We start from the raw sequence: 56,408 nt of genomic DNA on the forward strand, positions 1-56,408 counted from the left end.
TGTCTACAGAACCAGCTGCCCGGACCGCAGATCAGAACAGCTTGTCATGGGGGCCGTAAGGAACGACCAGATCACCGCTGCGAGTCAGGTTCATCGTGGCGCGGGCACGCTCGTCAAGCATGTCAGCGTCCAGCGCCTTTTCCTTGAGAGCGACTACGCGACGACGCCAGACGTTCTGTTCGTCTTCGGCGTCCTGCTTTGCCTGAATGGCGTCTTTCTGAAGCTGGGTCTGTTCCTGATAGGCGTGAATGCCATGAGCGCCATGAAGGGCATTCCAGCCAAAATAGACAGTCAGGGACAGGAAAAACGCCGGAGGAGCTACGGCGCGGACACCACGCTTGATAAGTCGGACCAGTGTCACGTCGTGCAAACTCCGTTCTGAGAGACTTTCCAATCCTATATCAGTCATCTGTGACCAGACAATGAACGATATGGATATCTTTTCGTGGTGGAAAGAAATGACTGCCTCATCCAACAAAGGAATGAGGCAGTCGCTCCGTTTTCAGGAGTTCCTGAGGATGCTGCGACCAGCATATCGGGCTGCACTGCCAAGCTGCTGCTCGATGCGGATCAGCTGATTGTACTTGGCTGTCCGATCGGAACGGGAGAGGGAACCCGTCTTGATCTGACCGCAGTTGGTGGCGACGGCGAGATCGGCAATAACGGAATCTTCCGTCTCGCCCGAACGGTGGCTCATGACGCAGGCATAACCGGCCTTGTGAGCGGTTTCGACGGCTTCAAGCGTCTCCGTCAGCGTGCCGATCTGATTGACCTTCACGAGCAGGGCGTTGCCCGTACCGGCCTTGATGCCGCGACGCAGGCGCTCGGGGTTGGTTACGAAGAGGTCGTCACCGACGAGCTGGAGCTTCTTGCCCAGACGGGTCGTGAGCTCTGTCCAGCCTTCCCAGTCATCTTCCGCCAGACCGTCCTCGATCGAGACGATCGGGTAGCGATTGGCCAGATCTTCAAGGTAGGAAATCATGCCCGAGGCATCGAACTCCTTGCCTTCGCCCTTGAGGTTGTAGCGGCCATCCGCATAGAATTCGGTGGCGGCACAGTCGAGTGCGAAGGTCACATCCTCACCGAGTTTGTAGCCGGCGGCCTCAACGGATTTTGCAATAAATCCAAGAGCTTCATCAGCAGACTTTAGATTCGGTGCGAAGCCGCCTTCATCGCCGACATTGGTGTTGTAACCGGCTTCAGACAGACCTTTCTTCAGGCGTGCGAAGATTTCCGAGCCCATACGGATGGCGTCTGCAACTGTCGGCGCGCCAACCGGCTGGATCATGAATTCCTGGATATCGATCGGGTTGTCGGCATGCTCGCCGCCATTGACGATATTCATCATCGGCACTGGCAGGAGATGGGAATAGGCGCCACCGACATAGCGGTACAGCGGCAGTTCCAGTTCCTCGGCCGTTGCCTTGGCGACGGCGAGGGAAACGCCGAGGATGGCATTCGCGCCCAGACGGGATTTGTTCGGCGTTCCGTCCAGATCGATCATCGCGTTGTCGATGGCGATCTGATCTTCCGATTCGGCACCCTGGAGAACTTCAAGGATATCGTTTTCGACGTGGCTGCACGCCTTCAGGACGCCTTTGCCGCCGTAGCGGGACTTGTCACCATCGCGCAGCTCCACGGCTTCATGGGCGCCTGTAGAGGCACCAGACGGGACAGCAGCGCGGCCGCGGGCACCGGAGGACAGCTCGACCTCCACCTCAACGGTAGGATTGCCGCGGCTGTCCAGGATTTCGCGGGAGGTGATATCAACAATGGCGCTCAATGGAAGCTCTCCTGGAATACGTGAACCGGGGTGGCTCGTGACCGTTCGGAATGAAACAGCTATTTCAAGTCTCAAAATCACGCCGTGAGGTCAACGACGACATGCGCCTTCCTTTTCCCGTTTTCGTGCTTGGCATTGCCGGACTGATCCCCTTCATGACGCTCGGGGGCTGGATCTTCCTGGCCGGACTGTTCACCCCATTGCCGCATCTGAAAATCATTCTGCTGTCGTACGGGGCCTGCATCCTGTCATTTCTGGGCGCCGTACACTGGGGGCTGGCCATGGAACGGCCGGACATCATCACGGTCGGAGGGACGTCGCAGCGGGACCGTCAGCGTCTCATTCTGGGCGTCTGTCCTGCACTCTGGGCATGGCTGGCCCTTTGTGTGGGCGTGCTGGGGCATGTCCGCGCAGGTTTCGGACTGGAAATCATCGGCTTTGTGGGAACATTCCTGGTGGAACGGGAGGCCTGGAGGAAAGGAGCGCTTCCCCCAGGCTATCTGCCGCTTCGGGCAGGTCTTACGGCTGTCGTGGTGCTGAGCCTGTTTCTGGCGGCTCTGGCGCCTTCCGGCACTTAGGCCAGAAAGGACTTCGCGAGGGCGTCGAACGCTTTCAGGCGCGTCAGGAGACCACGCATTTCGCTGAGCGGCACCATGGTCGGACCGTCGCTTGGGGCGTGGTCCGGGTCCTGATGTGTTTCGATGAAGACAGCCGCCACACCGATGGAGAGGGCCGCGCGGGCAAGCGGCTCGACGAACTCGCGCTGCCCGCCCGTTGACGCACCGAGACCACCCGGCTGCTGCACCGAGTGGGTTGCGTCGAACACGACAGGATAACCCGTCTGCGCCATGATCGGCAGCCCGCGCATGTCACTCACAAGAGTATTGTAGCCAAAGCTAGTACCACGGTCGCAGAGCATGATGCGCTCATTGCCGGTGGAGGCGATCTTGGCCGCAACATTGCCCATGTCCCACGGTGCGAGGAACTGGCCCTTCTTGATGTTGATGGCGCGGCCTGTCTCACCGGCCGCCAGCAGCAGATCCGTCTGACGACACAGGAAGGCCGGGATCTGAAGCACATCCACGGCCTGAGCCGCAGGCGCGCACTGCTCAGCAGTGTGCACATCTGTCAGGACAGGGACACCGAAGCGCTCACGGATACCGGCAAGGATCTCCAGACCGGCGTCCATGCCCACGCCACGCGCGGCGTTGACCGAACTGCGATTGGCCTTGTCGAAGCTGCTTTTATAGATCAGCCCGATTCCTAGCTCACGACAGAGAGCGGAGATGGCATCGGCCATCTCCGTCGCATGCTCGCGGGATTCGATCTGGCAGGGGCCAGCGATCAGCGTGAAGGGCTGATCCTGAGCGACCGTAAGGTCTCCGATCCGGAAGCTCACTTGCGGTGAGCCTCCTTGACGGCCGCGGCGATGAAGCCTGCGAACAGCGGATGCGGGTCGAAAGGCTTGGAAAGCAGTTCCGGATGGTACTGCACCGCCACGAACCAGGCGTGGTCAGGATATTCCACCACTTCCGGCAGCACACCGTCAGGTGAGAGGCCAGAGAAGCGCAAGCCCGTCTTTTCTAGACGGTCCTTATAGTGCGCGTTGACCTCCCAGCGGTGACGATGGCGCTCGCGGATTTCCGTACGGCCGTAGATTTCAGCCACGCGGGAGCCCGGAACCAGCTTGGCCGGATAGGCACCCAGACGCATCGTGCCACCCAGATCGCCGCCTTCGCGACGACGGAGCAGTTCGCTGCCCCGGGCCCATTCGGTCATCAGGCCGACCAGCGGTTCGTCTGTCGGGCCGAACTCGGTGGAGGAAGCTTTGGGAAGACCGGCCAGCGAGCGCGCACATTCGATCACGGCCATCTGCATACCGAAGCAGATACCCAGGAACGGGATATTGTTCTCGCGGGCATAACGGACGGCCTGGATCTTGCCTTCCGCGCCGCGCTCGCCGAATCCGCCCGGAACGAGGATGGCATCCGCATCCTTCAGACGTTCGGCGATGTTGCCATGCTTTTCGAACTCTTCCGATTCGATCCAGTCGAGCTTCACCTTCACATGGTTGGCGATGCCACCATGCAGCAGAGCTTCGGCCAGTGACTTGTAGCTGTCGAGCAGGGCCGTGTACTTGCCGACGATAGCCACGCGGACTTCGCCTTCGGGTTCGCGAATCGCATGGACGATTTTCTCCCAACGCGAGAGATCCGGCTTGCTGTCATAAGGCAGGCCGAAATAGCGCAGGACTTCCTGATCCATTCCCTCGTTGTGATAGGAAATGGGGCAGGCATAGATCGTGTCCACGTCGAGCGCTGCAATAACGGCTTCCGAACGGACATTACAGAAATTGGCGATCTTCTGACGCTCGTTGTCCGGGATGGGACGATCCGAACGACACAGCAGCATCTGCGGCTGGATGCCGACGTTCTGGAGTTCCTTGACGGAATGCTGCGTCGGCTTGGTCTTGAGCTCGCCGGCTGCCGGGATGTAGGGCAGGAGGGTCAGGTGCACGCACATGGTCTGGGCATGCCCGAGATCATTGCGAAGCTGACGGATGGCTTCGAGGAACGGAAGGCTCTCGATATCACCGACCGTCCCGCCGATTTCCACGAGCACGAAATCATAGTCTTCGGTACCCGTGACCACGACGTCCTTGATGGCGTCAGTGATGTGCGGGATGACCTGCACGGTCCCGCCCAGATAATCGCCGCGGCGTTCGCGGGCGATCACATCCGAATAGATCCGGCCCGTCGTGGTGTTGTCAGCACGTGACGCGTGTACGCCCGTGAAGCGTTCATAGTGACCGAGATCGAGGTCGGTTTCCGCCCCGTCATCGGTAATGAACACCTCACCATGCTGGTACGGGCTCATGGTGCCCGGATCCACGTTGAGATAGGGGTCCAGTTTGCGCATGCGGACCTTGTATCCGCGCGCCTGGAGGAGAGCAGCAAGGGCCGCTGAAGCGATGCCCTTGCCGAGAGAAGATACCACACCGCCGGTGATGAATACGAAACGCGTCATGGGCGGTCTTCATACACTGCCGACCTAGGGCAGGGGAAGCGAAGAGACGCGTCTGTAAGAAAGATCCCCGTTAAAAAGTTTGAGCGGGGATCTTCGGGGCCGATCAGTGAGCGGGCGTGGACGCCGGAGCGGCAGGCGCGGCCGGGGTTGTGGTCGTCTGGGTAGCGGCAGGCGGCTCGGCCAGAATGTCATGCGAACCGACGCCGGAGGAAGCGCCACGGTTCATGACGGCCAGCACCAGGCACAGCAGCATGAAGATGCCGGCGAGGACGGAGGTGGCGCGCGTCAGCAGCGTTGCGGTTCCGCGGCCACTCATGAAGGAGCCCATGCCCTGGCCACTGCCGATGCCGAGGCCGCCGCCTTCGCTGCGCTGGATGAGGATCACCCCGATCAGCGCCAGTGTGACCAGCAGGTTGAGAGCAAGCAGAAAAGTGGTCATGAACGATAGGGTCCGGACAATGGTTGGGACGACAGGCGGAGCGATGCTGCTTCGGCAATGCGCAGGAAGCTTTTCGCCTCCAGGCTGGCACTGCCCACCAGCACCCCTCCAAGCGACCCGATGGAAAGAATGGTCGGCGCCTGAGCCGGTGTTACGGAGCCGCCATACAGGATCGGGACGTGAATGTCATCCATCTTGAGACGGGACTGCAACAGTCCGTGCAGCAGGGAGAGGGTCCTCTCAAGCTCGTCGATCGGCGGAACGGTGCCGCTGCCGATGGCCCAGACGGGCTCATAGGCCAGAACGCCATTGAAGCCATCCGTCAGGGAACCTTCGACCTGCGTGGCCAGTACGGTGGTCGTCCGGCCTTCCAGACGCTCCTCCATCGTCTCGCCGATACAGACGACGGGAATAAGGCCCGCCGCCTCGGCAGCCTCGACCTTGCGCCGGATCAGGGCATCGGTCTCACCATGGGCCTGCCGGCGCTCGGAATGGCCAAGAATGACGTAGCGGACCCCGAGATCGGCCAGCATTTCGGCCGAGATGTCTCCGGTGTGGGCGCCGGAGGACGTCGTATGACAGTCCTGCGCCCCAAGATACACAGGTGTTTCAGGTCCGGCTGCGCTGATGATCCCATGCACGCTGGCGAGCTGCGTGAAGGGCGGGCACAGGACGAGCCGGACATCATCGGGAAGGGACTGCGCACCTTCAGAGATGGCACGGGCCAGACGGGTGGACTGCTCGCGCAGTCCGTGCATCTTCCAGTTTCCTACGACAAGCCTGGGTAATGGGGGCACTTTTCCTCCTTGCATCGTCCTGAAGGGGACCTGCGAAATGGCAGCGTTATCGCAGCCTCCGAACCAACAGAACACCAAACGACAGATCTCGTTCCGGTCTGCTTCTGGTCAAGCCGTTCTCACGACATTATGGTGCCGCAAGTTCTAGCGGGCCTTCCGTGTCCGCACCATCCCGTCATCCGGATCTGCCCTGACCCTATGATTACCACGCTCCGCCACCTCTTTGTTGACTCCTGGGCCGGCCGTGCCGCCGCGCTGCTGATCTTTCTGGCCTTTATTGGCTGGGGCGTGGGGGATGTGTACTCCAACATGGGCACGGCAAGCTCCAACGAAGTCGTGCGCGTTGGTGACCGCAGCATCACGCCGGACGATTTCAGCCGCGCGCTTTCGGCGCAGCTCCCTGCCGTTGCAAAGCGGATCGGGCTCGCCGATCCATCCAAACTGCCAAAGGGTGAAGTCGAGCAGATCGCACGGCAGACCCTTCAAAATCTTGTGATCCAGAACGAGACCCAGCTTGCGGCGAGCCGCGCCGGCATGGTGGTGCCTGACGAACTGGTCCGGCAGGAAGTCTTTTCCATTCCGGCTTTTCATAATGCTGCCGGACAGTTTGATCGGGGCGTCTTCAATGACCGCCTGACACGGATCGGGCTTTCCGAAGGCAAGCTGCTTCAGGCCATCCGCGAGGACATTGCCTCACGCGGGCTTCTGCAGGGTATGGGCCAGTCCGTTGTCGCGCCGTCTTCGCTGACGGAGCGGATGCTCTCTTTCGATGCCAGTCAGCGCGTGTTCGATCTCGTTCAGATCCCGTTTGCGAGCGGTGTCGTGGCAGCAGCGCCTACGGACGATCAGCTTCACCGCTTCTATGACAACCACCCGCAGATGTTCCGTACGACGGAATACCGTCATGCAAAAATGGTCGTCATGACGCCGGAGAGCGTTGCAAAGACGATCGAGGTTCCGGACGACGTCCTTCACCGTTTCTATGATTTTCAGGCACGGACCTACGATGTGCCTGAAACACGCACGCTTCAGGTTCTGACATTCACGGATCAGGCGAAGGCCGAGGCCGCCGCGACGGCCTGGAAGGGCGGAGCATCCTGGGACGACATCCAGAAGAAGTTCCCTGATACGGCGGCTGTTGCGCTGCCATCCGTCCGCCAGAGCGACATCCCGAACCCGGAACTCGCCAGGGCAGCCTTCGCGGCTCCGGCGGACCGTATTTCCGGTCCGGAAAAGACAGGGATGGGCTGGGTCGTGTTCAACATCACGGCGATTGCAGCCCCCCATAAGACGACGTTCGAGCAGGCGAAAAACGATCTGAAAGCGCAGATCCAGAAACAGGAAGCGGGAGAGGCCCTTCAGGCGCGCCTGAAGCAGTTTCAGGATGCGGTCGCGGGGTCTTCGACGCTGGAGCAGATCCCCAGTGATCTGGGTGCCGTTCCGGCTGCCGGCACGCTGGACTCCAATGGCATGACGCAGGATGGCCTGCCCGCGCCGATCCCGGGCGATGCGGCGCTGCGTCAGGCGATCATCCACCAGATCTTCACCCAGTCCAAGGGCGCGCAGCCCACGGTCGTCAATGGACCGAACGGTACGGCGTTCTCGCTGCTCGTCGATGAGGTTCACCCGGGCACGCTCAAGCCGTTCGACAGCGTACGCGATCAGGTCGTACAGGCCTGGACAGCGGATCAGAAACGCCATGCCGCCGATCTGCGCGCCACCGCACTGTTCAATGCCGCCAAGGCCGCAACACTGCGCAAGGCCCTTGAGGGACAGGCGGAAGCCTCTGCCCTGCGTCAGGACGTCGCCGTGTCGCGGGTTCATCCGGATCAGAGCTTGCCCCAGAACGTCCTTCGGGGGGTGTTCGGTCTCAAGCCGGGCACGACCGGCATGTTCGAGACGCCGGATGCGTTCTGGCTGGTCAACGTAACGGCGGACAAACCCGCTTCGGCAGACGATATGAAGAGCCTGGGCAGCCAGCTTTCGGACGAATATCTCCAGTCCATGCGCTCCGACATTCCGGTTGCGATGAATGCTGCCATGGAGAAGGCGGTTCCGCCCTCGCATATCAACATGGCGCTCTACAACCAGGTCGTGAGTGCGGCCACGCCGGCGAGTGCTCCGGCAGCAGCCAGCGGAGCTCAGTGATGGGTATCGTCTACAGCATCGAGGCTGCCGATCTCCTGACACCTGTCTCGGCTTTTCTCCGGCTTTCGAAGCTGTCGGCCGATCCGTACCGGCTGCTGCTTGAGAGCGTGGAAGGGGGAGCGGCACGCGGGCGTTATTCCGTAATCGCCCTCCTGCCGGATCTGGTCTGGAAGTGCCGGGACGGGAAGGTGACACTGGATGGAAAGCCCCTCGGTGGCGTGCCTCTCGAGACACTGAAGACCATCGTGGACGAGAGCCAGATGGAGCTTCCCACCGGGATACCTCCCATGATCGGCGGCGTGTTCGGCGTTCTGGGTTATGACATGGTGCGCCAGATGGAGCGCCTGCCGAACGCCCCGGTGAACGATCTGGGGCTGCCGGAAGGGATCATGATCCGGCCTCGCCTGTTTGCAGTGTTCGATTCCGTGCGGGACGAGCTGACACTGGCCGTGCCGGTACGCGGCAAGACGACGGATGCGGAGGCGCACGCGCTTCTGGATCAGGCACGGGCGGCTCTGGCGGCTCCTTTGGGAGAGACCCGCGAGACGCTGCCTGCCGGGACGGAACTGGCGTCGCCGGTCTCGAACATGACGCAGCAGCAGTTCGAAGATCATGTTCGCAAGGCGCAGGATTATATTGCCGCAGGCGATGCGTTCCAGATCGTGCCGAGCCAGCGGTTTACGACGCCATTCCCGCTGTCACCGCTCTCGCTCTATCGCAGCCTGCGCCGCGTCAATCCGGCGCCGTTCCTGTTCGTGATGGAGCTTGAGGATTACGCGCTGGTCGGGTCTTCTCCGGAAATTCTCGTGCGTCTGCGGAATGGCGAGGTCACGGTACGTCCGCTGGCGGGCACACGTCCGCGTGGGGCCGACCGCAAAGAGGATCTGGCGCTGGAAAAGGAACTTCTGGCCGACCGCAAGGAACTGGCCGAGCATCTGATGCTGATCGATCTGGGACGCAACGATGTAGGCCGCGTCTCACAGCTCGGAACTGTCGAGGTGCCGGAGAAGTTCGTCGTCGAGCGTTACAGCCATGTGATGCATATTTCCTCGACCGTAACCGGACGCATCAAGGACGGCAAAACGGCGATGGATGCGCTTGTCGCAGCTTTCCCGGCCGGGACCCTGACGGGCGCCCCCAAGATCCGCGCCATGGAAATCATTGACGAACTGGAACCGACGCGCCGCGGACCATATTCGGGCTGTGTCGGATATTTCGGTGCGGATGGGGAAATGGACACCTGCATCGGGTTACGCATGGCCGTTCTCAAGGATGGGAACATGTATGTGCAGGCCGGATGTGGCGTCGTGGCGGACAGTGATCCGAATGCCGAGTTCCGTGAGACGCAGGCGAAGGCCCGCGCCTTGTTCCGGGCGGCGGAAATCGCGGTTGAAACGGCCGCGAAAGCCTGACGGAGCCCTGCGAACGTGATGTATTTGACGAAAAGGAACGCGAAGGTCATTCTGTTGCCATGATCCTTCTCATCGACAATTACGACAGCTTCACCTTCAACATCGTCCACCATCTGGGCGCACTTGGGGTTGAGTGTGATGTGCGGCGCAATGACGCGCTGGGTGTCGACGAGGCTCTGGCGCTTAATCCGTCGGCGATCGTGATCTCGCCTGGCCCTGGTGCGCCTGCCGAAGCCGGGATCTGCTGTGACCTGATCCAGGCGGCTGCGGGGAAGGTGCCGGTTTTTGGCGTATGCCTCGGCCATCAGGCGATCGGGCAGGTCTTTGGCGCCGAAGTCGTACGCGCGCCCGTGCCGATGCACGGCAAGATCAGTGCGGTCCATCATGACGGGACGGGCGTGTTTGCGGGACTGCCCGATCCGGTGGACGTGGTGCGCTATCACAGCCTGACTCTTGCGCCCGACAGCATTCCCGAGACGCTCGTGGTCAATGCGCGCACGGAAGACGGCGTCATCATGGGCGTGCATCATCGCGATTATCCCGTGCATGGCGTGCAGTTCCATCCGGAGAGCATTGCTTCCGTGGCGGGACGGGATCTTCTGGCCAACTTTCTGAAGATTGCGGGGATCCCGCTCCTCACGTCGCAGGCCGCCTGACGGTGCGTGCGGATTTCACGGCGCTCCTGCACAAGGTAGCCTCGGGGCACATACTCGACAGTCATGAAGCGGAAAGCGCTTTCCATGCCATCATGGCAGGAGAGGTTGATCCCGTAAGGCTTTCCGCTTTCCTGACCGCGCTGAAGCTGCGTGGGGAGACCTTCGCCGAACTGACCGGGGCCGTTCAGGCCGTTCGCCATCACATGACGGTTCTGCCGGATGTACCAGTCGGTGCGATTGATGTGTGCGGAACGGGTGGAGATGGCCTGAAGACGCTGAACGTCTCGACCGCTGTGGCTTTCGTGCTGGCGGGGCTCGGCGTGCCTGTAGCCAAACATGGTAACCGCGCCCTGTCCTCCGCGACGGGGGCGACCGATGTTCTGGAAGTTCTGGGTATTCCGCCCACCGATAATCTGGAGCTTCAGGGACGGCGGTTGCGGGAAGACGGGCTGGTCTTTCTGGCAGCCCCCCAGCATCACCCAGCCATGCGCCATGCTGCTCCGGTCCGCAAAGCTCTGGGTTTCCGGACGCTGTTCAATCTGCTTGGACCTCTGTGCAACCCCGCGCAGGTGCGCCATCAGTTGATTGGCGTGTTTGACGAACGCTGGTGTGAGCCCGTAGCGCGGGCGCTTGGGGCACTGGGCAGCCTTTCAGTGTGGGTCGTGCACGGCTCAACCGAAGAAGGCGGCAGCGACGAACTGACGCTGGCGGGTCCGTCGCAGGTTTCGGCCTGGGAAAAAGACACTCTTTTTTCATTCGGGATCGAACCGGACATGGCCGGCCTGACTGCCGCACCGATTTCAGCCCTCCGGGGCGGGGATGCGCGGGCCAATGCGGCCGCACTGGTTTCCCTGCTCGATGGCGCCCGGGGCGCCTACCGCGACACGGTTCTTCTCAACGCCGCTGCGGCCCTGCATGTGGCAGGGCGCGGCGATATCGTGAAGGCTGGCGTGATTGACGCGCCGGCTTTCCGTCGCAATGTAGGACTGGCGGCGGATTCCATTGACCGGGGTCTTGCCCGTGCCGCGCTCGAACGTGCGCGCATGTCAGCTCCTTCCATTGCTTCCACAGACGCAGGACGATCATGACATTCATGTACCATCGACCGGCGATGACATATTCGCCTGAGGGAACGGAACAGTTCCCGGATCCGGAAGTGCCGGAAACGACCACCCCTCCCATCAAGGATCCCGAAGCGGAAACCGCTGCTGACCGGAGTGATGTTCTGGCGCGGATCTGCGCCAGAACCCGGGTGGACATCGAGCAGCGCTCGCAGATCATGTCCCTCAAGGAGATTACGGCGCGGGCACGGGAAGTCACGACACCGACACGGGGTTTCGGACAGGCCCTGCAACATCTTACGGCAGACCGGCAGGTCGGACTGATTGCCGAGATCAAGAAAGCATCTCCGTCTGCCGGTATCCTCCGCCCGGATTACAATCCGGTTGAAATCGCGCAGGAATATCAGGCCGCAGGCGCGACCTGCCTGTCGGTCCTGACGGAAGGCTCCTGTTTTCATGGCAGCACGGATGATATCCGGGCCGTACGGGAAGCGTGCAGCCTGCCGATCCTGCGCAAGGACTTCATTCTCGACCCCTGGCAGGTTCATGAGAGCCGGCTGATCGGGGCGGACTGCATCCTGCTGATCATGGCGGTCCTGACGGAAACGCAGGCTTCCGAACTGATCGCGATTGCCCGCGGCCTGGATATGGATGTCCTGCTCGAAGTCCATGACGAGGCCGAACTGAACCGGGCGCTGGCTCTGGATACGTTCCTGATCGGGATCAACAACCGCAACCTGCGCACGCTGAAGACCGACATCCAGACAACGATCGATCTGGCGCCGCTGGTGCCGCCCGATCGTCTGGTCGTGTCTGAAAGCGGCATCCGGACCCAGGATGACATGATGAAGGTCGGCGCGGTGGGAGCCAGTGCGGTGCTGGTAGGCGAGAGTCTGCTGCGCGAGCCGGATCCGGGTGTGGCTGCACGCCGTCTGCTGGGTTTCGTTTGAGGCTGGCCCGCTCCCTGGAGCGGGCTGAGCCGTTTTTTCACGGCACATCCTGCAGGCTGGCGTTTCCATAATGGCGGGGGCGTGGTCTGGCTTTTGGCGGTTTCTGCCGCTAAGAGCATGCAGGATTTTTTGTGCATTTCCATCAGGAGACCGTCATGGACGAGACACCGTCCGCTTCAGGCCGGAGCAACGGTCCGGCCCTTTCGCCGGAGACCATGAAGCGCGCTTACAGGGACATGCTTCTTGTCCGGCGTTTTGAGGAAAAGGCTGGCCAGCTTTACGGCATGGGTCTGATCGGCGGCTTCTGCCATCTGTATATCGGGCAGGAAGCTGTTGTGGTCGGCATCGGCCTCAACATGAAGCAGGGCGACAAGTCCATCACGTCCTATCGTGACCATGGACAGATGCTCGTGGCGGGCATGACTCCACGCGGTGTCATGGCGGAACTGACGGGACGGTCTGGCGGTTATTCACGCGGCAAGGGCGGTTCCATGCACATGTTCTCCCGTGAAAAGGAGTTCTATGGCGGTCATGGCATCGTCGGCGCGCAGGTGGCACTTGGTACCGGCTTGGCTTTTGCCAACAAGTATCGCGGCACGGACGAGGTCTCGATCGTGTATTTCGGCGAAGGTGCTTCGGCGCAGGGGCAGGTCTATGAGAGCTTCAATCTCGCTGCCCTGCACAAACTGCCCTGCATCTATGTGATCGAGAACAACCGTTACGGCATGGGCACGTCCATCGAACGGGCCTCGGCATCCAAGGATCTCTCGCGCAATGGCGAGCCCTGGGGGATTGCCAGCCGCAAGGTGGACGGCATGGATATTTTTGCCGTGCATGAAGCCGCGCAGGAAGCCATGGAATACTGCCGTTCTGGCAAGGGGCCGTTCCTGCTGGAAATGGAGACGTACCGGTATCGCGGACATTCGATGTCCGATCCGGCAAAGTACCGCCAGCGCGCGGAAGTCGAGGAAATGCGCCGTACGCGTGATCCGATCGAGACGCTGAAGGCGGAAATGCTGAGAAGCGGGATCGAAGAGAGCGTCTTCAAGGACATCGAGACGGATGTGAAGGCTGTTGTGGCGGATGCGACCGAATTTGCGCAGACGAGCCCGGAGCCGGATGTTTCCGAACTCTGGACTGATATTCTGGTGGAGGCCTGATCCATGGCATCTCTGATTCTGATGCCGGCTCTCTCGCCGACCATGACCGAAGGTACGCTGGCCCGGTGGGTCAAGAAGGCTGGTGAGGCCGTTGCGGCCGGTGACGTGATTGCCGAGATCGAGACCGACAAGGCGACCATGGAAGTGGAAGCCGTGGATGAAGGCGTGATCGGTAAAACGCTGGTGGAAGAGGGCACGCAGAACATTGCGGTCAACACGCCGATTGCCGTACTTCTGGCGGAAGGTGAGGATGCGTCTGCAGCCGATGATGTCGTGCGGTCTTCCGATCCGGCAGTCGGTGCGCCTGTCGCCATTGAGACACCGTCCGACCCGGCCATCACCGAAGCTCCCGAAGTGGCACAGGCCGAGGACGATCGCGACTGGGGCGAAACCAGTGAAATCACCGTGCGTCAGGCGCTGCGTGATGCCATGGCGGCCGAGCTTCGTCGTGATGAAGATGTGTTCCTGATCGGCGAGGAAGTGGCGCAGTATCAGGGCGCCTACAAGATCAGCCAGGGTCTGCTGGAAGAGTTTGGCGAAAAGCGCGTCATCGACACGCCGATCACCGAGCATGGCTTTACGGGCATGGCCGTTGGTGCCGCGCTGACAGGTCTGAAGCCGATTGTCGAGTTCATGACCATGAACTTCTCGCTGCAAGCTGTTGATCACATTATTAATTCTGCTGCCAAGACGCTGTATATGTCCGGCGGTCAGATGGGCTGCCCCATCGTGTTCCGTGGTCCGAACGGTGCCGCAGCCCGTGTGGGCGCGCAGCATTCACAGTGCTTCGCGAGCTGGTATGCGCATATTCCGGGCTTAAAGGTCGTTGCTCCATGGTCGGCGGCGGATGCGAAGGGGCTGCTGCGGGCGGCCATCCGTGATCCGAACCCGGTCATCGTGCTGGAAAACGAGATCCTGTACGGGCAGAAGTTCCCGTGCCCGATCGATGAGGACTTCATCCTGCCGATCGGTCGCGCGAAGATCGAGCGCGAAGGGACAGATGTGACGCTGGTGGCGTTCTCCATCATGGTCGGCGTGGCTCTGGAGGCCGCGGCAATTCTGGCGGATGAAGGCATTTCGGCAGAAGTCATCAACCTGCGCTCGATCCGTCCGCTGGACACCGAAACGATCGTGCGGAGCGTGAAGAAGACGAACCGGATCGTCTCCGTCGAGGAAGGCTGGCCGGTGGCGGGCATCGGGGCGGAAATCTGCACCGTAGCCGTCGAGCAGGCCTTTGACTGGCTCGATGCTCCGCCAGCGCGTGTCTGCGGGCTGGACCTGCCGATGCCGTATGCGGCCAATCTCGAAAAACTGGCGCTTCCGAAACCTGAATGGGTTGTGGATGCCGTTCGCAAGCAGCTGCGGGACTGACAACAATGGCTACCGATATCCTGATGCCGGCGCTGTCGCCGACCATGACCGAGGGCAAACTGGCCCGCTGGCTCAAAGCCGAGGGCGATACCGTCTCCGCTGGGGACGTGATCGCTGAAATCGAGACTGACAAGGCAACCATGGAAGTGGAAGCCGTGGACGAGGGCATTCTTGGCCGCATCCTGATTCAGGAAGGCGCCGAGGGCATTCCGGTCAACACGCCGATCGCCGTACTGGTGGAAGAGGGTGAGGCCGTCCCCGAGGCCTCCGTTACGCAGAGCGCGGCTACTGCGAAAACCGAAGCAGCGCCTGCGGAGGCGAAACCTGCTTCCGCAACGTTGAAGGCTCCGACCGAAGACAAGGGCGAGCGGATTTTCGTTTCTCCGCTGGCCAAGCGTATGGCACGTGAGCGGGGCATTGCCCTGGACGCGCTGACGGGGAGCGGCCCGAATGGCCGCATCCTCAAGCGCGATGTTGAAAAGGGTGCGACCGCGCCCAAGGCGGCTCCGAAAACAGCTCCTGCGGCCGCTCCTGTCACGGCTTCGGAAGAAACGGTCCGCCGTGTTCCGAACTCGACGATGCGCAAGGTCATTGCGCGCCGCCTGACGGAATCCAAGACCCAGGTTCCCCATTTCTATGTCTCGGTAGACATCGAACTGGATGCATTGCTGGAACTACGGTCGAAGCTGAATGCCACGGCGCAGGAAAACAGCTTCAAGATTTCGGTCAATGACATGATGATCAAGGCCGTCGCTCTGGCACTGAAGAAGGTACCGGGCGTCAACGTCCAGTTCACGGATGCCGAGACGCTGCATTTCGATAACGTGGACATCTCTATGGCCGTGTCGGTTCCAGACGGGTTGATCACACCGATCATCCACAATGCCGATCGCAAGTCCCTGCGGGAGATCAGCGTGCAGGCCAAGGATCTGGCCAAGCGCGCACGGGCCGGCAAACTCAAGCCTGAAGAGTTCCAGGGCGGCACATTCTCCATTTCCAACATGGGCATGTTCGGCGTGCGCGAGTTCGCGGCGATCATCAATCCGCCGCAGGCTGGCATCCTGGCGATTGCATCGGGTGAAAAGCGTGCTGTGGTGCGCGGCTCGGAAATCGCGGTTGCAACCGTGATGACGGCGACACTGTCAGTCGATCACCGTGCGGTTGATGGTGCCCTTGGAGCCGAATGGCTGAATGCACTGCGCGATATCGTGCAGAACCCTTATACTCTGGTGGTCTGAACCATGTCCGATACGTTCGATCTGATTGTTGTTGGCGGCGGCCCCGGCGGCTATGTGGCAGCACTTCGCGCCAGCCAGCTCGGCATGAGCGTGGCAATCGTGGAAAGCACGCATTTCGGCGGCGTATGCCTCAACTGGGGCTGCATTCCCACCAAGGCGCTGCTGCGCTCTTCGGAAATCCACCATCTGCTGCACGAACTGGGAACGTTCGGTCTTTCCGCCGACAACATCTCGTTCGATCTGTCCAAGATCGTGGGGCGTTCGCGCAGCATCGCGCGGCGAATGGGCGGTGGGATTGCGCATCTCCTGAAGAAGGCCAAGGTCACGACTTTTGACGGTCGTGCAAAGCTGGCCGGTCGTTCGGGCGAGGCGCATCAGGTCTCCATTACCAAGGACGGCGCGACCGTCGCCACCATCAAGGCACCGCACGTCATTCTGGCTACTGGTGCTCGCGGCCGTCAGCTTCCGGGTCTGGAGACGGATGGCAACCTGATCTGGGGCGCACGGGAGGCCATGACGCCGAAGGAGCTGCCGAAACGCCTTCTGGTCATCGGCTCGGGCGCCATTGGCATCGAGTTCGCGTCGTTCTACCGGAACATGGGCAGCGAGGTCACGATCGCCGAAGTGGCAGACCGTATCCTGATTGCTGAAGACCCGGAAATCAGCGCAGCCGCCCGCAAGGCCTTTGAAAAGCAGGGGATGAAGATCATCACCAGCGCGAAGGTCGGTCCGCTGAACAAGGGGGAGAACGAGGTCTCCACGACGATCGAGAGCCCGGCAGGCAAGGTCGAGCTGACGGTGGACCGTGTGATCTGTGCGGTTGGCATCGTTGGCAATGTCGAGGATCTGGGGCTTGAGGGTACGAAGGTCCAGGTTGACCGGACCCATATCGTCACTGACGGTTTCTGCCGGACGGGGGAGCCGGGGATCTATGCGATCGGTGACGTGGCCGGGGCTCCGTGGCTGGCGCACAAGGCGAGCCATGAGGGCATCCTCTGCGTGGAGAAGATTGCCGGGCGTTCGCCGCAGCCATTGCATGCCCTGAACATCCCGGGCTGCACCTATTCGCGTCCGCAGATCGCTTCTGTCGGACTCAGCGAAGAGAAAGCTATCGCAGCCGGTCACAAGGTGAAGGTCGGACGCTTCCCGTTCATTGCCAACGGCAAGGCCGTGGCGATGGGTGAGACGGATGGCATGGTCAAGACCGTGTTCGATGCCACGAGCGGCGAGCTTCTGGGCGCACACATGATCGGTGCGGAAGTCACGGAAATGATCCAGGGCTATGTGATCACGCGCACGGGCGAACTGACGGAGGCGGAACTGATCGAGACAGTCTTCCCGCATCCGACCATTTCCGAGACAATGCATGAGGCAACACTGGCGGCTTTCGACGGTCCGCTCCATATCTGAGCATTATGTCCCAGCGCATCACCATCGATCATCGTTCGGCGTCGCCGGTCCGCCATCCCGAGAAGGCGCACCGGCCTGACAATCCGATCCAGCGCAAGCCGTCCTGGATCCGGGTCAAGGCGCCGAACCATCCCGTGTATCACGAGACCCGTGCGCTCATGCGCGATGCGGGGCTGGTGACGGTCTGCGAGGAAGCGGCATGCCCTAATATTGGGGAATGCTGGTCGCAGCGTCATGCAACGATGATGATCATGGGCGAGATCTGCACCCGCGCTTGTGCGTTCTGCAACGTGACGACGGGTCTGCCGAAGCATCTCGATGCGGATGAGCCGCGACGGGTTGGAGAAGCCGTTGCGAAGCTGGGGCTGAAGCATGTTGTCATCACCTCCGTGGACCGGGACGATCTCGAGGACGGGGGTGCGGAGCATTTTGCCCGTGTCATCCGGTCGATCCGCGAGACCTCGCCACAGACGACCATCGAGATTCTGACTCCTGATTTCCTTCGCAAGGAGGGCGCGCTGGAGGTTGTGGTGGCGGCGCGTCCGGATGTTTTCAATCACAATATCGAGACTGTGCCCCGCCTTTACCCTACCATCCGGCCGGGTGCGCGTTACTATCAGTCGGTCCGTCTTCTGGACGGGGTAAAGAAACTGGATCCTTCCATTTTTACCAAGTCCGGCCTGATGCTTGGCCTTGGCGAGGACCGGATGGAGGTGTCTCAGGTCATGGATGATTTCAGGATCGCGGACGTCGATTTCCTGACGCTGGGGCAGTATCTTCAGCCTTCCGTGAAGCATGCCGCTGTCGAAAAGTTTGTTACCCCCGAAGAGTTTGACGGCTATGCTGCGGCTGCCCGTTCAAAAGGATTTCTTCAGGTCAGTGCCAGCCCGCTGACCAGATCCTCCTACCATGCGGACAGCGACTTCGCGAAGCTTCAGGCTGCGCGGAACAGCCGTCTGAAAGAAAGTCTCTGATGCCGACACATGCCGAGCAACGGTTGATCGCCTACACGCCGGACCAGCTTTTCGATCTCGTGGCGGATGTGGAAAAATATCCGCAGTTCCTGCCCTGGTGTGTGAAAGCGAGCATCCGCACCCAGACGGAACAGGAACTCGTGGCGGATCTGACGATCGGATTTGGTCCGTTTCGCGAGACCTTTACGAGCCGGGTGACCCTTGAGCGGCCGTCGCGGATCCGGGTGCGCTACGAGAAGGGGCCTTTCCGTTACCTGAACAACGTCTGGACGTTCACACCTGATCCGCGGGGCTGTCTGGTCGATTTCTTCGTGGATTTTGAGTTCCGGTCGCGGCTTTTGCAGAATGCGATGGGGGTGGTGTTCAATGAGGGTGTCCGCCTCATGGTCTCAGCGTTCATCAAACGGGCGCGGGACATCTACGGCGCGCAGGGAGCACAGGTTCCCCCTCCGGCGCCCGGCCTTTCCCAAAGGACGTAAAATTTCGTAGTCTTTCAAGAACCATCCGGTGCGTGAGCCGTTTCAGGTCTCAAGCACCGTCATGGTGACACGAAAAGGATTACGTAATGAAAAAGATTTCCTTTGGCGCCTTTGCCCTGACCGCCCTGGTTGCTGCTGCTTCTCCCGCAATGGCGAAGCACCACCACGGCAAGCATCACGACAAGACGGCCCAGACGCAGAAGGCTGACAGCGAGTCCGCAACGGATGCCCTGAATGCCCGTTCGCTGCAGCAGGCTCAGACGCCGGTTGCTCCGACCGCTCCGACGGCCGCAATTCCGCCGGTAGCGCCGACCGCTATTCCGACCGCTCCGAGCCTTCAGGCCGCTCCGACGACGCCTGTCGCTCCTCCTGCGGCCTCCACGATGCCGGCCCCGACCCAGGGTAACTAAGAGGGTAACTGAGAAAGCGGGCAGGCCCTCGGGTCTGTTCGGGATTTCAGGAAAGGCGGCTTCCGTTCATTCGGGGCCGCTTTTTTTGTGTCAGGCTTTCAGGACCATCTGGAGAGCCTGTTGGACGGATTGGACGCGGATACTGGTGCGGTCGCCTGTAAAATGACGTTGTACGGTCACAGTTGATCCTGATCGTGAGGCCAGCCCGAAACAGACGGTTCCAACCGGTTTGACGTCGGTGCCCCCTCCGGGACCCGCAATGCCGGTTACCGAGACCGAAAGATCGGCGTCTGCCGTGTTCAGAAGCCCTCCTGCCGCCATGGCCTCCGCCGTCTGTGGGCTGACGGCGCCATATTGGGTCAGGGTGGTGGCGGGAACACCGACGGCGCTCATTTTCAGTGCATTGGAATAGGTGACGAAACCGCCTTCCAATGCCTCCGATGAGCCCGGAATGGCGCTCAGGGTCGCGCTGATGAGGCCACCTGTGCAGCTTTCCACGGTAACCAGCCTTCGGCCGGAGTGGCGGAGATGCTCCAGAACCTGTTCGGCGAGGAGGCAGATTTCGTTATCCGGCATGAAGGTTCCTGACACGGTAGATCATCATTCCTGCCTCGATATTCTCGATGTAGAGGCGGGTTTCGCGATAGGGCAGGCGCTCGATCCAGTCGAGCAGGCCGTCTTCGGACAGTGGCTCGGAGGGTGGGTCGGCCTTCAGCCAGAGATCGACACGGTGTGGACCGGCGTTATAGGCCGCCAGTGCGTAGGGGATCACGTTTCCGAAACGCTCCAGAAGCTGAGAGACATAGGCGTTGCCGATCTTCAGGTTCGTCCGGGGATCGGTCAGGGCGGCGGCTGAAACATTGATCGGTCCCAGATGCGCCTTGCGGACCACGTCCTTTGCGGCTGCCGGGAGAATCTGGAGCAGGCCGACTGCATGGGCTCCACTGAGGGCGTCGGGATCAAAACCGCTTTCCTGCCGGATGATGGCGGGCAGCAGGCCGTCGGGAACAGTCGAGGCGGAAGGGTAGGGATCGGGAAAGCCCTGCGGGTAGAGGGCGATTCCCCTGCGGGCGAGAGCGTAGGAGGCAAACACTTCCGGCGCGGCCACTCCGAGGCGGGAGGCGGCATCGGCAACGGCTTTCTGGCCTTCGGGGGAGGGATTGACCACTTCCAGCATCATGAGGAAGTCCCGCGCATGGTCGGGATCGCCAGCCTGTATGAGGTCTGTCGCGGCTTCGAGCAGGTCCGGGCGGCTGAGCGTGCCCGCAGGCGGGACGGGAAGGGACTGGAGCGCCTGAAGCAGGGCATCGTCAAAAGCGGTCGATGACTGTCCCGAGACCAGGATCCCGTTATCCCGGGTGAGGGCCGCGAGAGCGAGCTGGCCGGGAAAGGTGGTAGGGAAGGCGGATGCCTTACGGAAGGCGGCCTCTGCATCCTGCTGTCTGTCCGCCGCCTGAAGGGCTCGGCCGGTCCAGTAATAGCCACGCGCCTGCATCTGGAGGGACGTCGCATTCTGAAGCAGCGCAAAGAAGTTTGCCGCGCGGGCCGGGGCGTGAAGCTCCCTCAGGGCGATGATCCCGCTGAGGAGGGCGGCTTCCTGACGGTCCGTGGTATCGGGTTCGAGCGTGGTGTCGTCTGCGAGTTCCGCGGCCTCTTTTGCGCGGCCGGCCAGCAGCAGGGCACGGGCGAGGCTGATACGTTCGGAGGACCAGTCATGCGAGGGGCCGGCCTGCTGGAGGGAGGCGCCTTGTGCGTTCCACAGAGAGACGGCCTCGTCCAGCCGGTCTCCGCGGCGAAGGGCGCGCAGGCGGTAGCGGATCAGGATGGGGTCGGATTGCAGATCCACGGGGAGCGACGCGAACCGGGAATCGGCGTCTGGTGAAGCCAGACGTTCAGCCAGCCGGGCACGGGCCAGGGGCTGCTGGTCCGGAGAGAGGCGCTCGATCTGTCGGGAGGCGGCAGAGAACTGCCCCCTCAGTTCCAGCGCCTCGTAACGGGCCCATTGATCGGCCGGGGTGAACGTCTGGCCGAAACGCTGGAGCAGCATCTGTTCTTCGGCGCTGGTCAGGGCATTGCCTGAAAGCCAGAGGCGGCGGGCGGTGGAGACGGGGGCTGGAAGATGGTCAGTGCAGGCCACGAAAGCCGCAGGGAGGGTCAGGGGGTATAGCGAGCAGAGTGCATTAAGGGCCTGCGGGTCGGATGTCTGGGACAGGGCGTTCTGGTAGCGCCAGAGGATCCGGGCTCTCTGCGGCCACTGGGGCGTCTGTCTGAGGAAGTCTGCGTAACGTTGCGCGGGAAAGCCCGTGCCTCCCGCGCCCGCGAGGGTGAGCCATTCCGCCAGCCGCTCCCGCACGGGTGGAGAAGGCGTGACCGACGGTGGTGCGGCCCGGAGCGGGGCGCTTGTCAGAAACACCGCCAGGCCAGTGAGGAGGGCCTTTTTATGCCGGAAGAACATGGGTCCAGACCTCTCCGCCGCCGCGGATGATAAGTTCGATTGCAACACCCAGAACTACCAGCAGGCCGATCCAGGCGATCCAGCGGTAACGGGCCAGAAGGTTCGCGACGACCGAGGCGGCAAGTCCCATCAGCAGGACCGAGAGGACAAGGCCCGAAACCAGAATCCACGGATGGCCGACAGCGGCTCCGGCGACGGCCAGCACGTTGTCGAGACTCATGGACAGATCGGCCACGACGATCTTGAGAACGGCAGGGCCAAGACGGGGTGGAGCAGCTTCGATATCCTCGTGATGTTCACCGCCACGAAGTTCCCGGTACATCTTCCAGCAGACCCACAGGAGAAGGAAACCTCCGGCGAGCGTCAGGCCCACCACGGCGAGGAGAGTGGTTGCCAGCAGGGCCAGGCCGACGCGCAGGAGGGCCGCGAAACCCGTTCCGAACAGGATGGCCAGACGGCGCTGCCGCCCTTCGAGGTTCCGAACGGCCATTCCGATCACGACGGCATTGTCACCGGCGAGGGTGATGTCGATCAGGGTGATCTGGCCGAGGGCGATCAGGGCATGAAGCAGAGAGTCAGGGGCCAAGGTGTCATTCTTCCGAAAAGGGGTCCGTGCAATATCTTCGTATTTGGTCTAAGCAGCCTCCGTAAAGAGCCACCCGCATCCGGAGTTCCCATGGTACCCCGTTACAGCCGTCCGCAGATGACTGCCATCTGGTCTCCCGCCAACCGTTTTCGCATCTGGTTCGAGATCGAAGCCCTTGCCTGCGAAGCCATGGCGAAACGGGGTGACATCCCTGCCGAATCAGCACAGGTCATTCGCGAGAAGGGCGACGCCGCCATGGCCGCCTTCTCGGACGCCGATCTGGCCCGTATCGACGAGATCGAGGCTGAAACGCGCCATGACGTCATCGCGTTCCTGACTTGGCTTGCGGAAAAGGTTGGTCCGGACAGCCGTTTCGTCCATCTGGGCATGACGTCTTCGGATGTGCTGGATACCTGCCTGTCGGTTCAGATGACTCAGGCCGCCGATCTGCTGCTGGAAGATCTGGACCGCGTTCTGGCTGCCCTGAAAGCCCGCGCCTATGAGCACCGCAACACGGTCACGATCGGCCGCAGCCACGCGATCCATGCCGAGCCGACCAGCTTTGGCCTGAAGATTGCGGGGCACTACGCCGAATTCGCCCGGAACCGGGAGCGTCTGGTGCAGGCCCGCAAGGAAATCGCGGTCTGTGCCATTTCCGGCGCTGTCGGCACCTATGCCCATATCGACCCGGAAATCGAGGAATACGTCGCCGACAAGCTGGGGCTGGCTGTCGAGAGCGTGTCCACGCAAGTCATTCCGCGTGATCGTCATGCGGCATTCTTCTGCACGCTCGGCGTGATCGCCAGCGGCATCGAGCGTCTGGCTGTCGAGGTCCGTCATCTCCAACGTTCGGAAGTCCGGGAAGCGGAAGAGTTCTTCCACAAGGGACAGAAGGGCAGTTCGGCAATGCCGCACAAGCGCAACCCTGTCCTGTCGGAGAACCTGACGGGTCTGGCGCGCCTGATCCGCTCGCATGTCATTCCGGCTTTGGAAAACGTCGCCCTGTGGCATGAGCGGGACATCAGCCACTCTGCCGTCGAGCGGAACATTTGCCCCGATGCGACGATCGGTCTGGATTTCGCGCTGATGCGTCTGGCGGGGATGATGGAAAAGCTGGTCGTCTACCCCGAACAGATGATCGCGAATATGGAAAGCCTCGGCGGCGTCGTCCATTCCGGCGAAGTGCTGCTGACGCTTGCCCGCGCAGGCATTTCGCGAGAGGACGCCTATCGCATCGTGCAGCGCAACGCCATGGAAACATGGACGAAGCTGAACAAGCCGGGCTTCAAAACCTTCCGCGAAAACCTTGAGGCCGATCCGGAAGTGGCCGGTCGTGTCAGCAAGGGGATTCTCGATCAGGCGTTCGATCCGGCACAGCATCTGCGCGCCGTGGATCGCATCTTCGCCCGTATCTTTGACTGAGAGACTGCGGGACGCGGATTTCCTGCGTTCCGCACACTCGCAGTTCCGGTTCCGCAATGCTATGGAACCACAATTCGTCGCTGCTCCAGCCGTCCGCATCTTCTGTCAGGACGGCGCAACGCTAAGGATTGCTCATGGCTCGCCGCCGCCAGCTCTATGAGGGCAAAGCCAAGGTTCTTTTTGAAGGCCCAGAACCCGGCACACTCGTTCAGTACTTCAAGGATGACGCCACTGCCGGAAACGGCGCGAAAAGCGGCATCATCACCGGCAAGGGTGTTCTGAACAACCGCATCAGCGAATACCTGATGCTCAAGCTTCACGATATCAATATCCCGACCCACTTCATCCGCCGGCTGAACATGCGCGAGCAGCTCATCCGCGAAGTGGAGATCATTCCGCTTGAAGTCGTGGTGCGTAACGTGGCGGCGGGCTCTCTGGCCAAGCGGCTTGGCATCCCCGAGGGGACGCGCCTTCCGCGTACGATCATCGAGTACTATTACAAGAACGACGCGCTCAACGATCCGATGGTGTCGGAAGAGCATATCGCGGCGTTCAACTGGGCCGCACCGCAGGACATGGACGACATGAACCAGCTTGCGCTCAGGACAAATGACTTCCTGATGGGCATGTTCACCGCCGTCGGCATCACGCTCGTCGATTTCAAGCTGGAGTTCGGGCGGATCTGGGAAGGCGAGGAGATGCGTATTCTCCTCGCCGACGAGATTTCACCGGACAACTGTCGTCTGTGGGATTCCAAGACGAACGAGAAGATGGACAAGGATCGCTTCCGCCGTGACATGGGTCGCGTCGAGGAAGCCTATCAGGAAGTGGCAAAGCGTCTCGGGATCCTGCCCGAGTCCGGGAATGGTGACCTCAAGGGTCCGGAGGCAGTTCAGTGAAAATCCGTGTTTTTGTTTCCCTGAAAGACGGCGTTCTCGATCCGCAGGGCAAGGCCGTGGGCCATGCTCTCGAAACCCTCGGCTTCAAGGGCCTGGGCGAAGTCCGCATCAACCGCGTCGTCGAGCTTGACGTTCCGGCCGACAATGCTGCGGACGCTCTGGCACAGGGCGAGGCCATGGCGCGCGCGCTTCTGGCCAATGAAGTCATCGAAGATTTCAGCGTTGAGGTGGCAGCATGACCCGTCTTTCCACGATGCTCCTGCTGGCTGGGCTCGTTGCTGCTCCGGCTCTCGTCGCAGCCCCGGCCCACGCGCAGCGCGTCTCGAAGGTTTCGGGCAAGGCTCTGGGCCAGATGTGCTCCAGCAAGTCGTCCATCGGCATGTGCGATGCCTACCTGTCCGGCCTGATGGATGGTGAGGCCTGGGCCAAGAAATACGACAGCTTTGCGCATGATGAGTCCGCTCCGGTGGCATTCTGTGTACCGGCCCAGCAGACCGCGCCGCAGGTGCGTGGTCTGGTCGTGGCCTGGCTGCATGCGCATAACGATGCGCTGACGGAACCGGCAGGCAAGGCCGTCTATCGCGCCCTGCATGACACCTATCCGTGCCACGCGGCTTCTGCCCCGGCGGAGGGCCAGAAATGAAGGCAGGTATCGTCGTATTTCCCGGCACGAACCGGGAGCGCGACATGGTCCATGCCCTGAAGCTGGTCACGGGGCAGGCGCCGCGTCTGATCTGGCACGGGGAGACCTCGCTGGGTGATCTGGACCTTGTGGTGCTCCCGGGTGGGTTCAGCTTCGGGGATTATCTGCGCAGTGGCGCCATGGCCGCGCATTCTCCGATCATGCGCGACGTCAAGGCGTTCGCAGGCAAGGGCGGTCACGTTCTGGGCGTCTGCAACGGCTTCCAGATCCTGACGGAATCCCATCTGCTGCCGGGCGCACTGCTTCGCAATGCGGGTCTGCGCTTTCTGTCGCAGGATTGCCATCTGAAGGTTGAGAACGCGTCGTTGCCCTATACACAGGGCTGGACGCGCGGCGACGTGTTCCGCGCGCCGCTCGCGCATGGTGACGGCAACTACACGGCTTCGCCCGAGACGCTGAAGCGTCTGGAAGGCGAGGGCCGCGTGGCGTTCCGCTATTGCGGTGCGGATGGTGCGGTTTCGGATGATGACCGGACGACCAACCCCAACGGGAGCACGCGCTCCATCGCCGGTATTCTGAGCGAAAATGGCCGTGTCTGTGGCCTGATGCCGCATCCCGAGAACCTGACTGACCCCGAAATCGGCGCAACCGACGGCGTGCCGCTTTTCAAAGGCCTTGTGGAGGCTCTTGTCGGATGAGTGTGACGATTGATGCCCAGCTTGCCCAGTCTTTCGGACTGACCGGCGAGGAATACAACAAGCTTGTCACGATCATGGGACGGACGCCGAGCTTTACGGAGCTCGGGATTTTCTCCGTCATGTGGTCCGAACACTGCTCCTACAAATCGTCCCGCATTCATCTCAAGACGCTTCCGACCAAGGCCCCGTGGGTCATCCATGGGCCGGGCGAGAACGCGGGCGTCGTGGATATCGGCGAGGGTCTGGCAGCCGTCTTCAAGATGGAAAGCCACAACCACCCGTCCTTCATCGAGCCTTATCAGGGCGCGGCGACGGGCGTTGGCGGCATCCTGCGTGACGTGTTCACGATGGGCGCGCGACCGGTTGCCAATCTCAATGCCCTGCGTTTCGGCGATCCGAATCATGCGGGAACGCGCCGCATCGTCGATGGCGTCGTCCGTGGCGTTGGCGGGTATGGCAACTGCGTTGGTGTTCCGACCGTCGGTGGTGAGGTCAACTTCCACAAGGCCTATGACGGCAATCCGCTCGTCAACGCCATGACCGTGGGTGTGGCGAAGCAGGACAAGATCTTCCTGTCCGCTGCGGCTGGCGTGGGTAATCCTGTTGTGTATGTCGGCTCCAAGACGGGGCGTGACGGCATTCACGGGGCGACCATGTCTTCGGCGGAATTCGACGAGGAAGCCGCGTCCAAGCGTCCGACCGTTCAGGTTGGCGATCCGTTCATCGAGAAGCTTCTGATCGAGGCCTGTCTTGAGCTGATGGCGACGGATGCGATCGTCGCGATTCAGGACATGGGTGCCGCGGGGCTGACGTCTTCTGCCGTTGAAATGGCAGGCAAGGGCGGCGTGGGGATCGAGCTCAATCTCGACGCCGTTCCCCAGCGCGAACCGAACATGTCGGCTTACGAGATGATGCTGTCCGAGAGCCAGGAGCGCATGCTCATGGTCCTCAAGCCCGAGCGGACCGAAGTCGCCCGTGCGATCTTCGCGAAGTGGGAACTGGATTTCGCCGTCATCGGTGAACTGACCGATACGGGCCGTATTACGATCCGCCATAACGGCGAGGTCGAGGCTGACATTCCGCTGGCCCCGCTGGCAGATGAAGCTCCGGTCTACAACCGCCCGACCGTACCTCTGACGACACCGGCACGGATTGAGACGCCGGCCGATCCGGAAGGGATCGAGAAGGCGCTTCTGACGCTGATCGGCTGTCCGGATCTGGCGTCCCGCGCCTGGGTCTGGAACCAGTATGACGGCTCGGTTGGTGGCAACACGGCCCGTCGTCCGGGTGCGGCCGATGCGGCTGTCGTCCGAGTTGAAGGCACACGTCTGGGTCTTGCCCTGACGACGGACTGCACGCCGCGCTACTGTCAGGCTGATCCGAAGACGGGCGGTGCGCAGGCTGTTGCCGAAGCATGGCGCAACATCACGGCAACGGGTGCAACGCCGCTGGCAGTGACGGACAACCTGAACTTCGGCAATCCGGAACGGCCGGAAATCATGGCGCAGTTTGCCGATGCCATCAAAGGCATGGGCGATGCCTGCCGTGCGCTCGACTTCCCGGTCGTGAGCGGCAACGTCTCGCTGTATAACGAGACGCGCTCCCCGTCCGGTGAGGCTCAGGCGATCCTGCCGACGCCTGCGATCGGTGCGCTTGGCGTGCTGGCGGATGCGTCGAAATCCATTGGGCTTGCGATGCCGGATGCCCATGATCTGGTGCTGGTGGGCGACATCCGGGGCGAACTCGGGCAGTCGCTGTGGCTGCGCGAGATCTGCCAGCGTGAAGACGGTGCGCCGCCGGTGGTCGATCTTGCGCTTGAACGTCGCAATGGTGACTTCGTGCGCAGCCAGATTGGCTCAGGCGCGATTGCAGCATGCCACGATATTGCCGATGGCGGGCTGCTGGTGACGGTAGCGGAAATGGTCATGGCGAGCGGCGTTGGCTGCACGCTTGAAGCCGCTTCGACGGACGTCGCAGCCCATGCGTTCTGGTTCGGCGAGGATCAGGGCTGCTACGTTATTGCAACTTCCGATGGCGCGGCCCTTGTCGCGGCGGCCGGGAAGGCCAACGTTCCGGCAATCCGCCTGGGACGTTCCGGTGGCTCGGATCTGGAGCTTCCGGGCGTTGTCCGCGTCAGTGCGGATCGTCTTCGAGAAATCAATGCCGCATTCTTCCCGCGGTTCATGGGTGAGGGAGCCTGATTTTCATGCCGATGGCAGCATCTGAAATCGAACGCACGATCCTTGCCGCCATCCCCGATGCCCGCATCGAGATCGAGGATCTCGCAGGGGACGGGGATCATTACGCCTGTACGGTCACAAGTGAGGCCTTCCGTGGTCTTTCGCGTGTGCGGCAGCACAAACTGGTCTATGATGCCTTCGGAACCCGCATGGGCACTGAACTGCATGCGATGGCCCTCAAGACACTCACCCCTTAAGAGCAGGGGCTGAAGTCTCACTTTTCCAGACGAGCACTGACAGCAGGAGCGGATTTTTCATCCGCCCTGCCGAAAAAAGGAAAATCCAATGTCCGAAACCGTGTTCCAGCATATCCAGAACCTGATCGACGCCAATCCGGTCATGCTGTTCATGAAGGGTGACAAGCTCTTCCCGCAGTGCGGCTTCTCCGCCCGCGTGGTCCAGATCCTCACGCATCTCGGCGTTCCGTTCGAGACCTGCAACATCCTTGAGAGCGCCGAACTGCGTCAGGGCATCAAGGATTTCTCACAGTGGCCGACCGTCCCGCAACTTTACGTCAAGGGCGAGTTCGTCGGTGGCTGTGACATCGTGACCGATATGTATCAGAGCGGCGAACTCGAGACGCTGCTGACCGAGAAGGGCATCACGACTGCCAACGCCTGATTCGGGCACGTCAGGAACAAAAAGCGCCAAATTCAGCGTTTTTTAAGCATTGCTCCTGCCACAATTCAGCCATGAAACGGCGAAAAGTGGCAGGACCTTGATTTTTTCGGAAACTTTCCCATCAGGGGTTGTCGAACCCCGAGTTCAGCGCATAGGCTGGTTCCATCAGAACGGGATGGGACGAACGTCAATGGCGCGTAACTGGGTCGGCAGAATTGCTCTTGGGATCATGGGTGTCGGTATCTGCATGGGAGCTGGCAAGGCTCATGCCCGTCCGGCCATTACCGATTACGAAGCCAGCAAGTTGACCTTCGATGCACTGACCGCAACGCCGGTCTATCATCGCGCTGTTTTCCATCACGCTCTTGCACGTCGTACGACGACGCATCATATGGCCGTTGCCTGGAACAGCTCGCACGCTGTTGTCCGCAACGTTGCCTATCGCCCGCATGCCGTTGCTCATGCACATGTTGCAGTCGCGTCCGCTCACCGTCACGCCCGCGTCCGCCGCACCTGATTTCTCAGAACAGGCGTAGCGCATCCTGGATGCGACGCGCCTGACCTGACTGGTCCACGACGATCAGATCAAACCGGGTGCTGGGCCTGTTCCACTCCGGTCTTGTCAGCAGGATATAGTTGAAGGCTTCCATCAGCCTTTGAGACTGTCTGGCTGTCAGGCATGACGCACTTTCCCGCAGGCTGCGTCTCTGCTTGACCTCAACAGCGATCAGCCATTCCGAATCTGCCGCCAGTATATCCAGTTCGCCGTAAGGCGTTCGCAGTCTCTGTGCGAGAATTGTCAGCCCGCGCTCCTCAAGGAGGCGGGCTGCAATGTTTTCGGCGTTCAGCCCCGTATAATAAGACTGAACGCCGCGTGTCTGCCTGCTTTTCAGCGTTCGTTCCGCAGAAGACGGGCTGCATCCAGCGCGAAATAGGTCAGGATGCCGTTACAGCCAGCGCGCTTGAAGGCGATCAGGCTTTCCATGATCGTGCGGTCCCGATCAAGCCAGCCATTCTGGATGGCCCCCATCAGCATCGCGTACTCGCCAGACACCTGATAGGCGAAAGTCGGGACCTCGAAGCGTTCACGGACGCGACGGATGATATCGAGATACGGCATGCCAGGCTTGACCATGATCATGTCCGCACCTTCACGCAGATCCTGCTCGACTTCGCGCATGGCTTCGTCGGAATTGGCAGGATCCATCTGGTAGGTCTTCTTGTCTCCGCTAAGAAGATCGCCGGAGCCCAGGGCATCGCGGAACGGGCCGTAGAATGCGGACGCATACTTGGCCGTGTAGGCCATGATGCGGGTCGTATCATAGCCGTTGCCGTCGAGTGTTTCGCGGATGGCCTTGACGCGGCCATCCATCATGTCGGAAGGCGCGATGATGTCATTGCCCGCACGGGCCTGATTGAGAGCCTGCTGACGCAGGATCTCGACGGAGGCATCGTTGAGGATGCGGCCGTTCTCGATCACGCCGTCATGTCCGTGGGAGGTATAGGGATCAAGGGCCACGTCACCTATGATGCCCAGATCGGGGAAGGCCTCCTTGATGGTGCGGGACGCCCGGCACATCAGGTTGTCCGGATTAAGGGCCTCGGTCCCGGTGGCGTCGCGGACGCTCATGGGCGTGACCGGGAAGATGGCCACGGCCGGGACGCCAAGCTCCACAGCCTGCCGGACGTGTTCCACGACATTGTCCACGCTGACGCGCTCGGCGCCCGGCATGGAGTCGACCTTCTGGCGCTGGTTCTCGCCTTCGCACACGAAGATTGGCCAGATCAGGTTATCGACATGCAGGCGGTGTTCCTGCACCAGACGGCGGGTGAAAGCATCGTGGCGATTACGCCGCGGACGGGAGAGGGGGTATGCTGCATTGCTCATGCCCCCGATCATGCTCCTAACTTTCCCGTCTGCAAAGATGACTGTTGCGGATGCCGTAAGCAAAATAGACGGCAAGTCCAATGACGAGCCAGACAACAAGTCGGATCCAGGTCAGACTGTCGAGCGACACCATGACAGCCCCGCAGGACAGGACACCCAGCACAGGCACGAGGAGACCACCCGGCACACGGAACTGGCGTGAGGCATCGGGATGTCTGTGACGCAGGACCGGCACGCCGATGCAGACGATGATGAAGGCGAGCAGGGTACCGATCGAGGTCATGTTGCCGAGCTGTCCTATAGGAAGCAGGGCGGCGAGCAGACTGGTCAGGGCCGCAAACATCAGATGAGACGTCCAGGGCGTGCGGGTCCGCGCGTTGAGCTTCGAGAAGACTGGCGGCAGCAGGCCATCATGGGACATGATCAGGAAGACGCGGGCCTGTCCCATCAGCAGTCCGAACAGGACCGAAACATATCCTGCCGTGATGCCGAGTTTCACGAGACTGGCCAGCCAGGGCATGCCGGCGACGTCAATGGCTGTGGCGACGGGGCTCGGGTCGTTGGCCATGGCCCGGTAATCGACCACGCCCGTCAGGACCATTGAGAACACGGCATAGACGACCGAACAGACGAGCAGACTTCCCAGAATACCGATGGGAATATCACGGGCCGGGTTGCGGCTGTCCTGAGCGGTGGTGGAGACGATGTCGAAGCCTAGATAGGCGAAGAACGCCATGCCCGCGGCCCGCATGACGCCGGACATGCCGAACTGCCCGAATGTTCCGGTGTTCTGCGGGATGAACGGATGATAGTGCGCAAGGCTGATATGAGGCGCGCAGGCGGCGATCACGGCGACGATGACGGCGAGTTTGATGCAGACGACGATCGTGTTGATGGTCGTGGATTCACTCACACCCCGCATGAGCAGGGCCGTGACGCCCCACAGGGCGCAGACGGCCGGGAGGTTGAACCAGGCCGTTGCCAGGGTGCCATCCGGCATCGTGACGGGAGTCAGGGGTGTTGCCAGCAGGCGCGGATCGATATGGAGGCCCCAGCCCCCCAGAAGAGACGCGAGGTAGCCGGACCAGCTTGAGGCGACGGCCGCCGCACCGACGGTATATTCGAGCACGAGATCCCAGCCGATGATCCAGGCGATCAGCTCACCCATCGAGGCATAGGCGTAGGAATAGGCCGATCCGCCCGAAGGGATCATGCTGGCAAGTTCGCCATAACACAGGCCCGCAAAACCGCAGGCCACCGCCGCGATGACGAAAGAGAGGGTCACGGCGGGACCGGCGTTCTGGCCGGCAGCGACGCCCGTGAGGGAAAAAAGGCCAGCACCGATCGTCACGCCGACACCGAGGGCAATGAGCTGCCACGGGCCGAGGACACGCCTGAGGCCAGTCTGGCTGTCAGCGGCGGAAGATACGGGTTTGGTCCGCCAGAGCGGGGTGGTCATGAAGGATCCTCGTTTGATAGGCGGATTGTTTTTGCCGAGGCAGGCAATCTGGGCTAGTCACATGCCGAACTCACCCTGGAGAATGGACCACGATGTCGGAACACGCCAGCCAGTCCACGCTGAATCGTTTCTTTCATGCCCCCCTCAAGGAGGTTGATGCCGAAGTTGCCACAATCCTGAACGAGGAGCTGACGCGCCAGCAGGATGGCATCGAGCTCATCGCTTCGGAAAACATGGCCTCCTTCGCCGTCATGGAAGCACAGGGTTCGGTGCTGACGAACAAGTATGCGGAAGGTCTTCCGGGCAAGCGCTATTATGGCGGCTGCGTGGATGTGGACCGCGTCGAGAACCTTGCCATCGAGCGTCTGAAGAAGATGTTCGGCGCTGAGTTCGCAAATGTGCAGCCGCATTCCGGCGCCAACGCCAATCAGGCCGCTTTCATGGCTCTGGCGAAGCCGGGCGATACGGTTTTGGGCCTGAGCCTCGCTGCGGGTGGACATCTGACGCATGGCGCGGCCCCCAACTATTCGGGCAAGTGGTTCAATTCCGTGCAGTACGGCGTGCGCGCCGAGGACGGTCTGATCGACTACGACCAGATGGAAGCGCTGGCCCGCGAGCACAAGCCGAAGATCATCGTAGCCGGCAGTTCCGCTTATCCGCGCATCATCGACTTCGCCCGCTTCCGGAAGATCGCGGATGAGGTCGGGGCGTATCTGATGGTGGACATGGCGCATTTTGCCGGTCTGGTGGCCGCTGGCCTGTATCCGAACCCGGTTCCCATCGCGGATGTCACAACGTCCACGACGCACAAGACGCTGCGTGGCCCGCGTGGTGGCGTCATCATGACGAACAACCCGGATCTGGCGAAGAAGGTGAACTCCGCTGTGTTCCCCGGCCTGCAGGGCGGTCCGCTCATGCATGTCATCGCGGGCAAGGCCGTCGCTTTCGGCGAGGCGCTTTCGGATGAGTTCAAGTCCTATCAGAAGCGTGTTCTGGCCAATGCCCGTGCGCTGGCGGACGAGCTTCAGAACCGTGGCTTCGACATCGTGACGGGTGGTACGGACAGCCATCTGATCCTCGTGGATCTGCGTCCGAAGAAGGTGACGGGCAAGCTGGCCGAAGCCATTCTGGAGCGCGCAGGCATCACGGCGAACAAGAACGCCATTCCGTTCGATCCGGAAAAGCCGTTTGTGACCTCCGGCATCCGTCTGGGCAGCCCGGCTGCCACGGCACGGGGTTTCGGGGAAGCCGAGTTCCGCGAAGTCGGTCGGATGATCGACGAAGTGCTGACGGCGGCTCTGGAAGAGGACAATGCCGAGGCCGTGACGGCCCGCGTGCATGAGGAAGTGAAGGCCCTGTGCCGTCGCTTCCCGATTTATGACCGCGCTTCGGCCTAAGACCTGAGTGGTGCTGCGGTCCGTCTGGCCAGACGGACCGCAAGCTGCCCCTGACGGGGACGAAGATTGGGCATGATCAGCAGACACTCGTCATAGGGTGTGTAGATCAGGTCGTGCCCGTCATGAGCGAGGGGGGTTCCTGCCTTGGGAATCGTGACCCCGCCCTCCCATGGCCTGATGAACCTGAAATCCGCATGTCGGGCGATGATATTGTCCGTCACGACTGCCATTTCCGGAGCCATTTCGGGATCGCAGGGCTCCTGTGACGCCTGACCGCGAAGATGGATCGTCCCGGCCTGCGCCAGCAGGCGCTCAATGGCGTTTTCCATGACCGTGACGGTGGCGGGTTCCCAGTGAGAACCTGCTTCAAGAAGGCAACTGCGCCCCGTGCCTCCGGGGGACATGAAATGCGCATGTTCGATCAGCCGTGACCCACCATAATGTCCGAGATCCGTCAGCACTGTCTGGGGCAGATCCCTGCCAGCCGCCAGGGCATAGGCAAATTCGGCCGAACGCTGGCGCGGAGGGGCAATGAAGAGGGGTTCGGAAGGCCAGAGGGTGGAATGCAGGTCCAGAAGCAGATCGGCCCGCGCTATGTATGGCTGGATCTGGCGGGCGCGCTCAAGTTCGCTGGAATGATCGCGACCGTTCAGGCGTGTGCTGTGCCACAGGCGGTTCAGATCCTCGTCGACATGGCGGGCCATGACCGGATTTCGGATGTCGAAGCTGTCGAAAGCTTCCAGGTTGGCCACAATTAGTGTCAGGCGTCCGGAGGATAGGACCGGCCCGCGTTTGCGGAGGTTTTCCAGTGCCCAGCCACCGGCATATTCGTTCCCATGCACCATCGCCGTAATGACGATTTCCGGTCCTGACCTCCCCGAGTCGAAAATCCAGACCCCGGGCACCTCCGAGGGTGGGGCGCGCCATTCCTCCAGATCGGGAAGAGGAAGCGACACGTTGAAAACCAGGGGAGGACGCCCGATCCCGGGCAGCGTCTCCGACAGGCGCGGCTGACGGATCCGGAGCGGATGATGCCGCTGTCCCGCCTTACAACTCATGGTATCCGCCGGTCTTGCAGGAACGGGCCGCGATATCTGCTCCTCGTCCGGCACCCCGGCGAAGCCATACCTGCACCGGGAAGGATAGGACATGGATCGGTCATGAGTTGTAGTGTAAGCACGTTCAGGACAGGTCGCCAGAGAGGGGATACCGCCTTTTTCTTCGTCAGTGCCTGATGACAGTCACATTTCGCCGAGGGTGGTTTGGCGCGTCCATTTTCCGTTATGCGCTCGATTTTTCGGAGATTACGGCCCGTGCCGGCAGGCTTGCCTGAGGCGCAGACAGCCCATGAACGTAAGATGAAGCAGTCTCTCTCCTTTTTTCACAAATTGTGGCAACGGCTTCCCGCTGAATCCCGAAGGCGTTTTTTTGCGTGGGCCACCGCTCTTGCAACACCTTCCGTAAGGCCCTGTAGCGTCCGTCCTGGACACGGCATCATCGTGGCGGGCGAGTTCAGCCGCAGTTCCGGGCTGGGCGAAGGGGCCAGACTGATGGTGCGGGCCCTGCGCGACATGAACATTCCCTGCGGGACCTGGGATATCGACCAGCGGGTTCTTGCGGGCGACGTCACCGGGCCGGGGGCGCCGCTGGTCATGCATGTGAATGCGCCGATGCTTCCATATGTCCAGCTCTTCATGCCACGCACCCTGCGCACCGGACGACGGATCATCGGATACTGGGCCTGGGAACTGCCGGTCGTGCCGCAGACATGGCGCCATGCCCGGCGGCATGTGCATGAAATCTGGGTCCCGTCTCACTTTACCGCCGGGGCGCTGCGTCCGCTGGGACGGCCTGTGCGGGTCGTGGAGCATCCGGTCGGTCTGGCGGAACAGAAGCCGTCGGGCCGGGATCGGGCGTCCTTCGGGCTGCCGGAGGACTGTGTGATTGTGCTGGTCTCGTTCAGTCTTGCGTCCAGCATGGTCCGCAAGAGCCCGATCGAGACCATTCAGGCGTTCCGGGAGGCTTTCGGTGAGCGGTCGGACCGGCTTCTGGTCCTGAAGATCGGTCATACCGAGCATTATCCTGACGATCTGGCGACGGTCCGGGCCGCAACCGGTGGGGCTTCGAATATCCGTATCGAGACGGAACAGCTCAGCGGAGAGGACAGACTCGCCCTGACGGTCTGTGCGGATATCGTGCTGTCCCTGCATCGCAGCGAAGGGTTCGGGCTGGTTGTGGCGGAAGCCATGGCGCTGGGGCAGTGCGTGATTGCGACGGACTGGTCCGCAACCGCCGAATTCCTGGATGAGACCTGCGGCCTGCCGGTCGCATACACGCTGGTTCCAGCCCAGGACCCCCGGGGAATCTGGGAGATGCCGGACACGAAATGGGCGCTTCCCGATCTGGCCGGCGCCGTGAAGGCCCTTCAGACTGCGGCGGATGATCCGGCGTTGCGATCCCGTCTGGGCGCCAATGCGAAACACCGGATTGCCACACGCCTGAACGGCGCGACCCTGCGGGAGGCTGCGCTGGCCGTCGGGGCGAGGCTGTGAGGAAGGCCGTCGAACGCGTTCTGGTCTGGCAGTGGGGGCGGCGCGGGGCTGGCCCACGGATTGCGGTGGATCTGGCTGATGGTCTGAAAAGACTGCCCCGGACGGATGTTCTGCTGTGCCTGTCGGACCGTGCGGAGATCCTTCGCAGCCGGAATGCTCCGGACGCCGTGGTGAAGGTTGCGACTTACAGTTCCGTGTGTGAACTGGTGGGCAGGATTCTGACTGCGCTATCGCTCTTAAAACAGCTCAGGCGGATTGTCCGGGATTTCCGCCCGGATGTGGCGATCTGCGCCATGCCGGGCCCCCTGGACCTGTTGATGGCGGGTGTGCTGCGCCGGGCTGGGGTGCGGATCGTGGTCATTGTTCATGATGCGCATCCCCATCCCGGCGATGGGTATCCTTTTCAGGCGGCATTGCAGCGCTGGCTGATCCGTCAGGCCGACCAGATCGTCACCTTCAGCCGTCACGTCGCCGATGAACTGACGTCAGAGCCGGACAGGGCGCATTGCCCCGTGATTGCCCTTACGCATCCCCCTTTCATCGGAGGGGCTGGCGCGATGCCGTTCACTCATGAGGGCGCGCCACGCATCCTCATGTTCGGGCGCTTGCTTCCTTATAAAGGTCTGGATCTGCTGGCGGAGGCTCTGCCGCAGGTCGGACGTGATCTGCGGTGTCGGGTTGTGGGGCAGGGACCGGACAGCCCGGAACTGCGGAGGCTTTCAGCACTGCCGCATGTGAGCGTCGAGAACCGCTGGGTGCCGGAAGACGAACTGCCCCGTCTCGTGGAATGGGCCGACATCGTGGTGCTGCCCTATCATGAGGCTTCCCAGAGCGGTGTGGGCGCCATGGCGATTGCCAGCGGGCGCTATGTCGTGGCGACGCGGGTCGGGGGGCTGGTCGAGCAGTTTTCGGACGATGCCCAGGCTGTTCTGTGCGTGCCTGAGCCGTCGTCCATCGCGAAGGCACTGGCGACGCTCCTTGAGGCGCCTCCGCCGAGCCGGCCCTGCGTTGATAACGGGCAGGAATGGGAAAATCTGGCGAGGGATATTCTCGCCAGCAGGAATGTGTCCTAGCGGTCGAGCGAATCTTCCGTTGCAATCCGGACCCGGTAGCCAATGTGCTTTTCGACATCGCGCAGGAACGTACGCTCGTCGATATTGATGAGGGAGAACGCCACGCCCTTGCGTCCGGCGCGGGCGGTCCGACCAATACGGTGTACGTAGGCTTCCGGCGTTTCGGGCATGTCCATGTTGATGACGAGGTCCACATCCGGGATGTCGAGACCGCGCGAGGCGATATCGGTCGTGACCAGAATGGGGACGCGCCCCTGACGGAACAGGTCGAGCGCCTTGTTACGGGCTCCCTGCGTGCGGTCTCCATGCAGGGTTTCGACCCGGAGATTGTGCCGGCGCAGGATCTTGGCGAGGGCGTCTACCGTATTTTTCGTCCGCGCAAAGACGATGCTCCGGCCTTCGAAATGCTTCAGAAGACGGGCGACAGTTTCCGGCTTGTCGTCCTTCTCAACAAAGATGGCTCTCTGGCGAATGTTCTTGGGCGTGAAGGACTCGGCTGCGATCTCCACGCGAACGGGATCGCGAGTCACACGCTTGGCAAGATCCATGACCGGTTCAGGCAGCGTAGCCGAGCAGAAAACGGTCTGGGGCGGCTGGTCCGGAAAGTACGGAATGAGCGCCGTCATGCTGGCGGAGAAATCTTCATCCAGCAGGCGGTCAGCCTCATCGAGCACCAGATAGGTCAGATGTTCCAGCACGAGATCGGCCTGCATCACCAGATCCAGAAGGCGTCCATGCGTCGCCACCACGATATCCACGCCGTCGCTGACGGACTGGACCTGCTGCTCGCGCGACGTGCCGCCGCAGACGACCCGTGTTTTGAGCGACAGTCTACGTCCGAGCTGGCGGCAGACGGCGGCTGTCTGGGCCGCGAGTTCGCGGGTGGGTTCCAGAATGAGCGCACGGGGGCCGGGGGCCGGGCCAGCCTCTTCAAGCTTCTGGAGCATGGGCAGCACGAAAGCGGCGGTCTTTCCGCTTCCCGTCTGGGAACCGACCAGAACGTCCCTTCCCGCCAGCAGGGGGGGGATGGCCTGAGCCTGGATCAGGCTTGGACGTTTGTGTCCGGCCTGGGCAAGAGTTGCCAGCAGGGGCGCAATCAGCCCAAGCTCTTCAAATCCGGGAGCAGGGGCGGCGGGCGTTGCATTCGGCGAGGCAGGGCGCGTCTGGGGCGTTGTCATGTGCGCTTCTTGCCAAATTTCTCGCAGTTCGGGAAACACCTTCTTTTTTGCGGAGTTCCTCATGAAAGCCATCATCATCGCGGAGGACTTCGCCGGCATGCGCGCACAGGGGGCAGGACTGGCCGAAAAGGCTGGTCTGGAGTGGGATTTCCGGCCTGTGCGCATCCAGCCATTCTGGTCACGTTTCCCGGCGCGACACTGGCCGTCTCCGCTGCGGCGTGTCGATCCCATCAGGATTCCCACCGATACCGATCTCATCATCTGTATCGGTGGGACAGGCGGCGTTATTGGCAGGGCGGTGGCGCAACGTGAAGGACTGCCGGTCGTACAGATCCAGAACCCGCGCATGGCACCCCGGAAGTTCGATCTGGTCATTGCCAACACACATGACGGGATCAGCGGGCCGAATGTTTTGATCTCACGCAATGCGCTCCATCCCGTAACGCCCCACAAGCTCGTTCAGGCCCGTACCGAATGGGAAGGGCGACTGAAGCAGGATGAACGTCCGTTGCTGTCCGTTCTGGTCGGAGGGGCAAATGGTCGTTTCTCACTTGGGCCGGTGGAAGCGGAACGGATGGCAGAAGGGATCATCGCTTTTACGATGCGCAACACGATGCAGGCCGTACTGACCCCCTCACGCCGGACTGATCCGGCGGCTGTCGCTGTTTTCCGGGAGCGGCTGGAGCCCCACGGGATTGCCGTTCTGACGGGAAGTGGTGACGATAATCCCTATATGGGCATGCTGGCCTGTGCGGGCATGATTGCCGTCACGACGGACAGCGTCTCGATGATTTCCGAAGCCGTGGCGACTTCTGCACCCGTGATGGTCTTTCCGCTGCCCGGGCGATCCAGTCGGATCTCCCGGTTCGTGACAACACTGGAGGATGCCGGACGGGTGAAGTGGTTCGATCCGGCGCAGACCCCATGGAACGTGGCCCCGCTTGACGATACCCCCCTCGTGGCGAGAGAAATGCGCCGACGTCTGAAGCTCTGAAAGGGCCCCTGTATGCTCGATATCCGCACCTTTGGTCCGCAGGGTGGCAATGTTCTCTACAAGGCACTGGCCCATCCGCTGGCTGCGGAAGCTCTTGTCCGGATGGAAGCCGAATTCGCCGGGCGGACGATCGCCGTGTACGATCCTGACGATGCAGCCCGTACGCTGGCCGCTTTGTATCCGGGCCTGAAACCCGCCTGCGTCTATGTTCATGACACCGAGCAGGTCGGCAAGCCGGACGGCTTTGGCGGAACGCTGCGTGCGCTTATGGATCTTCCTGCGACGGAAGCCGATGCCATTCTGGCCCTGTCCTTTGAAGACGCGAAGATGCGGACACGGCTGAAGGGACTGCTGAATGGCCGGGATCTTCATACTCTCGCCCCGGCGCGTCTGCCGGATGAGATGCTGGTTGCGGGGCGTCCCTATCTGGACAAGCTGAACTTTGCGACCAACTTCGCCTTCTTTCGCGAGACGAACCAGTTTTCCTGCCGGATCGTGACTGCCAATTACTGGTCCAGCTACGCTGCCGAGAACCTTCGCTACTGGATGCGGCTCTATGATGAGGCAGGCAAGGTTCTGGCCCAATGGGAACAGCCTGTTACGGAAGCTGGCGCCGGGATCACGATCGACAGCGCCGACGTGCGGCGACGGTTTGATCTGCCGGAATTCACCGGGCAGCTTTTCATCCATGTTCTGGGCGCGCGCGGCCATGACGTCGTCAAATATGCCCTCGACGGCTGGGGCAAGAATGGCGATCCGAGCCTTTCCGTCACACATGATGCCAATGCCTGGCCTTCCGTGCGTTATGCGACGCTGCCGGCGCCCGAGCAGGACGAGACGCTGATCGTCTGGGTTCAGAACAGCCATGCGACGACAATCCCGGCTGGCGGCATCACCTTTAATCGTATGGGGGAGGATGAGCCTCATGCGCTCGACTGCCCTGTGGGGCCGTTCGAGACGGTGGCTGTGGATGTTGGTGCTCTCTTTCCGGGACTGCACTGGCCAGCACAGCTTGAAATGCGGTCCGGCAGGCATCTTGTCCGCCCCCGCTACGAAATCACCCAACGCGGCCGTACCCGCATCGCCCACCTGAACGTAGAACGGGACAATCTGCGTCCAGACCCTGCCATCCGTCAGTTCCCGCCATCGCTGGGCCGTGGCTTCCTGCTGCCATTCCCCATCCTTGATCCGAAACGGTTCGAGACCTTTCTACAGCCCAACCCCATGTCCGAGGCGCTCCAGTCTCTTCCCGTAAGGCTGGATCTGTTTGATGAGACAGGCGAGAAGGTCGGGTCACATTTTCTTGGAAATTTGCCCCGCAACCATGAGACTGCGGTTGCCCTGCACACCCTGACGGATCAACCGGGTCATGCGGATCTGGTTTATGATTTCCGCGATGGCGGCGAAGCAGATGGCTGGCTGCACGCTCTGATGCGTTATCGGAACCGGGAGAGCGACCATGCTGCCGAGACCAGTTTTGGGGCGCATATCTTTAACACGCTCATGACCTGGCGGTCGGAACCACAGTCCTATTCCGGGCCGCCGCCGGGCCTGACGACACGGCTCTTCCTGAAGCTGGGCCAGAAGACGGAGCACAACACGCTGCGCAGCTTCTGCTGCCTGATCCACCCGGCATCCGTCGAAGGAACAGAGGCATCCGAGACGGTGCTCCTGCTTCATGGTGCGAATGGGTCCCTTATTGCCCAGACAACCGTCAGAATTGCGCCTAATGGTTCCTTCATGGTTCACCCGCATGAACTGTTTGAAGCCTCGCACCTCGATCATGCAGGAGAGGGTGGTTATGTCCTCATCCGTGACCTGACCTGTCGACTGTTCGGCTATCACGGGCTGGAAAACGGGCAAGGGGCGTTCTCGCTGGACCACATGTTTGGCTTCTGAACGCCTGAGGAAAGGAAGCTGCAACTGACATGCCGCTTCCCAGGAAAAAGGGTCTTGTCAGCCCGACATCCCCTTGCTAGAAGCCCGTCCAACGGATGGGCGCGTAGCTCAGCGGTAGAGCACTGCCTTCACACGGCAGGGGTCACAGGTTCAATCCCTGTCGCGCCCACCATCCTAAATCCCTAAAATCGCTGTTTTATTTTGTTGCTCCTGCGATTCAGGTTTCCGTCACGATGGAGACAGTAATGTCACCTTCATGCCTTAGACAACCTTCACACGGATTACGGATGAAGCTTATGGCCTTCTGTATCGGGAAACTAGCAGGGCATGCTGGATACGGCCCCTGCCAACGGTAAGTACGGCACGACCGTCTGGAACAGGGGTGTCCAGAATCCGGGATAAGAGAGATGGATCAGTTACAAGCCGTGGAAGACCTGTAAAAAAATCTGCATCATCCAAACACACAAAATAATGGGTGGCGGAAGCCGTTCCACCTGCCGCGTTCAGAATTTCCATCTGGCCATCGCCAGAGTATCGACCTTCAGGTTTGCGATAGCATCATAAGCCCTCGACCGCAGAGCCCCAATGTCTACCCTCCGATTGTCTGGTTCAGGCCAGTGATGCCGCCTTCCGCGTGGCGCGCGCACGGAATCGCCTTACCGCCTTCCGACCCGGCCGGGAGGGCAACATATGGCGAAGTCGGGGCATGCTCTGCGACCCAACGCGCCACGGCCGCCACGGATTGTCCCACCGTGTCCGTATCGGTTCCAACCATGTTCGAAGTGCGCAGTGACCCGTCGCTGTTCTTACCCCAGTTCGAGTAATTGCTGACGACCCAGGCGGATGGCAGGGCATTGGCGGCGCGAAGTTTCGCCACGAACCACTGTGTATGCGCTTTGAAATCCGCGTCGAAGGAGAACTGTCCGCCTGCCTGGCTGGTTGCAGAATTCGTATTGAACGGGGTCAGCAGAACGATACTTCGGAGGCCGTGGGCATTAGCCCATTTGATCTCGTTGATGACCGAAGGCATCCAGTGCGGGTCCTGATAACCGATCCCCACCGGAACATCGATGCCGACGCCTCCGGCATACTGGATGATCTGCCTGGCAGATGTCCAATACGTGTCATGGATCCAGTCGGAATGTTGGCCGGCATAATCGTTGATATATGGCCAGACATACCTAACGCTCGGATACCCCTTCTGGATGTCGGCTGTAGCCGTCTGGAACTGGGAAAGATTGTTCGCAGCAGAGCCGTGCATGTTGATGTTCATCATCATGATGGTCGGCCGGAAGCCGATCTGGGCATACCAGACAGGTCCGTTCACCCTATCGCCGACGCCGCCGTCATTATGGGCGTTCGCCGGAAGGCTGGGTGTGCCATATTTATCGTACCACTCCTCGCTGATTCCCGGAGCATAGGGCGCGAAATTAGCCATGATTTTTCGCGCTCCGGCAAAGCTGATCGGCCCCCCGAGGGCATCCCCATAAGCGATGAGATTATTGACCGCGAATGCGCTCAGATAGAGCGACACGCGCCCAGTTCTCACGGTGTTGGCATATCGACGACCGTCGACGAGTTGGCTGACACTGTTATTGCCGCCCAGAAAAACATCTTTGTCGCGGGTCCGACACGCCAGGACGCTTGCCTTCCGGCCCGACCATGCCACCAGGGAACCACTGCCGTCCACAGATCGGATGACATGAGTAGAATTTCCAGAAGTGAGAGAAGACTTCCAGATTGACGGCATCGACTGGCCGAAGGCAGACACATAAAGTAGTCCAGACAGGCCGACTGCTATGAGAATACGTTTCATGGTGCCCCAATCATGCCGCGGTGGCGGCTTGGAAATCTGGAATGCTCGAAAGCGCGCAAGCTGGCCCAAGAGGCATATTACAGCATCGCTTATGTTACCGGGCCTGACCAGCAGCATCCTCCGCATCGAAATCGATTCGGGGGCCAGAAAGCGGGAACCTGGTCAGCAGATCGGCCCCATGCCGCTGCCCGCAGAACAGCCGCTTCAGGCCTGATGCAATCCTCGACCGGAGCGGTACCTGCAGAGAGTTTTTCCAGATGTCATCATGGGTTTCTGGCTCCATCTGTCAGAAACCTCTGGTGTTCCACCATTCAACTGCTCCAGCCAGATATGGCCACTCTCAACCAAGCCGATTCCGGTCACGATGTTGATATGCGCCGGATCATCCAGGTCAATTGGAGGCGTCTAACAAACTTCTTGGTTTTTAAAAGCTCTCTGTGATTCCATTTTTCCGGTTCTGATTAGAGGGCTGGATCATGAATCCGGCGAATTTCTTTGATGTTCAAGAGCGTCTGTCTCACCTGAGTGGTTCTGGCGATCAGCCTGAAGCCTTTTCCCGGACTGTGGATTTCGATGCGTTTCGACCTGCTTCGGACAAGGTTCTGGCATCTTCAGACGGAAACAAAGGCGGTCGTTCACCGTTTGATCCTGTTCGGATGTTCAAAATCCTGCTGATCCAGGAATAGAAAGCGACAGATGCAGCGGCCAGCTATGGTGCGAGATCAAGAGAAGGCATGTCGAACGCCGTAATATGACAAGGAATATCTGGGCCGACACGACCTATCGCTCAAAGGATCATGAAGCCTTCATGGAAAAGCAGGGCAATAACGCCCCAGAGGCAGAGCGAGGACATCACCCAGAACCATCAAAACCTACCCGTTGAACCCAAAATCAAGACATGATGCCTTTAATAAACGGCTCTGCGATCCATCCAGATTGGAATCAGTCAGGATCATGAGGGATAAAACATAGCATTATCAAAGAATTACAGATAAGCCCTTCACCTTCACACGGCGGGGGCGACAACTTCAATCCCTGTCGCGCGCATCTTTCAGAAAGCCTGTAATCGCGGAAATTTCTTTAAATCAGTGCAGAGCTGGGCGCGCATAACTCTATTCAGAGCACCAAAAAACCATAGGACACATACGCTTATCGCGTTATGAAGGCGCAGTTGTTTTTCCAGAAAGTTGACCATGCATTTCCTTACGCCTTTAGCTCTGACCGGTTTGCACAATACATGAATCCCTTTTCCTTCAGAAAAAGGATAACTGTGCCGTCACTTGCTGTCATGACAGGTGGCACAGGTGGCATTGGGTGTGAAATCGCAAGGCTTCTTCTGGAACAGGGATGGGATGTTCTTCTTCTGACGCGTCAGCCCCATAAGGCAGAAGAACTGATTTCCAGAAGAAACGGACGATTTGAAGCTGTTTTCTGTGATTTGACAGAACCATCAAATCTTCAGGCTGTCTGTGCCACCATCCTGCAGAGAAGGCAGCCCATTGGACTTCTGATCCATTGCGCAGGAAAAATACAACCTGAATTGACCAAGGATATTACACAGAGCAGCCTTGAAGAGCAGATGGCGATCAATCTGACGTCACCAATTCTTCTGACCACTCAGTTGCTCCCTGCATTATCCCCCAATGGGCATATAATATTCGTCAATTCCATTGCGGGCGTAATGCCGTTACAGGGTAGTTCTGTCTACAGTGCTACGAAATTTGGTCTGAGGGGGTTTGCTCGTTCACTCGCACTTGAATACAGACCTGAAAGCATCCGGATTTCTTCCATTTTTCTTGGTGCTGTCGATACTGAAATGCTTCAGCAGGAAACACGGGATGGCGGATCTGTTCTGAACTTTGTTAATAAGCCTCTGTCGGCCCATTCTGTAGCCAGCATGATCATCAGGACCAGCGAAGGGAAAGGGCGCGAAGTCTTTCTGCCGAGAATAGACGGTATTTTCGCTCATGCCTGTCTGATGATGCCATGGCTGCTCAGGCTCAGCACTCCTCTTCTTGAAAAGATCGGGCAGATCGGATTGCAACGTTTCCTTAAGCATAAAGCTACTGCCAGCTCTGTTATCCATAAAGATCAGGACCCCTGTTAGGTCTTGAATGACAGAACCAGCCCCATAGCAGTCTGTCTTGTCTGAGCAGCCCTACTTCGAGTGAAATCCCTTGATTGCAAAGGCCACCCGAAAGGTAAAGGTCCTCTTCACCAAGGCAGTGCGAAAAGATAGCTCTTCATCCTTCCTTTTCCGTTATCGCCGTTACCAAACACCATATCAGGGTCTAACAAGACTTAAGTGATACCTGCTCGATATAGGGCCTAGGTTTCAACAACAGCAATAGCGATCATTAAGTTCGGGCAGAGACCAAATTTTAGAAAAATTAAATCAGAGAAACTTATTGTTAATCGATTAAAAACACAGTTACTTTCTTTCACAGAGATTTCTTTAATGATTTATTGACGAAAAAATGGGAACAATTTAGAAAGCTATTTCTGTTTTACACTTTCGGAAGGCTGTAACGTGCCTCGTGTGACGTTGACTGATTTTCTGCAAGTGACTCAATGGTCGCCTGACCAGCTTGCTCGACAGATTGGCCGTACAACCGATGATATCCTGTGGTGGTCTCACCACAGCGACCAATTACCACAGCAGCTTCAGAGTTGGATGGCGCGCGTCGTGACGGCATTCCAGACAGAGCCGCCGTCTCAGGGATATGCCTTGGAACGGCCAGAAAGCTGTTCCTTCAACGATGATCCTTCCATTACTGTCGTGTGTAATGTTTGCGGCCTAGCTCCACGCTGTCGGCAGAGCATTTACGCCAAAAATTGACGCAGTTGCTTAAGTCTGTGCATGCAGCCGTGCGGCGAGGCGTTCGGCAGCTTTCCGAAAGGCCTGAAAAAAATCCTGGTTGATAGAAACGCTGCCGCCCGTCATGCCGACAAAACCTTCGACCATTCCATTCTGAAGCAGTCCCTCGGAATGAACAAGCATCCCATCCGGGTCTTCCATGCAACCTGAAGACGGGGCATCGCTTTCCTGGCGTTTCCGCAGGTCCTCGTTCCAGGCGTCCCGCCAGTATGTCTCGACTTTTTCGGAATAAAGACGACCATCCACGGTATAGGCTTCCATCGGTTTCCCAAGCCCCATCATGTATCCGATTTCGACAGCCGTTCCAGGATCCATTTCGGGAGAGCGGCGAAACGGATCAATGCAGAACAAACCAGCGGTACAATGATCCATTAGATCACGATCAGCACGTACAAAAGCAAGAATAGTTTCCCGACCAGGAGGAAGAAGGCGAGCCTCAGCCTGCCCGTCAAAAGGTGCCACACCTTCCAGACCGTATTCCGCACAGATCAACTTCAGTCGCGCGAAGAGGGAAAGGGCTTCCGGACGGAACACCAGATCACCCGCCAGATATACTGGAATGTAATTTCCTGACATAGCCAAAGCCTCTACACGCTCCTCAATCACGAAGGAAGTCTAATGGATTGAAGCGGCATTTATGATCCATTTCGATATCAGGAGAAAATTTCCCGACATGCAAAACAGTATTTTTGGGAATTTGGATTTTTATTTGAATTGCTGGCGGAGGGGATGGGATTCGAACCCACGATACGACTTGCATCGTATAACGGATTAGCAATCCGCCGCCTTCAGCCTCTCGGCCACCCCTCCGCTTTTTACGCGGTTCACACGGCGTATGCAGGAGTGTTCTTAGGGGGTAACCGCGTCGTGGTCAAACCCCCTAAGAACATTTTTTTCGTCTTACTCTGAAAGAAGCTTTTTCAGAGTTTCGTTGACGAGGGCAGGGTTCCCCTTGCCCTTCATGGCCTTCATTGTCTGGCCAACAAAGAAGCCAAAAAGCTTGTCCTTGCCGCTTTTGTATTCTGCAACCTTGTCGCTATTTGCGGCCAGGATCTCACGGATAGCGCTCTCGATCGCTCCCGTGTCAGTCACCTGACGCAGCCCCTTGCGCTCCACGATGGCAGAGGCGGAATCCCCCGTCTCGACCATGTCTTCAAGGACTTCCTTGGCGATCTTGCCATTGATCGTTGAGTCGGAAATCAGACCCAGCAGTTCCCGCAGACCTTCCGCACTCACCGGGCTGTCCTCGATCGAACGCCCCGTACGGTTCAGCGCCGCGAAGAAATCCCCCAGCATCCAGTTGGCTGCCAGACGGGCATCCGCACCACGTGCCACGGTCTCGTAGAAATCAGCGATTGCCTGCTCGACACAGAGCACGGAAGATTCGTAACGGCTGACACCGTATTCCTGTTCCAGACGGGTCCGCTTGGCTTCTGGCAGTTCCGGCAGAGCCGCCTTGAGTTCATCAACCCAGGACTGCTCGATTACCAGCGGCAGCAGGTCCGGATCGGGGAAATAGCGATAATCATGCGCGTCTTCCTTACTCCGCAGGGAGCGGGTTTCGCTGCGCACATGGTCGAAAAGGCGGGTTTCCTGGTCGACGGTTCCGCCAGCTTCCCAGACCTCGATCTGACGCTGCGCCTCGACCTCGATCGCCATCATCACGAAACGGATTGAGTTGACGTTCTTGATTTCACAGCGCGTGCGATACTCGGTTTCACCCGGCTTACGGACCGACACGTTCACGTCAGCACGCATGGAGCCTTCTTCCATGTTGCCGTCACAGGTGCCGATATAGCGCAGGATCTGACGCAGCTTACGCAGATAGGCGCCCGCTTCTTCAGGCGAGCGAATATCGGGCTCACTGACGATTTCCATCAGCGCCACGCCGGCACGGTTCAGATCGATGAAAGAGCGCGTCGGGTCCTGATCGTGAATCGACTTGCCTGCATCCTGTTCAAGATGAAGCCGCGTCACACCGATTTCGCGTGTGCTGCCATCTGCCAGATCGACAAGAACCTTGCCCTTGCCAATGATCGGATGGGCGAACTGGCTGATCTGATAGCCAGTGGGCAGATCGGCATAGAAGTAGTTCTTGCGATCGAATCGACTGAACAGGTTGATCTCGGCCTCGAGCCCCAGCCCCGTACGGACGGCCTGCGCCACACATTCACGGTTCAGAACCGGAAGCATGCCTGGGAAACCGGCATCGACGAGACTGACATGCGTATTGGGATCGCCGCCATATGCTGCCGAAGCGCCTGAGAAAAGCTTGGCTTCGCTGACAACCTGGGCATGAACTTCCAGACCGACAACAATTTCCCATTCGCCGGTGCTGCCGGTGATACGATAGCTCATGCCGACACTCCTGCATGAATGGTGGGTCTGTGATGGAATGCCGCAGCCTGCTCGATGGCATGACCGGCTGCGATCAGCGTTTCTTCATCGAAGAATTTGCCGATAAGCTGCAACCCAAGCGGCACGCCACGCGCGTCCAGACCAGCCGGAACGGACAGGGCAGGGACACCCGCCATGCTGGCCGGAACCGTGAAGACGTCATTGAGATACATCTGCACGGGATCGGTCGGCTTCTCATCCTGCGCGAAAGCGCCGGAAGGAGCAGTCGGCGTCAGAAGCACATCGACATTCTCAAAAGCCTTCAGGAAGTCCTGCTGAATGAGCGTCCGGACCTTCTGCGCGCGCAGGTAATAGGCGTCGTAATAGCCCGAGGACAGCACATGTGTCCCGATCAGGATACGGCGCTTGACCTCGTCCCCGAAACCGGCAGCACGACTGGCTTCATACAACCCATCGAGCGTCGGCGCACTGACACGCTCACCAAACCGGACACCATCATAACGGGCCAGGTTGGACGAAGCCTCGGCCAGAGCCGCGATGTAATAGGTGGGTAGACCGTATTTCGTATGCGGCAGGGAAACCTCGACGATCTCCGCACCGGCATTCCGCAGCCAGGTCATACCCTGCTGCCAGAGTGCCTCGATCTCAGCCGGCATGCCCTCAACATGATATTCCTTGGGAATACCAACGCGCAGACCCTTCACACCGCGCTTGAGAGCGGCTTCATAGTTCGGAACGGGGGTATCGACGCTCGTGGAATCGCGCGGATCAAATCCCGCCATCGACTCAAGCAGAATGGCGCAATCCTGAAGATTGCGCGCCATCGGACCGGCCTGATCCAGCGAGCTCGCGAAGGCGATCGTTCCGAAACGCGAGCAGCGACCATAAGTCGGCTTGATCCCGGCAATACCCGTGAATGCTGCCGGCTGACGGATGGAGCCACCTGTATCCGTACCCGTCGCACCCAGAACAAGCCCGGCCGCCACAGCAGTCGCCGAACCACCCGAAGATCCACCCGGAACCAGCTTCGCGTCAGAGTCCCTGCGCTTCCAGGGGTTTTCGACCGGCCCGAACGCAGAGGTCAGGTTTGCCGAGCCCATGGCGAATTCATCAAGGTTCAGCTTGCCGAGGAAAACCGCGCCGTCTTTGAGCAGATTGGCCGTCACCGTGCTCTCGTAAGGCGGCACGAAATTGCCGAGGATCTTGCTGGCAGCCGTGGTGCGGACACCATTCGTGCAGAACAGATCCTTGATGCCCAGCGGAATACCGCAAAGGCTGCCGCCTTCACCCTTGGCCAGAGCCTCGTCAGAAGCCTTGGCAGCCTCACGAGCCTGATCGGGCGTACGGGTGATGAAGCTGTTGAGCCGGCCGTCCAGACGCTCGATCGCATCAATATGGGCGTTCGTCAGTTCAACCGCGGAAATCTTGCGCGCCTTGAGCGCGTCCCGGGCCGAAGCCAGCGTGAAATCATGAATGCCGGACATTATTCGACCACCTTCGGAACCGTATAGAACGGGCCTTCCCGCTCGGGAGCGTTGGAAAGAACCTTGTCACGGCAGTTGCCATCCGTAACGCGGTCTTCGCGCAGGCGGGGCTTCGCAAGCCCCGTGCCGATCATGGGATCAACGCCCGTGACGTCCACTTCCTTGAGCTGCTCCACCCAGTCGATAATGGAGCCCATGTCTTTCCCGAGAGTTTCAACCTCTCCGGGCTGGAGACCAATCCTCGCCAGTCTGGCGATGCGCGTAACCGTTTTCGCGTCGAGCGACATGAATATTCCTGAACAAGAGGAAATTTTATGGTGGCTTTTCAGCCGTCAGGGGGATCATAACGCCGTGCTATGCCCCTGTTCAATCCACATGACCTCCGTAATCTTCTTCAGTCCGGTCAGCGCGTCCTCGGTCTCGACCCCGGATCGAAGACCATTGGCGTCGCCCTGACCGATGTTTCGCTCATGCTGGCGTCTCCCCTGATCGGCCTCAAGCGCCGGAAACTGGGGGAAAACGCTCTGGAACTCGCAAAGATTATTCGCGCTCAGGATGTGGGTGCCCTGGTTGTCGGGCTGCCGCTCTCACTGGATGGATCTTTTGGTCCTGCGGCGCGCGCGGCTTCGGACTGGACAAAGGCGCTGTCAGAAAAACTTGGTGTTCCTGCCGGACTGTGGGACGAGCGCCTGTCTTCCAGCGCCGTCAACCGCTTCCTGATCCAGGATGCCGACATGACACGCGGTCGCAGAGCAGAGGTGGTGGACAAGATGGCCGCAGCCTACATGCTCCAGGGCTGGCTCGATGCTTCCAGCCCCGACAGGTCAGACCTGTTCTGATGCGGGTGTCACGGGCTTAGACGCCCCGACTTCCGATAAGGGAAGGACGTGAATAGGTGTTGGCCAGAATACGGAACCACATTCGGGCGGTCATGGCACCCAGAATCAGGCAGAACAGGAACTTCATGATATTTCTCCGGTCATGAAACGCGAAAACGAACCAGAATAGTCCGGGTTCCCATTGACACGGATTTCAAATTGTAAAGGCACGTTCGACATGACTTTTCGGATGCTGGCTCTGGCTCTGCTTCTTGGAATATCCGCCTGCGCCAGAACTCCCGATGACGGGAGCGCACCCATTCCCCGACATCACCCATCTTCTCGCGGAGCTTATGCCGGGGTCGGAAGTGGCTGGTCCGGGTACTGATCAGCGCTGACGCCAGGCCAGACGGACCGGCATGGCCCGGTAGGATGCCAGATCCCGCCCCATCTGCTGTGGCATACCACCGCCCGCCGCACCGACGGGATGATGGATGATGCGGGGCGGCGGGGCATAGGACACCATGTGAACGGACGGCAGATTACCCGTATGCGGCGCAGGAGGCGTTGAAAATCCGGACTGTCGGCCAGCAGCGAAATAAGGAGCCGGTCTGGATTCTGGCAGCATGGCCTGCAAACCGTTCGCCGTCATCACGACCTGCGGCAGAAAGTCAGGCGGACGGTAGCTGTCCGGCTGGCCGTTCCAGACTGCCAGCACATGCCGGGCATAATCAGCGCCCAAAGCCGGCGTCAGGGAATGATAGGCCGCCGTCGCCGCGGGCCAACCCTGAAGCTGGTTATGCAAGCCAGACAGGAAGCGGGCGCCATAGCGGGCATTGCTGAACGGATCAAAGGCATCCTCAAGCGAGAAGAAAGCGTCCGGATGATGATGGAGGTTGATCTGCATGCACCCCACATCAATCGAAACGACCCCGTGCGCCTGGAAATCCCGCACGGCGGCAATGGCCTCATCCCTGCTTTCGTAAAAATAGCCTTTCCCGGCCGCATTGACGGTCCAGGGCCAGGCAACGGTCGCCGATCCATTGGGATCACGGCGGCCACTCTCGACACGGCTGATGGCATCCAGAAGACGCGCCGGAATACCAGCCTGCTGCTCCGCAGCCTGCGCGGCGACACGACAGACGGAGGATGCGTCATAGGCGAACGCGGTAGACACGCCCGAAAGCATCACGACAGCCGCAGAGAGGAGAACTTTCCCGATCATCGTCCTGTATATGATCGGGAAAGGTAAAAATTAGGTTATGCCTGCAACTTTATCGGACGAGCGGTTTGCAGACTTCCGCCAGCCAGCCCGCGACCTCGGGCTCGACCAGCGGTGAGACCCGCGCCTGAACCTCGGCATGATACGCATTCAGCCAGTTCAGCTCGGCATCATTGAGCAGCGACACGTCGATCAGGCGATGATCGATCGGTGTGTAGCTGAGAACCTCGAATTCGAGAAACGTGCCCTTGCTTCCTCCGAAGGAAGACGGGCGCACCAGCATCAGGTTCTCGATCCGGATTCCGTATTGTCCCGGCTCATAATAACCGGGTTCGTTGGAAACGATCATGCCAGTCTCAAGTGCAACCGGCCGGGGAGCAGGCGAGATGTTCTGCGGGCCTTCATGGACCGACAGATAGCTTCCAATGCCATGCCCGGTACCATGATCGTAGTCCATGCCGACCTGCCACAACGCCGCACGCGCCAAGACGTCCAGCCGGTGCCCGGTCGTTCCGGGCGGAAAGCGGATACGGGAAAGGGCAATATTACCCTTCAGAACACGCGTGAATGCCTCACGAATATGAGCCGGCGGCTCCCGATCCCCTATCCAGAGCGTCCGGGTGATGTCGGTCGTGCCGAACGGGTACTGGCCGCCACTGTCGATCAGGTAGACGCTTCCCGCTTCCAGAACGCGATCCTTGCCCACCTGCGCCCGATAGTGCGGGAAAGCACCATTTGGCCCCACGGCTGAAATGGCATCGAAGCTCTGTTCCCGATAGTCGCCGGAGCGGGCGCGCAGATCATCGAGCCGGGTCACGAGATCCGTCTCATGCTGCCCGATTCCCGAGACCGTCAGCGAGTACAGGAAGCGGGCCATTGCCACACCGTCGAGGGCATGGGCCTTGCGTGCACCATCCTGCTCGGTCCCGTTCTTGACGGCCTTCGGAAGTGTGCACGGGTCCGTCCCATCAACAACGGTCGCCCCTGCGGCAGCAAGCGTGGTGTCGAACCACACAGCCGTCGTCACCGGGTCCACCCGCACCGTGCTGCCCTTGAGCGCCGACAGACGATCCGCCAACTCCGAGGGAGCGCGAACCGTCACGCCCTCCCCACAGATCTCCATCACGCCATCCGACAGACGGTCCGGGGACACGAACCATTCCGTCGAGCCGTCAGCATGCAGAATCGCATAACCATGCGCCACTGGTGTGAGAGGCACGTCGCTGCCCCGGATATTCAGCAGCCAGGCGAGGGACGTGCAGTCGGCAATCACCGCCGCATCCTGACGGGATGCACGCAACGACTGTCCCAGACGCCGGCGCTTGTCGGCGCTGCTTTCCCCCGAGAACTCAAGCGGCTGCGGCACAACCGGACCCACCGGAGGCGCAGGCCGATCCGTCCAGGCCAGATCAATGGGATTGCGGGCAACCGGAACAAGTTCCACACCGGCTGTCTGCCAGGACAGCAACATGGACCGGCTGACCAAGCGCGGATCATAACCGACCTTCAGCCCCTTCGCATGCTCGCCCAGCCAGTCCGACAGAGGCTCCATGGCCACATGACGGCGCTCCCACAGATCATGCGGAACCTGCTCTTCCATCTGCACCGTATAGCGCCCGTCAGAGAATACAGAAGCGGCATCCGGCAGGATCGCCGCAAGACCGGCACTCCCCGTAAAGCCTGTCAGCCACGCCAGACGCTCGGCGCAGGGGGCGACATATTCGCCCAAATATTCGTCACCACGCGGGATGATGAAACCGTCAACGCCCAGCGCCGTGCAGGCCTTGCGGACGAGGGCAGGGCGCTCGTTGAGCGGGATGGAGGACAGGGTCATGAAAAGTCCTTTTCCACAGTATGAATATCGTCAAGGCGGAGTGTCATGAACAGCAGATCAAGCCACCGCCCACGCTTGCGTCCAACCTGAGGCAGCGTGCCACAGTCCTGAAAGCCCAGTTCGCAATGCATGGCGACGGAGGCCGCGTTGCCCGCCGTAATCCCGGCCACCATCACATGAAATCCTGCCGCCTTCGCATGCCCGATCAGCGCGCGCAGAAGGAGGCGGCCAATACCCCGGCGCTGGTAATCCGGTGCCACATACACCGAATGCTCGACCGTCCGCGCATAGCCTTCATAGGACCGGAAAGACCCGTAGGAGCCATACCCCGCAACCACACCATCGGGATCAACGGCCACCAGTACAGGATATCCCTGCGCCACCCGGTCCTCAAACCACTGATGCCGCTGCTCAGGCGTAAAAGGCGTCGTGATCCACAGCGCATCCGTGTTCTCGATGGCATCATTGGTGATCCGCAGAATGGCAGGCAGATCTCCGGGCTCGGCATCCCGGATCAACGGCAATGATCCTGCCGCTCCCATCAACCGCGACGGCGCAGAATCAGCGTGGCCCAGTCGCCTTCACGCAGGATACGCTCCAGCACGAGACCCTGACGCTGATGTGCTGCCAGCACCATCCGCGCCTGACTGTAAAGCAGACCGGCAAGAATGGCCGTCCCATTCGGCGCAAGGTTCAGCGCCAGAGACTGCGCCATCCGGCATAGCGGACGGGCGAGAATGTTGGCGAACACCAGATCATACGGCGCCTTGGCCCGTACAGCCTCGGTCTGCCAGCCATTGCCGAAACGGCAGTCCAACAGATTGCCCTGACCGTTCAGGCGCGCATTGAGCTTCGCCGTCCGCACGGACCAGGGCTCGATATCGACGGCCAGAACCGGACGATGCAGCAGCTTCGCCGCCGCCATCGCCAGAATGCCGGACCCGCAACCCATATCCAGAATACGCTGCGGCTTGCGATACGCGACCATTTCCAGAGCCCGCAGACAGCCGCGCGTCGAGCCATGCTCGCCCGAACCGAATGCAATCCCGGCGTCCAGCGTGATCGTCAGGCGCGACTGGTCCGGCGCGCCATGCAGATGGGTGCCGCGAATGGCAAAACGCTTGCCGACATTCTGCTGTGGGAAGGATTCGTAAGTCCGGGCCAGCCAGCCCTCGGATTCCGTCGGTGTGCGTTCAAGCTCCGCCTCACAGCCGGTCAGCATCCGTGCAACCGCCAGCGCATTGTCCAGTTCGTCTTCCTTGTGGCCGGTATCCTTCACGCCTTCCAGACGCCAGTATTTCTGCGCGTCATCGGCCTCGAAGATGCCAACCGTCTCACAGGCGCACATCAGCGCCTGTTCGAACAGCGGGACAAACGGCTCTTCAACCGTAATGGACAGGGTTTCGAGCGCACTGGCATGGCGACGGCCAATGCTGCGGGGTGCCATCACGATCTGATCTCCACAAAGTTTGACATGACGCGCTTGACGCCACCGTTTTCAAAATTGATGTGCAACTGCGGTCCATCGACCCCGATCACCGTGCCCTCACCGAACCGGTGATGGAACACCGTGGCCCCGATGGCGACCGTCGGCGCGGACTTTACATCATGAATTTTCGGACGCGGTGCCCGAAAACCCGACGGCCGCGTACTGGTCAGCGGTCCGGACGCGAACATGGACGGCGCCGCTGCAGCCTGCCGGCGCGTCTCGAACGCCTGTCCCGTCAGTTGCACATATTCAGACGGGATTTCCTCGATAAACCGGCTCGGCATCGAGGACTGCCAGTTTGCATAGATCCGCCGGCTCGCAGCATGCAGCACAATTGCCCGACGCCGCGCGCGCGTCAGCCCCACATAGGCCAGCCGCCGCTCTTCCTCCAGCGCCCGGTTTCCACCCTCGTCAAGCGACCGCTGGGACGGAAAGACACCTTCTTCCCAACCCGGCAGGAACACGGTGTCGAATTCCAGCCCCTTGGCGCCATGCAGCGTCATCAGGCTGACCTTGTCATCCGACGTTTCGCTTTCCGTGTCCATGACGAGCGCCACATGCTCCAGAAAGCCCTGAAGCGTCCCGAACTCCCCAAGAGCCCGCAGAAGCTCGCGGATATTGTCCAGACGCCCCGGCGCCTCGACGGAACGGTCGTCCCGCCACATCTGAAGATAGCCGCTGTCTTCAAGAAGCTGCTCGGCCGCAACAACATGACCTTCGGTCTCAAGCGTTGCCTTGGCCCGCTGGAACGCGCCCATTAGCCCGTCCAGCGCCTCTTTCGATTTCCCCTTAAGCAGCCCTTCCTGAAGCTGCCATATCACCGCCGCCGTCAGCGGACCGGGGAGGGCACGCGCCTGGGCATGCAGCTTCTGCACCGCTACGGCCCCCACGCCACGCTTGGGGACATTGATGATCCGCTCGAACGCCAGATCATCCGCAGGTTGCGACAACACACGCAGATACGCCAGACAGTCCCGGATTTCGGAACGCTCGTAGAACCGCAGGCCGCCTACGACACGATAGGGGATGCCGATCATCATCAGCCGCTCTTCGAACGGCCGCGTCTGGAACCCGGCCCGCATCAGAATGGCGATTTCCGACAGCGGATGCCCGTCACCGCGCAGACGCTCGATGGCGCCACTCACAATCCGCGCTTCCTCATCCGAATCGCGCACCCCGATAATCTGGAC

The 56,408-nt window shown here is 60.5% G+C and carries 53 protein-coding genes, 2 tRNA genes and 1 pseudogene (1 of these 56 cut by a window edge); 31 read left to right on the plus strand and 25 right to left on the minus strand.

Annotation, left to right across the window (positions count from 1 at the left end; all coding sequences use genetic code 11):
* Positions 1-31 precede the first annotated feature (31 nt).
* The gene (locus ABF859_RS00290; protein WP_415525050.1) at positions 32-361 is read right to left on the minus strand and encodes an FtsB family cell division protein; all 330 of its coding nucleotides are present in this window, start codon (positions 359-361) and stop codon (positions 32-34) included.
* A gap of 141 nt (positions 362-502) precedes the next feature.
* Positions 503-1,783 carry a phosphopyruvate hydratase gene (gene eno / locus ABF859_RS00295; RefSeq protein WP_415525052.1) on the minus strand — a complete coding sequence of 427 codons (1,281 nt, stop codon included), beginning with the start codon at positions 1,781-1,783 and terminating at the stop codon, positions 503-505.
* A gap of 101 nt (positions 1,784-1,884) precedes the next feature.
* On the opposite strand from eno, the gene ABF859_RS00300 reads away from it, so the two are divergent.
* On the plus strand, positions 1,885-2,361 hold the full coding sequence (locus ABF859_RS00300; RefSeq protein ID WP_415525054.1) for a DUF3429 domain-containing protein: 477 nt from the start codon (positions 1,885-1,887) through the stop codon (positions 2,359-2,361).
* On the opposite strand, the gene kdsA is transcribed toward ABF859_RS00300, so the two are convergent.
* From kdsA to tpiA, 4 genes are all read right to left on the minus strand, one after another.
* Positions 2,358-3,182 carry a 3-deoxy-8-phosphooctulonate synthase gene (gene kdsA, locus ABF859_RS00305; protein WP_415525056.1) on the minus strand — a complete coding sequence of 275 codons (825 nt, stop codon included), beginning with the start codon at positions 3,180-3,182 and terminating at the stop codon, positions 2,358-2,360. The two genes, ABF859_RS00300 and kdsA, sit on opposite strands and share 4 nt — an antisense overlap.
* Positions 3,179-4,810, minus strand: coding sequence for a CTP synthase (locus ABF859_RS00310; protein WP_415525058.1), 1,632 nt, complete (start codon positions 4,808-4,810; stop codon positions 3,179-3,181). Before ABF859_RS00310 ends, kdsA begins: the two co-directional genes overlap by 4 nt.
* A gap of 103 nt (positions 4,811-4,913) precedes the next feature.
* Complete coding sequence (gene secG, locus ABF859_RS00315) at positions 4,914-5,249, minus strand: preprotein translocase subunit SecG (protein ID WP_415525060.1); 336 nt, start codon at positions 5,247-5,249, stop codon at positions 4,914-4,916.
* Positions 5,246-6,061, minus strand: coding sequence for a triose-phosphate isomerase (tpiA, locus tag ABF859_RS00320; protein ID WP_415525062.1), 816 nt, complete (start codon positions 6,059-6,061; stop codon positions 5,246-5,248). Before tpiA ends, secG begins: the two co-directional genes overlap by 4 nt.
* 183 nt (positions 6,062-6,244) lie before the next feature.
* Here tpiA and ABF859_RS00325 point away from each other — a divergent pair, with 183 nt between their 5' ends.
* The 12 genes from ABF859_RS00325 (at position 6,245) to ABF859_RS00380 (ending at position 19,315) form a co-directional block, all read left to right on the plus strand.
* Positions 6,245-8,194: a peptidyl-prolyl cis-trans isomerase gene (locus ABF859_RS00325; RefSeq protein WP_415525064.1), complete on the plus strand. Its 1,950-nt coding sequence runs from the start codon at positions 6,245-6,247 to the stop codon at positions 8,192-8,194.
* A complete protein-coding gene (gene trpE / locus ABF859_RS00330; protein WP_415525066.1) occupies positions 8,194-9,606 on the plus strand; it encodes an anthranilate synthase component I in 1,413 nt (470 codons plus the stop codon). The genes ABF859_RS00325 and trpE overlap by 1 nt, the downstream gene beginning before the upstream one ends.
* 59 nt (positions 9,607-9,665) lie before the next feature.
* Complete coding sequence (locus ABF859_RS00335; RefSeq protein ID WP_415525068.1) at positions 9,666-10,262, plus strand: anthranilate synthase component II; 597 nt, start codon at positions 9,666-9,668, stop codon at positions 10,260-10,262.
* Positions 10,259-11,350 carry an anthranilate phosphoribosyltransferase gene (gene trpD / locus ABF859_RS00340; RefSeq protein ID WP_415525633.1) on the plus strand — a complete coding sequence of 364 codons (1,092 nt, stop codon included), beginning with the start codon at positions 10,259-10,261 and terminating at the stop codon, positions 11,348-11,350. The genes ABF859_RS00335 and trpD overlap by 4 nt, the downstream gene beginning before the upstream one ends.
* Positions 11,347-12,273, plus strand: coding sequence for an indole-3-glycerol phosphate synthase TrpC (trpC, locus tag ABF859_RS00345; RefSeq protein WP_415525070.1), 927 nt, complete (start codon positions 11,347-11,349; stop codon positions 12,271-12,273). The genes trpD and trpC overlap by 4 nt, the downstream gene beginning before the upstream one ends.
* A gap of 155 nt (positions 12,274-12,428) precedes the next feature.
* Positions 12,429-13,433, plus strand: a complete 1,005-nt coding sequence (gene pdhA, locus ABF859_RS00350; RefSeq protein WP_415525072.1) for a pyruvate dehydrogenase (acetyl-transferring) E1 component subunit alpha — start codon at positions 12,429-12,431, stop codon at positions 13,431-13,433.
* Between the two features lie 3 nt (positions 13,434-13,436).
* Positions 13,437-14,804, plus strand: a complete 1,368-nt coding sequence (locus ABF859_RS00355; RefSeq protein ID WP_415525074.1) for a pyruvate dehydrogenase complex E1 component subunit beta — start codon at positions 13,437-13,439, stop codon at positions 14,802-14,804.
* A 5-nt stretch (positions 14,805-14,809) separates the two neighbouring features.
* On the plus strand, positions 14,810-16,042 hold the full coding sequence (locus tag ABF859_RS00360) for a pyruvate dehydrogenase complex dihydrolipoamide acetyltransferase (RefSeq protein WP_415525076.1): 1,233 nt from the start codon (positions 14,810-14,812) through the stop codon (positions 16,040-16,042).
* Positions 16,043-16,045: 3 nt separating this feature from the next.
* The gene (lpdA, locus tag ABF859_RS00365; RefSeq protein WP_415525078.1) at positions 16,046-17,452 is read left to right on the plus strand and encodes a dihydrolipoyl dehydrogenase; all 1,407 of its coding nucleotides are present in this window, start codon (positions 16,046-16,048) and stop codon (positions 17,450-17,452) included.
* A gap of 5 nt (positions 17,453-17,457) precedes the next feature.
* A complete protein-coding gene (lipA, locus tag ABF859_RS00370; RefSeq protein WP_415525080.1) occupies positions 17,458-18,426 on the plus strand; it encodes a lipoyl synthase in 969 nt (322 codons plus the stop codon).
* A complete protein-coding gene (locus ABF859_RS00375) occupies positions 18,426-18,905 on the plus strand; it encodes a type II toxin-antitoxin system RatA family toxin (RefSeq protein WP_415525082.1) in 480 nt (159 codons plus the stop codon). The genes lipA and ABF859_RS00375 overlap by 1 nt, the downstream gene beginning before the upstream one ends.
* An 86-nt stretch (positions 18,906-18,991) precedes the next feature.
* The gene (locus tag ABF859_RS00380; RefSeq protein WP_415525084.1) at positions 18,992-19,315 is read left to right on the plus strand and encodes a hypothetical protein; all 324 of its coding nucleotides are present in this window, start codon (positions 18,992-18,994) and stop codon (positions 19,313-19,315) included.
* A 90-nt stretch (positions 19,316-19,405) separates the two neighbouring features.
* Here the strand turns inward: ABF859_RS00380 and ABF859_RS00385 are convergent, their stop codons facing one another.
* From ABF859_RS00385 to ABF859_RS00395, 3 genes are read right to left on the minus strand one after another with little or no spacing between them, the layout of a single operon-like run.
* A complete protein-coding gene (locus ABF859_RS00385; protein WP_415525086.1) occupies positions 19,406-19,891 on the minus strand; it encodes a CinA family protein in 486 nt (161 codons plus the stop codon).
* Positions 19,881-21,770: a lytic transglycosylase domain-containing protein gene (locus tag ABF859_RS00390; protein ID WP_415525088.1), complete on the minus strand. Its 1,890-nt coding sequence runs from the start codon at positions 21,768-21,770 to the stop codon at positions 19,881-19,883. The genes ABF859_RS00385 and ABF859_RS00390 overlap by 11 nt, the downstream gene beginning before the upstream one ends.
* Positions 21,754-22,356, minus strand: coding sequence for a YjbE family putative metal transport protein (locus ABF859_RS00395; protein WP_415525090.1), 603 nt, complete (start codon positions 22,354-22,356; stop codon positions 21,754-21,756). The genes ABF859_RS00390 and ABF859_RS00395 overlap by 17 nt, the downstream gene beginning before the upstream one ends.
* Before the next feature lie 90 nt (positions 22,357-22,446).
* Between ABF859_RS00395 and purB the strand changes: the two genes are divergently transcribed.
* From purB to ABF859_RS00440, 9 genes are all read left to right on the plus strand, one after another.
* Positions 22,447-23,778 (plus strand): adenylosuccinate lyase, encoded by a 1,332-nt coding sequence (purB, locus tag ABF859_RS00400; RefSeq protein WP_415525092.1) that lies wholly within the window; start codon positions 22,447-22,449, stop codon positions 23,776-23,778.
* A gap of 134 nt (positions 23,779-23,912) precedes the next feature.
* Entirely contained in the window at positions 23,913-24,677 is a 765-nt protein-coding gene (purC, locus tag ABF859_RS00405) for a phosphoribosylaminoimidazolesuccinocarboxamide synthase (protein WP_415525094.1), read from the plus strand.
* Complete coding sequence (purS, locus tag ABF859_RS00410; protein WP_194259993.1) at positions 24,674-24,916, plus strand: phosphoribosylformylglycinamidine synthase subunit PurS; 243 nt, start codon at positions 24,674-24,676, stop codon at positions 24,914-24,916. Before purC ends, purS begins: the two co-directional genes overlap by 4 nt.
* Complete coding sequence (locus tag ABF859_RS00415) at positions 24,913-25,320, plus strand: Rap1a/Tai family immunity protein (protein WP_415525096.1); 408 nt, start codon at positions 24,913-24,915, stop codon at positions 25,318-25,320. The genes purS and ABF859_RS00415 overlap by 4 nt, the downstream gene beginning before the upstream one ends.
* Entirely contained in the window at positions 25,317-26,018 is a 702-nt protein-coding gene (gene purQ / locus ABF859_RS00420) for a phosphoribosylformylglycinamidine synthase subunit PurQ (RefSeq protein WP_415525098.1), read from the plus strand. The genes ABF859_RS00415 and purQ overlap by 4 nt, the downstream gene beginning before the upstream one ends.
* Positions 26,015-28,219, plus strand: a complete 2,205-nt coding sequence (gene purL, locus ABF859_RS00425; RefSeq protein WP_415525100.1) for a phosphoribosylformylglycinamidine synthase subunit PurL — start codon at positions 26,015-26,017, stop codon at positions 28,217-28,219. The genes purQ and purL overlap by 4 nt, the downstream gene beginning before the upstream one ends.
* 5 nt (positions 28,220-28,224) lie before the next feature.
* Complete coding sequence (locus ABF859_RS00430; protein ID WP_011253808.1) at positions 28,225-28,455, plus strand: BolA/IbaG family iron-sulfur metabolism protein; 231 nt, start codon at positions 28,225-28,227, stop codon at positions 28,453-28,455.
* Positions 28,456-28,543: 88 nt separating this feature from the next.
* Positions 28,544-28,879 carry a Grx4 family monothiol glutaredoxin gene (grxD, locus tag ABF859_RS00435; protein ID WP_415525102.1) on the plus strand — a complete coding sequence of 112 codons (336 nt, stop codon included), beginning with the start codon at positions 28,544-28,546 and terminating at the stop codon, positions 28,877-28,879.
* Positions 28,880-29,054: 175 nt separating this feature from the next.
* On the plus strand, positions 29,055-29,396 hold the full coding sequence (locus ABF859_RS00440; RefSeq protein WP_415525104.1) for a hypothetical protein: 342 nt from the start codon (positions 29,055-29,057) through the stop codon (positions 29,394-29,396).
* Positions 29,397-29,400: 4 nt separating this feature from the next.
* On the opposite strand, the gene ABF859_RS00445 is transcribed toward ABF859_RS00440, so the two are convergent.
* From ABF859_RS00445 to ABF859_RS00455, 3 genes are read right to left on the minus strand one after another with little or no spacing between them, the layout of a single operon-like run.
* Positions 29,401-29,772, minus strand: coding sequence for a YraN family protein (locus ABF859_RS00445; protein WP_415525635.1), 372 nt, complete (start codon positions 29,770-29,772; stop codon positions 29,401-29,403).
* Entirely contained in the window at positions 29,769-30,767 is a 999-nt protein-coding gene (gene hemB, locus ABF859_RS00450) for a porphobilinogen synthase (RefSeq protein WP_415525106.1), read from the minus strand. Before hemB ends, ABF859_RS00445 begins: the two co-directional genes overlap by 4 nt.
* A 16-nt stretch (positions 30,768-30,783) precedes the next feature.
* Complete coding sequence (locus ABF859_RS00455) at positions 30,784-32,226, minus strand: APC family permease (protein ID WP_415525108.1); 1,443 nt, start codon at positions 32,224-32,226, stop codon at positions 30,784-30,786.
* Between the two features lie 92 nt (positions 32,227-32,318).
* Here ABF859_RS00455 and glyA point away from each other — a divergent pair, with 92 nt between their 5' ends.
* A complete protein-coding gene (gene glyA / locus ABF859_RS00460; protein WP_415525110.1) occupies positions 32,319-33,623 on the plus strand; it encodes a serine hydroxymethyltransferase in 1,305 nt (434 codons plus the stop codon).
* Here glyA and ABF859_RS00465 read toward each other — a convergent pair.
* On the minus strand, positions 33,620-34,681 hold the full coding sequence (locus tag ABF859_RS00465) for a succinylglutamate desuccinylase/aspartoacylase family protein (RefSeq protein WP_415525112.1): 1,062 nt from the start codon (positions 34,679-34,681) through the stop codon (positions 33,620-33,622). The genes glyA and ABF859_RS00465 overlap by 4 nt on opposite strands.
* A gap of 441 nt (positions 34,682-35,122) precedes the next feature.
* On the opposite strand from ABF859_RS00465, the gene ABF859_RS00470 reads away from it, so the two are divergent.
* Both ABF859_RS00470 and ABF859_RS00475 read left to right on the plus strand, forming a co-directional pair.
* Positions 35,123-36,175 carry a glycosyltransferase family 4 protein gene (locus ABF859_RS00470; RefSeq protein WP_415525114.1) on the plus strand — a complete coding sequence of 351 codons (1,053 nt, stop codon included), beginning with the start codon at positions 35,123-35,125 and terminating at the stop codon, positions 36,173-36,175.
* Positions 36,172-37,248 (plus strand): glycosyltransferase family 4 protein, encoded by a 1,077-nt coding sequence (locus ABF859_RS00475; protein WP_415525116.1) that lies wholly within the window; start codon positions 36,172-36,174, stop codon positions 37,246-37,248. The genes ABF859_RS00470 and ABF859_RS00475 overlap by 4 nt, the downstream gene beginning before the upstream one ends.
* On the opposite strand, the gene ABF859_RS00480 is transcribed toward ABF859_RS00475, so the two are convergent.
* Complete coding sequence (locus ABF859_RS00480; protein ID WP_415525118.1) at positions 37,245-38,504, minus strand: DEAD/DEAH box helicase; 1,260 nt, start codon at positions 38,502-38,504, stop codon at positions 37,245-37,247. The two genes, ABF859_RS00475 and ABF859_RS00480, sit on opposite strands and share 4 nt — an antisense overlap.
* On the opposite strand from ABF859_RS00480, the gene ABF859_RS00485 reads away from it, so the two are divergent.
* From ABF859_RS00485 to ABF859_RS00495, 3 genes are all read left to right on the plus strand, one after another.
* Positions 38,488-39,420 carry a mitochondrial fission ELM1 family protein gene (locus ABF859_RS00485; protein ID WP_415525120.1) on the plus strand — a complete coding sequence of 311 codons (933 nt, stop codon included), beginning with the start codon at positions 38,488-38,490 and terminating at the stop codon, positions 39,418-39,420. The genes ABF859_RS00480 and ABF859_RS00485 overlap by 17 nt on opposite strands.
* Before the next feature lie 12 nt (positions 39,421-39,432).
* The gene (locus tag ABF859_RS00490; RefSeq protein ID WP_415525122.1) at positions 39,433-41,319 is read left to right on the plus strand and encodes a hypothetical protein; all 1,887 of its coding nucleotides are present in this window, start codon (positions 39,433-39,435) and stop codon (positions 41,317-41,319) included.
* A 97-nt stretch (positions 41,320-41,416) separates the two neighbouring features.
* Positions 41,417-41,491: transfer RNA gene (locus ABF859_RS00495), tRNA-Val, on the plus strand.
* Positions 41,492-41,908: 417 nt separating this feature from the next.
* On the opposite strand, the gene ABF859_RS00500 is transcribed toward ABF859_RS00495, so the two are convergent.
* On the minus strand, positions 41,909-42,853 hold the full coding sequence (locus ABF859_RS00500; protein ID WP_415525124.1) for a hypothetical protein: 945 nt from the start codon (positions 42,851-42,853) through the stop codon (positions 41,909-41,911).
* 758 nt (positions 42,854-43,611) lie between these two features.
* Here ABF859_RS00500 and ABF859_RS00505 point away from each other — a divergent pair.
* Positions 43,612-43,815, plus strand: a pseudogene (locus ABF859_RS00505) (IS5/IS1182 family transposase); the annotation flags it as partial.
* 479 nt (positions 43,816-44,294) lie between these two features.
* Positions 44,295-45,242 carry an SDR family NAD(P)-dependent oxidoreductase gene (locus tag ABF859_RS00510; RefSeq protein WP_415525126.1) on the plus strand — a complete coding sequence of 316 codons (948 nt, stop codon included), beginning with the start codon at positions 44,295-44,297 and terminating at the stop codon, positions 45,240-45,242.
* Between the two features lie 741 nt (positions 45,243-45,983).
* Here the strand turns inward: ABF859_RS00510 and ABF859_RS00515 are convergent.
* From ABF859_RS00515 to gatC, 5 genes are all read right to left on the minus strand, one after another.
* Complete coding sequence (locus tag ABF859_RS00515) at positions 45,984-46,589, minus strand: nucleoside 2-deoxyribosyltransferase (protein WP_415525128.1); 606 nt, start codon at positions 46,587-46,589, stop codon at positions 45,984-45,986.
* 142 nt (positions 46,590-46,731) lie between these two features.
* Positions 46,732-46,823 (minus strand) — tRNA-Ser (locus ABF859_RS00520).
* 90 nt (positions 46,824-46,913) lie between these two features.
* Entirely contained in the window at positions 46,914-48,371 is a 1,458-nt protein-coding gene (gene gatB, locus ABF859_RS00525; RefSeq protein ID WP_415525130.1) for an Asp-tRNA(Asn)/Glu-tRNA(Gln) amidotransferase subunit GatB, read from the minus strand.
* Positions 48,368-49,855 (minus strand): Asp-tRNA(Asn)/Glu-tRNA(Gln) amidotransferase subunit GatA, encoded by a 1,488-nt coding sequence (gene gatA / locus ABF859_RS00530; RefSeq protein WP_415525132.1) that lies wholly within the window; start codon positions 49,853-49,855, stop codon positions 48,368-48,370. The genes gatB and gatA overlap by 4 nt, the downstream gene beginning before the upstream one ends.
* Positions 49,855-50,142, minus strand: coding sequence for an Asp-tRNA(Asn)/Glu-tRNA(Gln) amidotransferase subunit GatC (gatC, locus tag ABF859_RS00535; RefSeq protein WP_062510386.1), 288 nt, complete (start codon positions 50,140-50,142; stop codon positions 49,855-49,857). The genes gatA and gatC overlap by 1 nt, the downstream gene beginning before the upstream one ends.
* 69 nt (positions 50,143-50,211) lie before the next feature.
* Here gatC and ruvX point away from each other — a divergent pair, with 69 nt between their 5' ends.
* Complete coding sequence (gene ruvX / locus ABF859_RS00540) at positions 50,212-50,694, plus strand: Holliday junction resolvase RuvX (protein WP_415525134.1); 483 nt, start codon at positions 50,212-50,214, stop codon at positions 50,692-50,694.
* Between the two features lie 367 nt (positions 50,695-51,061).
* Here ruvX and ABF859_RS00545 read toward each other — a convergent pair whose 3' ends face one another.
* The 5 genes in view from ABF859_RS00545 to ABF859_RS00565 are tightly spaced (at most 49 nt apart) and all read right to left on the minus strand, a layout consistent with a single transcriptional unit that may run on beyond the window.
* Positions 51,062-51,898, minus strand: coding sequence for a transglycosylase SLT domain-containing protein (locus tag ABF859_RS00545; RefSeq protein WP_415525136.1), 837 nt, complete (start codon positions 51,896-51,898; stop codon positions 51,062-51,064).
* 49 nt (positions 51,899-51,947) lie between these two features.
* Positions 51,948-53,729: an aminopeptidase P family protein gene (locus ABF859_RS00550; RefSeq protein ID WP_415525138.1), complete on the minus strand. Its 1,782-nt coding sequence runs from the start codon at positions 53,727-53,729 to the stop codon at positions 51,948-51,950.
* Entirely contained in the window at positions 53,726-54,271 is a 546-nt protein-coding gene (locus tag ABF859_RS00555) for a GNAT family N-acetyltransferase (protein WP_415525140.1), read from the minus strand. The genes ABF859_RS00550 and ABF859_RS00555 overlap by 4 nt, the downstream gene beginning before the upstream one ends.
* On the minus strand, positions 54,271-55,176 hold the full coding sequence (locus ABF859_RS00560; RefSeq protein WP_415525637.1) for a 50S ribosomal protein L11 methyltransferase: 906 nt from the start codon (positions 55,174-55,176) through the stop codon (positions 54,271-54,273). Before ABF859_RS00560 ends, ABF859_RS00555 begins: the two co-directional genes overlap by 1 nt.
* Positions 55,176-56,408: the 3' portion of an ATP-dependent helicase gene (locus tag ABF859_RS00565; RefSeq protein ID WP_415525142.1), read on the minus strand. It continues 990 nt past the right edge of the window; 1,233 of the gene's 2,223 nt are visible here — the last part of the coding sequence; its start codon lies beyond the right edge, outside the window — the gene reads right to left on this strand; the stop codon is at positions 55,176-55,178. Before ABF859_RS00565 ends, ABF859_RS00560 begins: the two co-directional genes overlap by 1 nt.

This window comes from Gluconobacter sp. (assembly GCF_047722525.1).
Classification (GTDB): Bacteria; Pseudomonadota; Alphaproteobacteria; order Acetobacterales; family Acetobacteraceae; genus Gluconobacter.

What these genes read in the sequence shown, in the direction of transcription:
- ABF859_RS00300 (WP_415525054.1), top strand. Translation starts at nt 1,885, where the DNA reads ATGCGCCTTCCTTTTCCCGTTTTCGTGCTTGGCATTGCCGGACTGATC.
- ABF859_RS00310 (WP_415525058.1), bottom strand. Translation starts at nt 4,810, where the DNA reads ATGACGCGTTTCGTATTCATCACCGGCGGTGTGGTATCTTCTCTCGGC.
- secG (WP_415525060.1), bottom strand. Translation starts at nt 5,249, where the DNA reads ATGACCACTTTTCTGCTTGCTCTCAACCTGCTGGTCACACTGGCGCTG.
- tpiA (WP_415525062.1), bottom strand. Translation starts at nt 6,061, where the DNA reads ATGCAAGGAGGAAAAGTGCCCCCATTACCCAGGCTTGTCGTAGGAAAC.
- ABF859_RS00325 (WP_415525064.1), top strand. Translation starts at nt 6,245, where the DNA reads ATGATTACCACGCTCCGCCACCTCTTTGTTGACTCCTGGGCCGGCCGT.
- trpE (WP_415525066.1), top strand. Translation starts at nt 8,194, where the DNA reads ATGGGTATCGTCTACAGCATCGAGGCTGCCGATCTCCTGACACCTGTC.
- ABF859_RS00335 (WP_415525068.1), top strand. Translation starts at nt 9,666, where the DNA reads ATGATCCTTCTCATCGACAATTACGACAGCTTCACCTTCAACATCGTC.
- trpC (WP_415525070.1), top strand. Translation starts at nt 11,347, where the DNA reads ATGACATTCATGTACCATCGACCGGCGATGACATATTCGCCTGAGGGA.
- pdhA (WP_415525072.1), top strand. Translation starts at nt 12,429, where the DNA reads ATGGACGAGACACCGTCCGCTTCAGGCCGGAGCAACGGTCCGGCCCTT.
- ABF859_RS00355 (WP_415525074.1), top strand. Translation starts at nt 13,437, where the DNA reads ATGGCATCTCTGATTCTGATGCCGGCTCTCTCGCCGACCATGACCGAA.
- ABF859_RS00360 (WP_415525076.1), top strand. Translation starts at nt 14,810, where the DNA reads ATGGCTACCGATATCCTGATGCCGGCGCTGTCGCCGACCATGACCGAG.
- lpdA (WP_415525078.1), top strand. Translation starts at nt 16,046, where the DNA reads ATGTCCGATACGTTCGATCTGATTGTTGTTGGCGGCGGCCCCGGCGGC.
- lipA (WP_415525080.1), top strand. Translation starts at nt 17,458, where the DNA reads ATGTCCCAGCGCATCACCATCGATCATCGTTCGGCGTCGCCGGTCCGC.
- ABF859_RS00375 (WP_415525082.1), top strand. Translation starts at nt 18,426, where the DNA reads ATGCCGACACATGCCGAGCAACGGTTGATCGCCTACACGCCGGACCAG.
- ABF859_RS00380 (WP_415525084.1), top strand. Translation starts at nt 18,992, where the DNA reads ATGAAAAAGATTTCCTTTGGCGCCTTTGCCCTGACCGCCCTGGTTGCT.
- ABF859_RS00385 (WP_415525086.1), bottom strand. Translation starts at nt 19,891, where the DNA reads ATGCCGGATAACGAAATCTGCCTCCTCGCCGAACAGGTTCTGGAGCAT.
- ABF859_RS00390 (WP_415525088.1), bottom strand. Translation starts at nt 21,770, where the DNA reads ATGTTCTTCCGGCATAAAAAGGCCCTCCTCACTGGCCTGGCGGTGTTT.
- purB (WP_415525092.1), top strand. Translation starts at nt 22,447, where the DNA reads ATGGTACCCCGTTACAGCCGTCCGCAGATGACTGCCATCTGGTCTCCC.
- purC (WP_415525094.1), top strand. Translation starts at nt 23,913, where the DNA reads ATGGCTCGCCGCCGCCAGCTCTATGAGGGCAAAGCCAAGGTTCTTTTT.
- ABF859_RS00415 (WP_415525096.1), top strand. Translation starts at nt 24,913, where the DNA reads ATGACCCGTCTTTCCACGATGCTCCTGCTGGCTGGGCTCGTTGCTGCT.
- purQ (WP_415525098.1), top strand. Translation starts at nt 25,317, where the DNA reads ATGAAGGCAGGTATCGTCGTATTTCCCGGCACGAACCGGGAGCGCGAC.
- purL (WP_415525100.1), top strand. Translation starts at nt 26,015, where the DNA reads ATGAGTGTGACGATTGATGCCCAGCTTGCCCAGTCTTTCGGACTGACC.
- ABF859_RS00430 (WP_011253808.1), top strand. Translation starts at nt 28,225, where the DNA reads ATGCCGATGGCAGCATCTGAAATCGAACGCACGATCCTTGCCGCCATC.
- grxD (WP_415525102.1), top strand. Translation starts at nt 28,544, where the DNA reads ATGTCCGAAACCGTGTTCCAGCATATCCAGAACCTGATCGACGCCAAT.
- ABF859_RS00440 (WP_415525104.1), top strand. Translation starts at nt 29,055, where the DNA reads ATGGGACGAACGTCAATGGCGCGTAACTGGGTCGGCAGAATTGCTCTT.
- hemB (WP_415525106.1), bottom strand. Translation starts at nt 30,767, where the DNA reads ATGAGCAATGCAGCATACCCCCTCTCCCGTCCGCGGCGTAATCGCCAC.
- ABF859_RS00455 (WP_415525108.1), bottom strand. Translation starts at nt 32,226, where the DNA reads ATGACCACCCCGCTCTGGCGGACCAAACCCGTATCTTCCGCCGCTGAC.
- glyA (WP_415525110.1), top strand. Translation starts at nt 32,319, where the DNA reads ATGTCGGAACACGCCAGCCAGTCCACGCTGAATCGTTTCTTTCATGCC.
- ABF859_RS00465 (WP_415525112.1), bottom strand. Translation starts at nt 34,681, where the DNA reads ATGAGTTGTAAGGCGGGACAGCGGCATCATCCGCTCCGGATCCGTCAG.
- ABF859_RS00485 (WP_415525120.1), top strand. Translation starts at nt 38,488, where the DNA reads ATGAAAGCCATCATCATCGCGGAGGACTTCGCCGGCATGCGCGCACAG.
- ABF859_RS00480 (WP_415525118.1), bottom strand. Translation starts at nt 38,504, where the DNA reads ATGATGATGGCTTTCATGAGGAACTCCGCAAAAAAGAAGGTGTTTCCC.
- ABF859_RS00490 (WP_415525122.1), top strand. Translation starts at nt 39,433, where the DNA reads ATGCTCGATATCCGCACCTTTGGTCCGCAGGGTGGCAATGTTCTCTAC.
- ABF859_RS00510 (WP_415525126.1), top strand. Translation starts at nt 44,295, where the DNA reads ATGAAGGCGCAGTTGTTTTTCCAGAAAGTTGACCATGCATTTCCTTAC.
- ABF859_RS00515 (WP_415525128.1), bottom strand. Translation starts at nt 46,589, where the DNA reads ATGTCAGGAAATTACATTCCAGTATATCTGGCGGGTGATCTGGTGTTC.
- gatB (WP_415525130.1), bottom strand. Translation starts at nt 48,371, where the DNA reads ATGAGCTATCGTATCACCGGCAGCACCGGCGAATGGGAAATTGTTGTC.
- gatA (WP_415525132.1), bottom strand. Translation starts at nt 49,855, where the DNA reads ATGTCCGGCATTCATGATTTCACGCTGGCTTCGGCCCGGGACGCGCTC.
- gatC (WP_062510386.1), bottom strand. Translation starts at nt 50,142, where the DNA reads ATGTCGCTCGACGCGAAAACGGTTACGCGCATCGCCAGACTGGCGAGG.
- ruvX (WP_415525134.1), top strand. Translation starts at nt 50,212, where the DNA reads ATGCCCCTGTTCAATCCACATGACCTCCGTAATCTTCTTCAGTCCGGT.
- ABF859_RS00545 (WP_415525136.1), bottom strand. Translation starts at nt 51,898, where the DNA reads ATGATCGGGAAAGTTCTCCTCTCTGCGGCTGTCGTGATGCTTTCGGGC.
- ABF859_RS00550 (WP_415525138.1), bottom strand. Translation starts at nt 53,729, where the DNA reads ATGACCCTGTCCTCCATCCCGCTCAACGAGCGCCCTGCCCTCGTCCGC.
- ABF859_RS00555 (WP_415525140.1), bottom strand. Translation starts at nt 54,271, where the DNA reads ATGGGAGCGGCAGGATCATTGCCGTTGATCCGGGATGCCGAGCCCGGA.
- ABF859_RS00560 (WP_415525637.1), bottom strand. Translation starts at nt 55,176, where the DNA reads ATGGCACCCCGCAGCATTGGCCGTCGCCATGCCAGTGCGCTCGAAACC.